Origin of the sequence: Amycolatopsis sp. NPDC051372, from assembly GCF_040682095.1 — a bacterium.
Classification (GTDB): domain Bacteria; phylum Actinomycetota; class Actinomycetes; order Mycobacteriales; family Pseudonocardiaceae; genus Amycolatopsis.
The window spans coordinates 111,579-165,076 of record NZ_JBFBAF010000025.1 but is presented as its reverse complement, the minus strand read 5'-3'; the positions used below and the strand labels follow the sequence as shown (position 1 = coordinate 165,076).

At 69.0% G+C, this 53,498-nt stretch carries 50 protein-coding genes and 4 tRNA genes (1 of these 54 only partly in view); 38 read left to right on the top strand and 16 right to left on the bottom strand.

Annotated features, from left to right (window positions below; all coding sequences use genetic code 11):
- Positions 1–165: 165 nt before the first annotated feature.
- Genes AB0M56_RS33485 through AB0M56_RS33475 form a run of 3 tightly spaced genes read right to left on the bottom strand, consistent with a single transcriptional unit; the run spans position 166 to position 2,918 of the window.
- Positions 166–1,038 (bottom strand): LLM class F420-dependent oxidoreductase, encoded by an 873-nt coding sequence (locus tag AB0M56_RS33485; RefSeq protein ID WP_364183536.1) that lies wholly within the window; start codon positions 1,036–1,038, stop codon positions 166–168.
- Positions 1,035–1,910 (bottom strand): LLM class F420-dependent oxidoreductase, encoded by an 876-nt coding sequence (locus tag AB0M56_RS33480; protein ID WP_364183535.1) that lies wholly within the window; start codon positions 1,908–1,910, stop codon positions 1,035–1,037. Before AB0M56_RS33480 ends, AB0M56_RS33485 begins: the two co-directional genes overlap by 4 nt.
- Positions 1,911–1,949: 39 nt before the next feature.
- On the bottom strand, positions 1,950–2,918 hold the full coding sequence (locus tag AB0M56_RS33475; RefSeq protein ID WP_364183532.1) for a YncE family protein: 969 nt from the start codon (positions 2,916–2,918) through the stop codon (positions 1,950–1,952).
- A 143-nt stretch (positions 2,919–3,061) separates the two neighbouring features.
- Here AB0M56_RS33475 and htpX point away from each other — a divergent pair, with 143 nt between their 5' ends.
- Positions 3,062–3,910 carry a zinc metalloprotease HtpX gene (htpX, locus tag AB0M56_RS33470; protein WP_364183529.1) on the top strand — a complete coding sequence of 283 codons (849 nt, stop codon included), beginning with the start codon at positions 3,062–3,064 and terminating at the stop codon, positions 3,908–3,910.
- A gap of 12 nt (positions 3,911–3,922) precedes the next feature.
- On the opposite strand, the gene rfbA is transcribed toward htpX, so the two are convergent.
- Positions 3,923–4,807: a glucose-1-phosphate thymidylyltransferase RfbA gene (rfbA, locus tag AB0M56_RS33465; RefSeq protein ID WP_364183526.1), complete on the bottom strand. Its 885-nt coding sequence runs from the start codon at positions 4,805–4,807 to the stop codon at positions 3,923–3,925.
- Positions 4,808–4,849: 42 nt separating this feature from the next.
- Entirely contained in the window at positions 4,850–5,998 is a 1,149-nt protein-coding gene (locus AB0M56_RS33460) for a sialidase family protein (RefSeq protein WP_364183524.1), read from the bottom strand.
- A 216-nt stretch (positions 5,999–6,214) separates the two neighbouring features.
- Here AB0M56_RS33460 and AB0M56_RS33455 point away from each other — a divergent pair, with 216 nt between their 5' ends.
- Entirely contained in the window at positions 6,215–6,901 is a 687-nt protein-coding gene (locus AB0M56_RS33455; RefSeq protein ID WP_364183521.1) for a hypothetical protein, read from the top strand.
- A gap of 639 nt (positions 6,902–7,540) precedes the next feature.
- Here AB0M56_RS33455 and AB0M56_RS33450 read toward each other — a convergent pair.
- Positions 7,541–8,032 (bottom strand): YajQ family cyclic di-GMP-binding protein, encoded by a 492-nt coding sequence (locus AB0M56_RS33450; RefSeq protein ID WP_326568029.1) that lies wholly within the window; start codon positions 8,030–8,032, stop codon positions 7,541–7,543.
- Between the two features lie 127 nt (positions 8,033–8,159).
- Here AB0M56_RS33450 and AB0M56_RS33445 point away from each other — a divergent pair.
- Positions 8,160–8,241, top strand: a tRNA-Tyr gene (locus tag AB0M56_RS33445).
- 44 nt (positions 8,242–8,285) lie between these two features.
- Here AB0M56_RS33445 and AB0M56_RS33440 read toward each other — a convergent pair.
- Entirely contained in the window at positions 8,286–8,714 is a 429-nt protein-coding gene (locus AB0M56_RS33440; protein WP_364183518.1) for a TIGR03667 family PPOX class F420-dependent oxidoreductase, read from the bottom strand.
- A gap of 111 nt (positions 8,715–8,825) precedes the next feature.
- Here AB0M56_RS33440 and AB0M56_RS33435 point away from each other — a divergent pair, with 111 nt between their 5' ends.
- The 4 genes from AB0M56_RS33435 to AB0M56_RS33420 all read left to right on the top strand — a co-directional run bounded on the left by AB0M56_RS33435 (position 8,826) and on the right by AB0M56_RS33420 (position 10,598).
- Complete coding sequence (locus tag AB0M56_RS33435) at positions 8,826–9,206, top strand: hypothetical protein (RefSeq protein ID WP_364183515.1); 381 nt, start codon at positions 8,826–8,828, stop codon at positions 9,204–9,206.
- A gap of 27 nt (positions 9,207–9,233) precedes the next feature.
- Complete coding sequence (locus tag AB0M56_RS33430) at positions 9,234–9,887, top strand: hypothetical protein (protein ID WP_364183512.1); 654 nt, start codon at positions 9,234–9,236, stop codon at positions 9,885–9,887.
- Positions 9,887–10,240 carry a hypothetical protein gene (locus tag AB0M56_RS33425; protein ID WP_364183509.1) on the top strand — a complete coding sequence of 118 codons (354 nt, stop codon included), beginning with the start codon at positions 9,887–9,889 and terminating at the stop codon, positions 10,238–10,240. Before AB0M56_RS33430 ends, AB0M56_RS33425 begins: the two co-directional genes overlap by 1 nt.
- A gap of 73 nt (positions 10,241–10,313) precedes the next feature.
- A complete protein-coding gene (locus tag AB0M56_RS33420; protein WP_364183507.1) occupies positions 10,314–10,598 on the top strand; it encodes an MSMEG_0570 family nitrogen starvation response protein in 285 nt (94 codons plus the stop codon).
- Positions 10,599–10,649: 51 nt separating this feature from the next.
- Here AB0M56_RS33420 and lon read toward each other — a convergent pair whose 3' ends face one another.
- The 4 genes from lon to AB0M56_RS33400 all read right to left on the bottom strand — a co-directional run bounded on the left by lon (position 10,650) and on the right by AB0M56_RS33400 (position 15,913).
- The gene (gene lon / locus AB0M56_RS33415; RefSeq protein WP_364183505.1) at positions 10,650–13,052 is read right to left on the bottom strand and encodes an endopeptidase La; all 2,403 of its coding nucleotides are present in this window, start codon (positions 13,050–13,052) and stop codon (positions 10,650–10,652) included.
- Positions 13,053–13,173: 121 nt separating this feature from the next.
- Positions 13,174–14,010 (bottom strand): SAM-dependent methyltransferase, encoded by an 837-nt coding sequence (locus AB0M56_RS33410; protein WP_364183502.1) that lies wholly within the window; start codon positions 14,008–14,010, stop codon positions 13,174–13,176.
- Positions 14,007–14,855, bottom strand: coding sequence for an SAM-dependent methyltransferase (locus tag AB0M56_RS33405; protein ID WP_364183500.1), 849 nt, complete (start codon positions 14,853–14,855; stop codon positions 14,007–14,009). The genes AB0M56_RS33410 and AB0M56_RS33405 overlap by 4 nt, the downstream gene beginning before the upstream one ends.
- 119 nt (positions 14,856–14,974) lie before the next feature.
- Positions 14,975–15,913 carry a GNAT family N-acetyltransferase gene (locus tag AB0M56_RS33400; protein ID WP_364183497.1) on the bottom strand — a complete coding sequence of 313 codons (939 nt, stop codon included), beginning with the start codon at positions 15,911–15,913 and terminating at the stop codon, positions 14,975–14,977.
- Between the two features lie 252 nt (positions 15,914–16,165).
- Here AB0M56_RS33400 and AB0M56_RS33395 point away from each other — a divergent pair, with 252 nt between their 5' ends.
- The 6 genes from AB0M56_RS33395 (at position 16,166) to AB0M56_RS33370 (ending at position 20,278) form a co-directional block, all read left to right on the top strand.
- Entirely contained in the window at positions 16,166–18,799 is a 2,634-nt protein-coding gene (locus AB0M56_RS33395) for an EAL domain-containing protein (protein ID WP_364183494.1), read from the top strand.
- Positions 18,800–18,878: 79 nt separating this feature from the next.
- A tRNA-Thr gene (locus tag AB0M56_RS33390) sits at positions 18,879–18,951 on the top strand.
- A gap of 51 nt (positions 18,952–19,002) precedes the next feature.
- Positions 19,003–19,075, top strand: a tRNA-Met gene (locus AB0M56_RS33385).
- 48 nt (positions 19,076–19,123) lie between these two features.
- Complete coding sequence (gene rpmG, locus AB0M56_RS33380) at positions 19,124–19,288, top strand: 50S ribosomal protein L33 (RefSeq protein ID WP_091293539.1); 165 nt, start codon at positions 19,124–19,126, stop codon at positions 19,286–19,288.
- 145 nt (positions 19,289–19,433) lie between these two features.
- Positions 19,434–19,883: a MaoC family dehydratase N-terminal domain-containing protein gene (locus AB0M56_RS33375; RefSeq protein WP_364183491.1), complete on the top strand. Its 450-nt coding sequence runs from the start codon at positions 19,434–19,436 to the stop codon at positions 19,881–19,883.
- The gene (locus AB0M56_RS33370) at positions 19,880–20,278 is read left to right on the top strand and encodes a MaoC family dehydratase (protein WP_364183488.1); all 399 of its coding nucleotides are present in this window, start codon (positions 19,880–19,882) and stop codon (positions 20,276–20,278) included. The genes AB0M56_RS33375 and AB0M56_RS33370 overlap by 4 nt, the downstream gene beginning before the upstream one ends.
- Positions 20,279–20,281: 3 nt before the next feature.
- Here AB0M56_RS33370 and AB0M56_RS33365 read toward each other — a convergent pair whose 3' ends face one another.
- Positions 20,282–21,184 carry an SGNH/GDSL hydrolase family protein gene (locus AB0M56_RS33365; protein WP_364183485.1) on the bottom strand — a complete coding sequence of 301 codons (903 nt, stop codon included), beginning with the start codon at positions 21,182–21,184 and terminating at the stop codon, positions 20,282–20,284.
- Between the two features lie 58 nt (positions 21,185–21,242).
- Complete coding sequence (locus AB0M56_RS33360; RefSeq protein ID WP_364183482.1) at positions 21,243–22,148, bottom strand: TIGR03619 family F420-dependent LLM class oxidoreductase; 906 nt, start codon at positions 22,146–22,148, stop codon at positions 21,243–21,245.
- A gap of 458 nt (positions 22,149–22,606) precedes the next feature.
- On the opposite strand from AB0M56_RS33360, the gene AB0M56_RS33355 reads away from it, so the two are divergent.
- The 6 genes from AB0M56_RS33355 (at position 22,607) to AB0M56_RS33330 (ending at position 26,331) form a co-directional block, all read left to right on the top strand.
- Positions 22,607–22,679 (top strand) — tRNA-Trp (locus tag AB0M56_RS33355).
- A 32-nt stretch (positions 22,680–22,711) separates the two neighbouring features.
- The gene (gene secE / locus AB0M56_RS33350) at positions 22,712–23,146 is read left to right on the top strand and encodes a preprotein translocase subunit SecE (RefSeq protein ID WP_220246048.1); all 435 of its coding nucleotides are present in this window, start codon (positions 22,712–22,714) and stop codon (positions 23,144–23,146) included.
- A gap of 79 nt (positions 23,147–23,225) precedes the next feature.
- Complete coding sequence (gene nusG / locus AB0M56_RS33345) at positions 23,226–24,125, top strand: transcription termination/antitermination protein NusG (RefSeq protein ID WP_364183479.1); 900 nt, start codon at positions 23,226–23,228, stop codon at positions 24,123–24,125.
- Positions 24,126–24,205: 80 nt separating this feature from the next.
- Complete coding sequence (gene rplK / locus AB0M56_RS33340; protein WP_364183476.1) at positions 24,206–24,640, top strand: 50S ribosomal protein L11; 435 nt, start codon at positions 24,206–24,208, stop codon at positions 24,638–24,640.
- Between the two features lie 88 nt (positions 24,641–24,728).
- Positions 24,729–25,448: a 50S ribosomal protein L1 gene (gene rplA, locus AB0M56_RS33335; protein ID WP_364183473.1), complete on the top strand. Its 720-nt coding sequence runs from the start codon at positions 24,729–24,731 to the stop codon at positions 25,446–25,448.
- A 70-nt stretch (positions 25,449–25,518) separates the two neighbouring features.
- Positions 25,519–26,331, top strand: coding sequence for an alpha/beta hydrolase (locus AB0M56_RS33330; protein WP_364183470.1), 813 nt, complete (start codon positions 25,519–25,521; stop codon positions 26,329–26,331).
- On the opposite strand, the gene AB0M56_RS33325 is transcribed toward AB0M56_RS33330, so the two are convergent.
- Positions 26,283–27,470: a CoA transferase gene (locus tag AB0M56_RS33325; RefSeq protein WP_364183468.1), complete on the bottom strand. Its 1,188-nt coding sequence runs from the start codon at positions 27,468–27,470 to the stop codon at positions 26,283–26,285. The genes AB0M56_RS33330 and AB0M56_RS33325 overlap by 49 nt on opposite strands.
- An 82-nt stretch (positions 27,471–27,552) precedes the next feature.
- On the opposite strand from AB0M56_RS33325, the gene AB0M56_RS33320 reads away from it, so the two are divergent.
- The 16 genes from AB0M56_RS33320 (at position 27,553) to AB0M56_RS33245 (ending at position 42,754) form a co-directional block, all read left to right on the top strand.
- Positions 27,553–28,302, top strand: a complete 750-nt coding sequence (locus AB0M56_RS33320) for a helix-turn-helix domain-containing protein (RefSeq protein ID WP_364183464.1) — start codon at positions 27,553–27,555, stop codon at positions 28,300–28,302.
- Positions 28,303–28,966: 664 nt separating this feature from the next.
- Positions 28,967–29,200, top strand: a complete 234-nt coding sequence (locus AB0M56_RS33315; protein WP_364183461.1) for a hypothetical protein — start codon at positions 28,967–28,969, stop codon at positions 29,198–29,200.
- Positions 29,201–29,707: 507 nt separating this feature from the next.
- Positions 29,708–30,262: a 50S ribosomal protein L10 gene (rplJ, locus tag AB0M56_RS33310; RefSeq protein WP_364183458.1), complete on the top strand. Its 555-nt coding sequence runs from the start codon at positions 29,708–29,710 to the stop codon at positions 30,260–30,262.
- A gap of 49 nt (positions 30,263–30,311) precedes the next feature.
- The gene (rplL, locus tag AB0M56_RS33305) at positions 30,312–30,698 is read left to right on the top strand and encodes a 50S ribosomal protein L7/L12 (protein ID WP_364183455.1); all 387 of its coding nucleotides are present in this window, start codon (positions 30,312–30,314) and stop codon (positions 30,696–30,698) included.
- A 264-nt stretch (positions 30,699–30,962) separates the two neighbouring features.
- A complete protein-coding gene (locus AB0M56_RS33300) occupies positions 30,963–31,097 on the top strand; it encodes a hypothetical protein (protein ID WP_255638634.1) in 135 nt (44 codons plus the stop codon).
- Entirely contained in the window at positions 31,097–32,302 is a 1,206-nt protein-coding gene (locus tag AB0M56_RS33295; protein ID WP_364183451.1) for an ATP-binding cassette domain-containing protein, read from the top strand. The genes AB0M56_RS33300 and AB0M56_RS33295 overlap by 1 nt, the downstream gene beginning before the upstream one ends.
- A 41-nt stretch (positions 32,303–32,343) precedes the next feature.
- Complete coding sequence (locus AB0M56_RS33290) at positions 32,344–33,096, top strand: ABC transporter permease (protein ID WP_326838172.1); 753 nt, start codon at positions 32,344–32,346, stop codon at positions 33,094–33,096.
- Position 33,097: 1 nt separating this feature from the next.
- The gene (locus tag AB0M56_RS33285) at positions 33,098–33,934 is read left to right on the top strand and encodes an ABC transporter permease (RefSeq protein ID WP_360597583.1); all 837 of its coding nucleotides are present in this window, start codon (positions 33,098–33,100) and stop codon (positions 33,932–33,934) included.
- A complete protein-coding gene (locus AB0M56_RS33280) occupies positions 33,931–35,289 on the top strand; it encodes an MCE family protein (protein ID WP_364183449.1) in 1,359 nt (452 codons plus the stop codon). Before AB0M56_RS33285 ends, AB0M56_RS33280 begins: the two co-directional genes overlap by 4 nt.
- The gene (locus tag AB0M56_RS33275) at positions 35,286–36,317 is read left to right on the top strand and encodes an MCE family protein (protein ID WP_364183446.1); all 1,032 of its coding nucleotides are present in this window, start codon (positions 35,286–35,288) and stop codon (positions 36,315–36,317) included. Before AB0M56_RS33280 ends, AB0M56_RS33275 begins: the two co-directional genes overlap by 4 nt.
- Positions 36,314–37,300: an MCE family protein gene (locus tag AB0M56_RS33270; protein WP_285970680.1), complete on the top strand. Its 987-nt coding sequence runs from the start codon at positions 36,314–36,316 to the stop codon at positions 37,298–37,300. The genes AB0M56_RS33275 and AB0M56_RS33270 overlap by 4 nt, the downstream gene beginning before the upstream one ends.
- Positions 37,297–38,475 carry an MCE family protein gene (locus AB0M56_RS33265; protein WP_364183443.1) on the top strand — a complete coding sequence of 393 codons (1,179 nt, stop codon included), beginning with the start codon at positions 37,297–37,299 and terminating at the stop codon, positions 38,473–38,475. Before AB0M56_RS33270 ends, AB0M56_RS33265 begins: the two co-directional genes overlap by 4 nt.
- Positions 38,476–38,477: 2 nt before the next feature.
- Positions 38,478–39,689 (top strand): MCE family protein, encoded by a 1,212-nt coding sequence (locus AB0M56_RS33260; protein ID WP_364183440.1) that lies wholly within the window; start codon positions 38,478–38,480, stop codon positions 39,687–39,689.
- Positions 39,689–40,954, top strand: a complete 1,266-nt coding sequence (locus tag AB0M56_RS33255) for an MlaD family protein (protein WP_364183437.1) — start codon at positions 39,689–39,691, stop codon at positions 40,952–40,954. The genes AB0M56_RS33260 and AB0M56_RS33255 overlap by 1 nt, the downstream gene beginning before the upstream one ends.
- 46 nt (positions 40,955–41,000) lie before the next feature.
- Positions 41,001–41,633: a hypothetical protein gene (locus AB0M56_RS33250; RefSeq protein ID WP_364183435.1), complete on the top strand. Its 633-nt coding sequence runs from the start codon at positions 41,001–41,003 to the stop codon at positions 41,631–41,633.
- 26 nt (positions 41,634–41,659) lie between these two features.
- Positions 41,660–42,754 carry a hypothetical protein gene (locus AB0M56_RS33245; RefSeq protein WP_364183432.1) on the top strand — a complete coding sequence of 365 codons (1,095 nt, stop codon included), beginning with the start codon at positions 41,660–41,662 and terminating at the stop codon, positions 42,752–42,754.
- 64 nt (positions 42,755–42,818) lie between these two features.
- Here AB0M56_RS33245 and AB0M56_RS33240 read toward each other — a convergent pair whose 3' ends face one another.
- Positions 42,819–43,352, bottom strand: coding sequence for a chorismate mutase (locus AB0M56_RS33240; protein WP_364183429.1), 534 nt, complete (start codon positions 43,350–43,352; stop codon positions 42,819–42,821).
- Positions 43,353–44,841: 1,489 nt separating this feature from the next.
- Here AB0M56_RS33240 and AB0M56_RS33235 point away from each other — a divergent pair.
- From AB0M56_RS33235 to AB0M56_RS33225, 3 genes are all read left to right on the top strand, one after another.
- Entirely contained in the window at positions 44,842–48,345 is a 3,504-nt protein-coding gene (locus tag AB0M56_RS33235) for a DNA-directed RNA polymerase subunit beta (protein ID WP_364183426.1), read from the top strand.
- 89 nt (positions 48,346–48,434) lie between these two features.
- The gene (locus tag AB0M56_RS33230) at positions 48,435–52,346 is read left to right on the top strand and encodes a DNA-directed RNA polymerase subunit beta' (protein WP_364183423.1); all 3,912 of its coding nucleotides are present in this window, start codon (positions 48,435–48,437) and stop codon (positions 52,344–52,346) included.
- Between the two features lie 162 nt (positions 52,347–52,508).
- Positions 52,509–53,147, top strand: a complete 639-nt coding sequence (locus AB0M56_RS33225; protein ID WP_364183421.1) for a zinc ribbon domain-containing protein — start codon at positions 52,509–52,511, stop codon at positions 53,145–53,147.
- Between the two features lie 11 nt (positions 53,148–53,158).
- Here AB0M56_RS33225 and AB0M56_RS33220 read toward each other — a convergent pair whose 3' ends face one another.
- A protein-coding gene (locus AB0M56_RS33220) for a hypothetical protein (protein WP_364183418.1) crosses the window boundary here: on the bottom strand, positions 53,159–53,498 show its 3' portion. It continues 1,160 nt past the right edge of the window; 340 of the gene's 1,500 nt are visible here — the last part of the coding sequence; the start codon falls outside the window, past its right edge; the stop codon is at positions 53,159–53,161.

Sequence of the window (53,498 nt, the reverse complement as noted above, 5' to 3'; positions counted from 1 at the left end):
ACCCTCGCCGTAGCCCGTGCCCCCCGACTGGTCGATGGTCTCGATGCCGGTCAGGTAGAGCGGCGTGAACACGATGTCGAGCCACGCGGTGGCCGCGAAACCGCGGAGGGAAGAAGTCGGCGCGATCTCGCGCGCCTCGGCGGAGCCGAGGCCGAAGACACAGCTCTAGAGCTTCTCCGCCACTGGGATGACGTCGGTGCCGAACTTCTCGATCACCCGCGGATCGGGCACACCCGGGATCCACCCCATGGCGGCGTGGACGCCGAGCTCGGCGAGCTGCCCCAGCTCGTCGAGGAGCTGCCCGGTCTTCTCACCGTTCTCGCCGATGTCGAGCCACAGCGCGACGGTTTTGGTGATCTCGTCGTAGTCGCGGCCGACGGCGTCGCAGTGCTGCTTGAGCACGTCGAGCTTGTGCGGCAGGTCCGGGCCGGGGAAGAGGTTGCAGAGGTCGGCGTACTGCGCGACGAACCGCAGCGTCTTCTTCTCGCCGCTTCCGCCGATGAGGATCGGCGGGTGGGGGCGTTGCAGCGACTGCGGCGAGTTGAGCAGGCGCTCGGCCTCGAAGTGCTTGCCGGAGAACGCGGCGTCGCCGTCGGCCCACATCTGCAGGACGTAGCGCAGGGCGTCTTCCAGCTGTTCGAAGCGCTCCTTGAGTGGCGGGAACGGGAAGCCGAGGCCCTTCGCTTCCTCCTCGTTCCAGCCGGCGCCGATGCCGAGGATCGCGCGGCCGCCGGAGAGCACGTCGAGGGTCGTGACGGCTTTCGCGAGCAGGCCCGGGTGTCGGTAGATCACGCCGCTGACCAGCGTGAGCAGCTTGACCCGCGAAGTGTGCGCGGCGAGGAACCCGAGCGTCGTGTATGCCTCCAGCATTTCGCGCTCGGGCGGGCCGTAGCGCGAGATCTGGAAGAAGTGGTCCATGACCGACAGGTACTCGAACCCGGCCTCGTCCACGGCTTCGGCCACCGTGGCGAGGTCGGGCCCGAGTGCCGCCGGACTGTTCGGCCAGGTCAGCTGGGGCAGGTGCAATCCCAGTTTCATGCGAGCTTCTCGACCTCCGGGATGACGTCCTTCGCGAACTTCTCGATCACGGACACGTCCGGCAGCGTCGGGATGCTGCCGATCGCCGCGTGGAAGCCCAGGCCGTGCAGGCGTTCCAGCTCCGCCAGGAGCTCGCCCGTCTTCTCGCCGTCGGGGCCGATGTCGAGGGTGTGGTAGACGGTCTTGGTGATCTCGTCGTAGTCGCGGCCCTCGTTCTCGCAGTGCTGCTTGAGCACGTCGAGCTTGTGCTCCAGGTCGGGGGTGTTGAAGATGTTGCACGCGTCGCCGTACTTGGCGACGAAGCGCAGCGTCTTCTTCTCACCGCCGCCGCCGATCATGATCGGGGGGTGGGGGCGCGTGATCGGCTGGGGCGAGTTGAGCAGGCGCTCGGCCTCGAAGTGCTTGCTGGAGAAAGCGGCGTCGCCCTCGCCCCACATCTGCAGGATGTACTGCAGGTTCTCCTCGAGCAGTTCGAAGCGCTCCGCGGTGGACGGGAACGGGAAGCCGAGGCCCTTCGACTCCTCCTCGTTCCAGCCGGCGCCGATGCCGAGCACCGCGCGGCCGCCGGAGAGCACGTCGAGGGTCGTGATGGCCTTCGCGAGCAGGCCCGGGTGGCGGTAGATCACGCCGGTGATCACCGTGAGCAGCTTCGCGCGCTCGGTGTGCGCCGCGAGGAAGCCCAGCGCGGTGTACGCCTCGAGCATCTCGTTCTCGCTCGGTCCGACGCCGCGGATCTGGAAGAAGTGGTCCATCACCGCGAGGTACTCGAAGCCGGCCTGGTCGGCCGAGCGCGCGACGGAGGCGAGGTCGGTGCCGAGCTTCGAGGGACCTTCTGGCCAGGTGAAATTGGGGATCTGCAGTCCGAGTTTCATATGACCGAACGTATACCTGGAGTTACACCAGGTGCGGCGTCAGAAATTGCGGATGACGGATACGGTTCCGTGCAAGGGATCCGTCACGTAAACAGCGCGCGAACGCTGGTCGACGGCCACGTCGCCCGGGTTCACGCCGAGACTCAGCTCGCCCGTCAGCACGCCGGCTTTGCCGTCCACGCGGGACAGTCCGTTCTGGCCGCCGTTGGTGTAGATCGTGTCGGTGCCTTGGTGCACGGCGATCGCCGAAGCTTCACTTCGCAGCAACACGGTCTTGCTCTGCTTGCGGGTCACGGCGTCCACAATGGACATGTGGTGGATCGCCGAGTTGGCCACGAACACGGTGCCGCTCGCCTCGTGCACCACCACACCCGTGGGCGACGCGCCGACCCCGGCGCTGCTCGTGAACTTGCCGGCGTCGATGTCGTACACCTCGACCGAATCGGTGGTCGGGCTCGTGCAATAGGCGACGCGCCGCCCGGTGTCGAGCGCGATCCCCGCGAGGCTCGGCTTCGGCGCCGCCACGATCCGCTGCGTGGTGAGGCTCAGCGTGTCGAGGATGGCGAGCGTCCCCAAGGTGTCGCTCACCGCGTAGACCTTGTTCGCCGCCGAGTCCACGGCGAGCGACGACGCGCCGGCGCCGGCGCCGACCACGCTCATCGTCTGGTGGCTGAGCGCGTCGAGCGCGATCACCGTGCCGCCCGGCGGGTTGGCCACGTACACGCGGTTGGCAGCCGAGTCCACGGCGACGTCGCTCGGCTTGCCGCCGACCGTGATGATCGTGGTCACGCGCCCCGCGGCCGGGTCGATCACGGCGACGGAGCCGGAGTTCGAGTCGGTCACGTACACCAGGCCCGTGACCGGGTTCACCGCGACGGCCGTGAGCGCCCCGCCGACGTCGACGACGCTCACCTGCTCCGCCCAGGCGGTCCCGGCCAGCGCGGCGGTGGCCACCCCCGCCGTGGCCAGAGCGAACAGCCCTCGTCGGCTCAGTTCGGGACCGTGCATCGCCCACCTCCGCCGAGGATGATCACCTGGGAAAACTTTCCCGACCCTAACCCGCCAATGGATCATGCGAAGGAACTTCGGGTCGCCCGATCGCGTTGTTTCCGGTGAGTAATCACCCCTGAGAGCGGACGGAGGCGAGCCGCGTGCACAAGCACCAGAACGGGCTGAAGACGGCGTTGCTGCTCGGCCTGCTGTCGGCGATCATCATCGCGATCAGCAGCCTCTTCGGCCGCGGCGCGCTGATCATCGGCCTGGTGCTGGCCCTCGGGGTCAACGCGTATGCCTACTTCAACTCCGAGAAGCTTGCCCTGCGTGCGATGCGCGCGCGGCCCGTGTCGGAGGTCGAGCAGCCCGCGATGTACCGCATCGTGCGCGAGCTGGCCACCACCGCGCGCCAGCCGATGCCCGCGCTCTACCTCAGCCCGACGGTCGCGCCCAACGCGTTCGCCACCGGCCGCAGCCCGCAGCACGCCGCCGTGTGCTGCACCACGGGCATCCTCGACCTGCTCAACGAGCGCGAGCTACGAGCGGTCCTCGGCCACGAGCTGTCGCACGTCTACAACCGGGATATTTTGATCTCCTGCGTCGCCGGCGCGCTCGCCAGCGTCATCAGCGTGCTCGCCAACCTGGCCTTCTTCTTCGGCGGCAACAGCCGCGACGGCAACCCGTTCGTGTCCCTGCTGCTCGTCCTCGTCGGCCCCATCGCGGCGTCGGTGATCAAGCTCGCCGTCAGCCGCTCCCGCGAATACCAGGCGGACGCCTCGGGCGCCGAGCTCACCGGCGATCCGCTCGCCCTGGCCTCGGCCCTGCGCAAACTGGAGTCGGGCACGCGCGCGGCGCCTCTGGCCCCCGAACCGGCGGTCGTCTCGCAGTCCCACCTGATGATCGCCAACCCGTTCCGCCCGGGCGCGGGCCTATCGAAGCTGTTCTCCACGCACCCGCCGATCGAGGACCGCATCCGCCGCCTGGAAGCGATGGCGCGGGGCTTCTGAGCGGCGCGCCCACTACGCCCCGGTCGCGCCCAACGACTGCGCCACACTCATCACATAATCCCCATACCCCGACTTCGCCAGCTTCGTCCCCAGCGCATAACACTCGTCCGCGCTGATGAAGCCCATGCGCGCCGCGATCTCCTCCAGGCAGGCGATGCGCACCCCGGTGCGGTGTTCCAGCACCTGTACGAACTGCCCAGCCTCCAGCAGCGAGTCGTGCGTGCCCGTGTCGAGCCAGGCGAAGCCGCGGCTGAGCTCGATGAGGGTGGCGCGGCCTTCGCTCAGGTAGGTGAGGTTGACGTCCGTGATCTCCAGCTCGCCGCGGTGCGACGGCTTCAGCGCGCGCGAGATGTCGACGACCCCGTTGTCGTAGAAGTACAGCCCGGTGATCGCGTTGTTGGAGCGCGCCTTCACCGGCTTCTCCTCGATCGACACGAGCTTGCCGGACCCGTCGATCTCGCCGACGCCGTAGCGCTCGGGGTCCTTGACGCGGTATCCGAACAGCACGCAGCCGTCGAGGTCGGTCGACGCGTCCTGCAGAGTGCGCGAGAAACCCTGGCCGTAGAAGATGTTGTCGCCCAGGACGAGGGCAACGGAGTCGTCGCCCACGAAGTCGGCGCCGATGACGAAGGCCTCGGCCAGACCGTTGGGGCTGGGTTGCTCGGCGAAGCTGAACGACAGCCCGAACTGGCTGCCGTCACCCAGCAGGCGCCGGAAGTTCGGCAGGTCGGCGGGCGTGGAGATCACCAGGATCTCGCGGATGCCGGCCAGCATGAGCACCGAGATCGGGTAGTAGATCATCGGCTTGTCGTAGACCGGCAGCAGCTGCTTCGACACGGCCTGCGTGATCGGGTGGAGGCGCGTCCCGCTGCCCCCCGCCAGCACGATGCCCTTCATCCGTCTCCTCACTCGTGGCGTTCACCGTCTCGAGTGAGTGTGTCAGCCCATCGGACCTTTGCCGAAGTAGGCCTTGCAGCCGAGGTTGTACTCGGTCGCGACCTCCAGCACGCCCTTGCCACCGTCGACCGGCAGCAGCGTGGACGAGTAGTTGGGGCAGAAGTTGTTGTAGATGCCGGTGATGAGGATGGGGGCCGGCAACGGGTACCAATTGCCGGCGCCGAGGTTGTCGTTGGCGAGCAGGGTCTGGCCGTTGCCGGCCACGGGCGTGCCCTTGGCGTTGGTGTAGATCTGCCCGACCATCACGAGCCGCACGCCGTTCGGCCCGCCGGGGAAGAGCGTGACGGTCTGCGCGTGCTGGAAGTAGTTGCCGCTGGCCGTGTTCACCCGCGTGCCCGGATCGGCCGGATCGCCCCAGTTCGCGCCGTCCGCGGAGATCTTGTAGTACGGGTCGCAGTAGCGGTCGCCGTAGTTGCAGATCTCGTAGCTGAACCAGTACCGGCCGTCGGGCAGGCGCCGGATGATCGGCATGCCCGGGCGGACGCGGTCGGGCGGGATGGCCAGCGTGAGCTGCTTGGTGCCCCAGTGGATCCCGTCGGTGGACGCGACTCGGTTGAGCACCTGTGCGTACTTCGGGGCTTGAGTCTCGTCGGCGTAGTGCAGCCACAGCGTGCCGCCGGCGTCGACGGTGAACTCGGGTTCCCAGATGCCGTCGTGGTTGTGCGAAACCGCGGCCTCGGACAGGTACGTCCAGCGCTTGCCGCCGTCGGAGCTGGCCCAGACCTTGATGCCGATGCGCCGCTGGGCGCCCGCGTCCTGCCGGTAGCTGGCGGCCCACAGCACGGTGCCCGCCCGCAGCCGGCCGACGCGTTGGGGCAGCTCGTAGAGGGTGCCGCAGCATTCGCCGAGCTTGCCGTCGGGGTCGCGGATCTCGCCGATCTTGTGGAAGCTCGCGCCCTCGTCGGTGCTCTCCATGATGGGCGTGAACTTGCCGCCGCCGTCCTCACTCGTGAGCGACGCGAGGATGTGCCCCTTGCCGAACGGCGAGTACTGCAGCCGGATCAGCCGCGCGTACGAGCCGTACCCCGGCACCATCTGCTGCTTGTCGACCACGGCCGACGCGGGCGTGAGCCCTGCGGCCAGCACCACCAGTGACGTGAGGAAGGCGATCACGGGTGTCCAACGGCGCATCGGCGAACCTCTCTCGCGGGCGGGCCGCGCGATTACACCACGCAACCGCGCGCGTACCGGCCCACTTTGCGGCGCTTCCGCAGGTCAGCCCGAGGACTCCACCCGGTCGAGGGGTTTGACCCGCCCGATCGGGTGTCAGGTGGAGGTAACGGATCGTCAAAGGGTGACGAAAGATCACGTGAGGGCCGCGCGGCGGCTCACGAGGGGGAATGTGTGATGACGCGCGTCCGCGGGCGTGTTGCGGTGCTGCTGCTCGCGGGCCTGGTCACAGCCTCGTGCAGCGTCCAGCCGTCGGGGCGCGGGGTGATCCTCGGGTCGCTGGGTCTCGACGCGCCTTCGTCGACTTCGGTCGCGCCGCCCCCGCCCCCGCGTCGCCTGGAAGCCCCGACGGAAACCCACACCGGCAAGGGCGACGCCACGGTTCAGTTGTCGTGGCCCACCGACGTCCCCGGCTACCTCACCTTCGACTGCCCGCGCTGCGACTCCAACATCTTCGTCCACACCGACGGCGACGAGAATTCGCTCATCAACGCCATCGGCGCGTACCACGGCACGGTCTGGTTCAACGTCACCGAAGGCCGCGACCCCTCCCGCACCCTCACGATCACCGCGAACTCCTCGTGGACCGCCACCCTCTCCGACCACCGCACCCTCCCCGCCGTCACGGCGGGCAAGCCCTACGCCGGCAAGGGCGACGCTGTGCTGGTGCTCCCCGCGGGCGTCACCCACGCGACCTTCAAGACCGGCTCACGGGGCAACTCCGCCGTCTGGGTCCAGAGCGGCGGCACCATGGACCTCGCGGTCAACGAGATCGGCGCCACCACGTCGGATTTCCCCGTGCCGGGCCCGACGCTGGTGGAGGTCCAGGCGTACGAGGGCCAGTGGACGTTCACGGCGTCGTGAAGGAGTTGCCACAGCGGGAAGCTGCCGCGGAGATGGCGTGGCTTTCCTCACGCAGCGAGCGAGAGGCGGCCCTCGGCTACCACCCCGACGGCTGGCCGGCCTGCACGCGATGTACGAGCAGCCGGACCTACCCGCCGAACTCTCCGCCGACGACGTGCACCGCAGCTGATCGCCAACGGCCGCGCCGAGCCCCTCGAACTGCCCGGCATCACCCTCGACGCCGGCGCGGACAGCACCGGCATCCCGTTCGGCTTCACCGAAACACCGCGCGAGGGCTGGACGCGACTCACCTGGCGGACGCTCACCGAGCGCCTCGGCCGTCGGCTGGGGGAAGGGATGACCTACCCAGCAGCCACCTGATCCGCGCGTTCAAATCCCGCTACGGCCAAACTCCGACACAGTTCGTCAGGTCCGCTCAGCGGCAGTGACGTCGGCGGCCGGTCTGGTCGTCCCGGTCACCGCAGAACCCGGCACGACGTCACCGTCCTCGGGCGTCGGCGTAGGGGCGTCTCGCCGCGGCTGCCGGCGGTCCGCACTGGCGATTCCTCAGCGACAGCCCGGAGTCGCTCGCCGTCAACGCGCTACACCACGAGCGCGGACGTTGAGGCGGGCACCCTGCGACCGGATGCCCGCGGCGCCTCAGCGGTAGTTCGTGAACTGCAACGCGATCTCGAAGTCCTTGCCCTTCAACAGGGCGATCACATCCTGCAGCTGGTCCTTCTTCTTGCCCGACACCCGCAGCTGGTCGCCCTGGATCTGGGCCTGGACGCCCTTCGGGCCTTCGTCGCGGATGAACTTGGCGATCTGCTTCGCCTTGTCCGACGCGATGCCCTGCAGGATCTTGCCGCCGATCTTGTAGATCTTGCCGGACAGCGCGGGCTCGCCGGCCTCGAACGCCTTCAGTGAGATGTTGCGCTTGATCAGCTTCTCCTTGAAGACCTCCACAGCGGCGAGCGCCCGCTCCTCGGTCTCCGACTCGATCGTGAGCGCTTCCTCACCGGACCACTCGATGCTCGTGCCGGTGCCCCGGAAGTCGAACCGGGTGCCCAGCTCCTTGCTCGCCTGGTTCAGGGCGTTGTCCACCTCCTGGCGGTCGACCTTGCTCACCACGTCGAAAGAGGGATCCGCCACGTGTCCTCACACCTCGTACTCGCTCGTCAGGGGCCACCAGCCTAGCCCCTGCCACCTGGTGGGGTCCCCGGTTGATCGGCGCGTCGGACCGTTGGGTATCCTTCTACGCGGCCGGTCACCCGGCCATGGCAGGTTACCCAAGCGGCCAAAGGGATCTGACTGTAAATCAGACGGCTCAGCCTTCGGGGGTTCGAATCCCTCACCTGCCACACCGAAAAGCCCTCGCGATTCACTCGCGGGGGCTTCTTTCGTGTCAGGCGGCGCGCACCTTCGTCGGCGTCACCACCAGGGCGACGGAGAACAGCGCCGCGAAATCCTCCGGCGTGCCGAACAGTGCACCGATGCGTTCGGCGTACTTCGCCACGTACGCGGAGTTGCGGTCGGCCGGTGGTTCGTCGGCCGCGAGGCGGGCGGTGCCTTCGACGCGGACGACGTTGCGGCCGATGTCCGTGACGTCCAGGCCCAGGCTGACGCGCGGGTTGGCCGCGACGTTGCGCAGCTTCTGCCCGGTCGGTCGGCTGTACAGCAGTAACGTGCCGTCCTCGCGCGCGAGGAACCACACCGGCACGCTGACCGGCTGTCCGTCCGGACGGACCGTAGTGAGCCAGGCCATCAGGTTCTGCTGCAACCGGGCCTCGACGCGGGTGCGGTCGGCGTCCGGCAGGTGTGACGTGAGTTTCACAGCGATCCTTCCCCAGTGTTGCCGTGACGATAGGGCTCGGGTCCGACAATTTCGGGTGATCAACGGCCGGACCAGCGGGTTCACCGCCACCCGGATGGCAGACTTCCGGACATGGGCGAGGTCATCGGGTTCCACCCGTTCCGCAGCAGCTTCCCCGCACCGCCGCCGGGCTGGCACGAGGCCCACGCCGGCGCCCTGGACGAGTTCGACCACCTCATGATCTACGTGTGCCGCGCGGCGGTGCCGTCCGACGTGGACGTCGAGGACCCCACGTACGAGGCCTGGGACGACTGGGACGTCCAGGCCCTCATCGACGCCCTCGGCGGCCAGGCGCGGCTCGACGAGCTACTCCTCGACCCCGCCACCGCGCCCGCCCTGCTCGCCCGCCTGCCGGAGACGCTGGAGCGCCACCGCCAGGTCGTGATCGACATCGACATCTACTACGCCCTCACCAAGCTCGCTTCGATGCTCGGCCGCGTCGAGGCGACGTAAGCTCGACGCGACTGGGGAGGACTGCTGATGAGTTTCGATCTTGCCGTCTGGTTCGCGCCCGCGGAGGTCACCGCCACCGAGGCGAAGGCACGTTACGACCAGATCGTCGACGCCGAACCCGGCGACGTGAAGCACCCGCAGGTCGCCGCGTTCTACCGCGAGCTCACGGTGCGCTACCCGGAGCTGGTCGACGACTTCGAGAACTCACCGTGGGCCGCCGGCCTGGACTTGACCGAAGCCGCCGTCGTCATGCCCATCACCTCGCCGCACGCCGAGGTCGCCCGCTTCGTCCTTGCGCTGGCGCGACGCCACGGCCTCGTCGCGTACGACCCGCAAAGCGGCGAAGTGCACAACCCGGGCGTGCTCACCCTGACCTCGGCTGACGGCTCCCGCGCCGAAAATCCCGACGCCGCCACCATCCGCACCACGCTGCAACGCCTTTCAGTCACCAACTGGCACGCCGTCCTCGAACGCGGCGACGCCTACGTCCAGGTCGGCCAAGGCCAACACGCGGGCGCCTCCGAAGGCCACTACGCCCTCGAACACCGCGACGGCTCCCCGGACCGCCACTACCGCACCGACGTCCCCTCCCGCGAAGACGTCGCCACGGCCTTCCTCGCCTTCGCCACCCACGACGACACCTGGCGCGCCCGCTTCGAGTGGCGCAAGCTCGACTTCTGATGGCCTACGGCCTGGAGGCCGTCATCTCGACGGTCGCCGTCTTTAGCGGACTCCCCGGGGACCCGGTGATCGTCCGGCTCGGACAGGGCCTTTCGCTCGTCCCGGTCACCAAGGACTACGCCGCCTCGGTCGCCGACCCCGAAGCCCCTGAGCTAGCGCCGTTCCTGGAACTCCCTCGCGGTTTCGAATTGGTCCTGGCCCCCTGCTCGTCGGCCGGCCCCATCGCCTACGTCGAAGTGGAGCTCTTCGGCGGCGACGGCCCGAGCACCGCCCAGGTGTGGGAATCGGGGGCCGTCGTCTTCGGCCGGCAGCGGTTCACCGAGCATTGGGCTCGCCGAGGGCTGTTGCCCTGATCACACACGCGCCTTCGCGCAACATCAGCGAAACGTCAGTGGTGTCCACTCGCGGCAACAGCGAGGAGGACCCATGCCCGAGGTCGTGTTCCGAGTGCGCTGGCCGGATTCCTCGGTGCAGCGGTGCTATTCACCGTCCACTGTGGTCGAAGAGCACTTCGCCGCGGGTGAGGGTTACCCGGTCGCCGAGTTCGTCGAGCGCTCGAGGGCGGCGTTGACGCTCGCGTCGGAGCGGGTGCTCGCGCGGTTCGGGTTCCCGTGCTCGCGGGCCGCAGCCCAGCTCGCCGATATCGAGCGGCGCGCCGGTGCCTTCGGAGACGAGAGTGCGCGGGTCGTGGTGGAGGCCTTCGAAAAGTGAAAGGCCCCCGTTCCCGAGGGAACGAGGGCCTTCCGTCTGTCTGCAAGCGACTCACGCAGCCTGCGGAATCTCCGACGAAGCAGGCGTCAACGCCAGCTCCAGCACCTCGCCGACATTCGCCACAGCGTGGACATCCAGCTGCGACAACACCTCGGCGGGCACGTCGTCCAGGTCCGGCTCGTTGCGCTGCGGGATGATCACCGTCTTCATCCCGGCCCGGTGCGCGGCGAGCAGCTTCTGCTTCACCCCACCGATCGGCAGCACGCGGCCGGTCAATGAGACCTCACCGGTCATCGCCACATCCGCGCGAACCACGCGGCCGGACAGGAGCGAAGCCAGAGCCGTCGTCATGGTGACGCCGGCCGAGGGGCCGTCCTTCGGCACCGCGCCCGCGGGGACGTGGACGTGGATGCCGCGGTCCTTCAGGTCGCTGACGGGCAGCTCGAGCTCCGCGCCGTGCGAGCGCAGGTACGACAGGGCGATCTGCACCGACTCCTTCATCACGTCACCGAGCTGGCCGGTGAGCTGAAGGCCCGTCGAGCCGCTCTCCGGGTCGGCCAGCGACGCCTCGATGTAGAGCACGTCACCGCCCGCGCCGGTCACCGCCAGGCCCGTGGCGACGCCCGGGATGGACGTGCGCTGGGTCGAGGTGGGCAGGGACGACTCGGGCACGTGACGCGGGCGGCCCAGGTACGTCTCCAGGTCCGCGGCGTCCAAGGACACCGGCAGCGAAACGGAGTCCAGAGCCACCTTCGTCGCGATCTTGCGCAGCAGCTTGGCAATCGTCCGGTTCACGTCGCGCACGCCCGCCTCGCGGGTGTACTCGGCGGCGATCCGGCTGAACGCCGCGTCGGTGATCACCACGTCGCCGGTCGTGAGGCCGGCGCGCTCCAGCTCGCGCGGGAGCAGGTGGTCACGGGCGATCGTCACCTTCTCGTGCTCGGTGTAGCCGTCGAGCGTGACGAGCTCCATGCGGTCGAGCAGCGGGCCGGGGATGGTCTCCAGCGCGTTGGCCGTCGCGAGGAACACGACGTCGGACAGGTCGAGCTCCACCTCGAGGTAGTGGTCGCGGAACGTGTGGTTCTGTTCCGGGTCCAGCACCTCCAGCAGGGCGGCCGTCGGGTCGCCGCGGTAGTCGGCGCCGACCTTGTCGATCTCGTCGAGCAGCACGACCGGGTTCATCGAGCCGGCCTCCTTGATGGCCCGCACGATGCGGCCCGGCAGCGCGCCGACGTAGGTACGACGGTGCCCGCGGATCTCCGCCTCGTCCCGGATGCCACCGAGGGCGACGCGCACGAACTTGCGTCCCATGGCCTTCGCCACGGATTCGCCGAGCGACGTCTTGCCGACCCCGGGAGGGCCCGCGAGGGCGAGCACGGCACCCGAACGGCGTCCGCCGACCGGGCCGAGCCCCGACTCCGCGCGACGCTTGCGCACGGCCAAGTACTCGATGATGCGTTCCTTGACGTCGTCGAGGCCCGCGTGGTCCGCGTCGAGCACGGCGCGCGCCGCGGCGATGTCGTAGACGTCCTCCGTGCGCTCGTTCCACGGCAGCTCCAGCACCGTGTCGAGCCAGGTCCGGATCCAGCCGCCCTCGGGCGACTGCTCGGAGGTGCGCTCCAGCTTGTCGACCTCGGCCAGCGCGGCCTTCTTCACGTTGTCGGGCAGGTCGGCGGCCTCGACGCGGGCGCGGTAGTCGTCGTCCTTGTCGGAACCGTCGAGCTCACCGAGCTCCTTGCGGATCGCCTCGAGCTGGCGGCGCAGCAGGAATTCCTTCTGCTGCTTGTCCATGCCCTCCTGGACGTCCTTGCGGATGGTGTCGGTCACCTCGAGCTCGGCGAGGTACTCCTTGCTCCACTCCATGGCCTTCTCGAGCCGCTTGCTCACGTCGAGCGTGGTCAGCAGTTCGAGCTTCTGCTCCGTGGCCAGGTACGGCGCGTTGCCGGACAGGTCGGCGACCGCGGAGGGCTCCTCGACCTGCTGGACGGCGTCGATCATCTGCCACCCACCGCGTTGCTGGAGCAGCGAGATGACCACGGCCTTGTACTCCGACGCGAGCTGCGTCGAGCGGTCGTCGGTGAACTCGGTGGCCTCGTCGGCGTGGATCCAGCGCGCGGCGCCGGGACCGTCCGCGATGCGGCCCACCACGGCGCGGCCGGTGCCGCGCAGCAGAACGGCGGCCTTGCCGCCGGGAACCCGGCCGATGCGCTCGACGGTGGCGACCGTGCCGATCTCGGCGTACTCGCCGTGGATGCGGGGGACGATCAGCACTTCGGCCTTGGTGGCCGCGCCGGAGCGGATGCCGGGGAACGACGCCGTCGCGGGCGTCTTGGCCTGAGCGGACTCCACTGCGCCCCGGGTCTCGGCGTCGGTGAGGTCGAGCGGGACCACCATGCCCGGCAGCACGACGTCGTCATCGAGCGGGAGAACGGGCAGGAGGCGGGGATCTGACATGTGCACTCCTCGATTAGTTGAGTCTGCCTTGCTCAACTATCCGTGGGGCGGGTTTGTTTCCCGGGGAGTGTTCGCTGGCAGCGATCACGCTCCCGCGCTGGTCAGAGCACTGTGGGCCCCGTCACGGCTTCTCCGCGACCCCGCTCCAGGCGAACGGCCGCGTCTCCGCTTCCAGCGCCGACACCGGCCGGTCCGGCCGCCAGTCCGGCAGCGCGGACAGCCCCGGCTCCAGCAGGAGCCAGCCGCCGAACCACGGCAGGATCTCGGCGTCGGAGCGGAGGTAGGCGGGGTTGGACGTGTCGCGGTAGGCGTCGATGAACGCCTTCACCTCGGCCGCGCGCTCCGGCGGCGCGTCGTCGCGGCACGTGCCGTGCGTCACGGCCAGCCACGAGCCGGGGGCGAGCTTCGCTCGGTAGGCCGCCATGAGCCCGTCGGGGTCGTCGTCGGGGCCGATGAAGTGCAGCACGGTGATCATCAGCAGACACACCGGTTCGGACCAGTCCACGAGCCGCCGCGTGGTCTCGTCGGCGAAGAGGGCCTTCGGATCGCGGATGTCGCGCTGCACGAGGCCGGCCCAGTCGCCCGCGTGCTCGCGTTCGAGGATCACGCGCGAGTGCGCGGCGGCCACCGGCTCGTAGTCCACGTACACCACGGTCGCGCGCTCGTCCTCGGATAGCCGCTCGCGCACGATCTCGTGGACGTTCCCCGCCGTCGGCACGCCCGAGCCGAGGTCCACGAACTGCCGGATCCCGGCGTCGAGCGCCGCCCGCACCACGCGGTTCATGAACGCCCGGTTCTGCCGCGAGATGGGCCGGATCAGCGGCCACACCTTCTCCACGCGCCGGCCGAACTCGCGGTCGACGGCCCAGTTCTGCGAACCACCGAGGTACCAGTCGTAGACGCGCGCGGCCGACGGCTTCTCGACGTCCACCCCGGCCGGCGCGTCCGGCGAGGTCACGGCTTCTCCGCGACCCCGCACCACGCGAACGGTCTGGCCTCGGCCTCCACCGCGTTCAGCTCACGCTCCGGCCGCCAGTCCGGCAGGTGCACGATCCCGGGCTCCAGCAACGGCCAGCCACCGAAGAACGGCACGATGTCGTCGCGATCGCGCATCCAGACGGGGTTGCTGGTCTTGCGGTACTGCTCTACGAACCAGCGCAGGCCTTCGAGCGCCGGGCCGTCGCCGTCGCCCTCGCTCATCTGCGAGATGGACAGCCAGCTGCCCGGCGCGAGCGCGTCGCGGTAGGCCTTGACGAGGCCCTCGGGGTCGTCGTCCGGGCCGACGAAGTGCAGCACCGCCATCATCAGCAGGCACACGGGTTTGCCGAAGTCGATGAACTCGCGCGTGGTCGGCGAGTGCAGCACGGCCTTGGGATCGCGCATGTCGGCCTGCAGGATGCCGGCCCAGTCGGTGGCGGCTTCTTCCTCGAGGATCAGCGTCGCGTGGGCCACGGCCACCGGCTCGTAGTCCACGTACAACACGGTCGCGCGGTCGTCGTCGCCCAGCTCGGCCTCGATGACCTCGTGGACGTTTCCGGCCGTCGGCACCCCCGAGCCGAGATCGATGAACTGCCGGATCCCCGCCTTGAGCGCGGCGCGCACCGTGCGGTTCATGAACTCGCGGTTCTGCTTCGCGCCCGGCCGCACCAGCGGCCACTGCTGCTCCACACGCCGGCCGAACTCGCGGTCGACGGCCCAGTTCTGCGTGCCGCCGAGGTACCAGTCGTAGATCCGCGCAGCCGAGGGCTTCTCGGTGTCCACGCCCTCGGGCGCCTTCGGCGCGGCCGCCGGCTGCTCGCTCACGTCGGAACTCCCCTCGTCGCGGAACGCCAAGCCTAGCGATTAACGACGACGATCTTCGAACGCACCGAGGCGGCCGAAGTCCGCGCCCCGGCGGGCACGGCTCGGCGACCAACGTCAGATCAGCGCACCGCCGGCCTCCGCTGCCACCCCGTCCACAACGGCCGGTACCCCTGCGTGTACCAAAATGGCGTGGACCGCGGGTTCGTCACCGCCGTGTGCAGCAGCACCACATCCGCTCCGGCCTCGTCGAAAACCTGGTGTGCGTGCGCCGCGAGCGCCGTACCCACACCGGCCGACCGCGCCGCCTCCGCGACCGCCAGCGAAGACAGGTATCCGATCCGCGAAGCGGCCACGCGGTGCTGGATCCACGCCGTCTCGTCGGGCATCTGCAGCACGGCCAGGCCGAGCGCCTGCCCGTACAGCTCGGCGATCCACACCTGCGGCTCCGGCCGCTCCAGCAACCTCAGGAGCTCCTTGCCCACGAGCTCGTCGATGCCCGGTCGCACGGTCACGCGGCCGAACTGCGCGTCGTAGCGCTGGAGCTCGAGCATGAGGTGCACGGCGGTGTCGAGGTCGTCCGGCGTGGCGTGGCGGATGCAGACGCCGGGGGTCGTCGTGGGGCCCGAGGCGGCCATGCGCTGGGCCGGGCGGACGGCGATCACGCCGACGGGGGCGAAGCCGTGGCGCAGCATTTCGGTCACGCCGGCGGTGTCACGGCTGGGCCGGGAGACCACGGCCGCGCACTCGGGATCCCCCGGACGGGCGATGGTCGACAGGTGTTCATCCCATCGAGTGAGCAACGCGTCGAGGCCGGCGGCGGGGTCCGGACCAGTGAGCTGGACCTCGAGCCGGTGCTCGGTCAGGGCCCGCCAGATGGACTGGGAGCTGTCGGGGCCGAGCTCGGTGCTGGTGGCCAGACCGGCGGCCCTCGAGTCCCCGACCTGCGCTGACAGGAGGGTGGCGTCGTCGTGGACTTCGAAGGGGAGGGGCGCGGGGAGCAGCGCGTCCACCGTGGCGATCCGCGCCGCGTGCCCGGTGGCTGTCACGTCGTTGTGCATGTACTTCATTGTCGCCCCGCAGGACTCGGCAGAACCCCTGAACACACCCCACAGCGTCAGATCAGGCACGAACGGGGAGTTTCACTCCTTGGTCCACGCTGGTCAGCGCCACAAGCCCATTGTTAACCCTGGGGTGATCTCCTACTGTCTCGAAAGGGACACGGGTACGCCCTCCGGGGTACGGTATGGCCCTTGTCCACACCTGACGTCACTGACGAGCGCGACCGGTGGGCAGCCGGGAAGGAAGGTCGGATGCCGGACAGCAACGCCAGGCCTGATGCCGCCCCAGCGGCGAAACAGGCCAAGGGGGGCGCCGTTTCCGGGACCTTCACCGAGGCCCGCACGGACGAACGCCGGTTCCGCATATACACCTTCGCCGTTCTCGGCCTGGGTCTGATCACCGCGTTCGCGGTTGGTTCCTGGTTACCTTTTCACGGCTCGGCCAAACTCTGGTGGATCGGACCAGTGCTGGCGCTCGCGTTCCTGCTCGCCGAACAGCTGGGCATCAACGTCGACGTCCGAAGCGGCATTTCGTGGACGATCTCGTTCACAGAAATTCCGCTGGTAATCGGTTTCTTCGTCGCTCCGTTCGAGGTCGTGCTGGCCGCGCACCTCGTCGCGGGCATCGGCACGCTGCTGGCCCGCAAGGTCGCCGGTCGCGTCCTCTACAACGCGGGCGCGTTCCTGCTCGAGATCACCGGCGCGTTCGCCGTCGCCGGGCTCGTGAAGCAGGCCGTGGGCGGCGGCGAGGCCATGCCGTGGGTCGCCGCTTTGGCGGGCACGCTCACCGCGCCGCTGGTCAGCACCCTGCTGGCGCTGGCCGCCGTCCGCGTGCTGCGCCGCCGCATGCGCGTCAGCACCGCGATCCGCCTCACCGGCCGCATTCTCGTGGTGGGCTTCGTGAACGCGTCGGTGGGCCTGAGCGGCTACCTCGTGATCGCGAACACCCCGCAGGCCTGGCCGTTGGTGCTGGCCGTGTTCCTCGGGCTGACCGCGCTGTACTGGGCCTACTCCGACCTGCTGCGTGAGCAGCGGGACATGGAGGCGCTGTCCGACGTGAGCCTCATGGTCGCGCGCTCGGGCCAGCAGGCCGCCGCGCGTCCGGCCGGGCGCGCCGACGAGCTCGTGGGCGGCGTCGACGTGCGCGAGTGGGCCACGATCGCCGAGCGGATCAAGGACCAGCTGGCCGCCGGCCGCGTCGTGCTGCGGCTGCGCCTGGAAGCCAAGGACACCATGCGCGTGGTCGTGGCCGGCGACGAGCTGCCGCCCGTCGACCCGAATGCCGACGACCCGCTGCAGCGCCTGCCCGGCGCCCACGTGCGCCACTTCCGCATCACCGAAGCCAACCCCGACGTCCGCGCCGCGCTGCTCAACCGCGGCGCGCAGGAGGCGCTCGTGGTGCCGCTGCGCAGCGCCAACCAGCTGCTCGGCGTCGTCGAGGCCCACGACCGGCTCTCTCGCTGGCGCGGCTTCGGCAAGTACGACGTGCAGCTCCTCGGCACGATGGCCAGCCACCTCGCGACGTCGCTGGACAACCGGCGCCTGCTCGCGACCCTGCGTCACGACGCCTACCACGACCCGCTCACCGGCCACCTCAACCGGCCGGGCTTCCAGCAGGTCGCCAAGGAGCCGCTGCGCGACTTCGCCAACGCCGTGGTGCTGCGCATCGACCTCGACGTCTTCTCGACCGTCAGCGACGCCCTGGGCTACTCGTGGGCCGACCGCATGGTGATCGCCGCCGGCCGCCGGATCCGCGACGCGCTGGGCCCGGACGTGCCGCTCGCCCGCCTGGAGGGCGCGTCCTTCGCGGCTCTGCTCGTGGGCTGCACGCCGGGAAACGCCCACGCCGCGGCTGAACGTCTGCGCGTGCAGCTCTCGGCGCCCTACCCCGTCGACCGGCTTTCGGTCGAGGCCAACGCGATGATCGGCTACGCCACCACCTCCACCGAGGACGGCGGCGAGCCCGTGGACGTCGACGGCCTGCTGCAGCGCGCCGACGTCGCCGTCCGCGCGACTCGTGGCGGTGAAGAGGTGCGTGGCTACGTGCCGAGCATGGGCCAGATCTTCCTGCGCCGCTTCCAGATGGTCACGCAGTTCCGGCAGTCGCTGGAGGACGGGCACGTGTCCGTGCACTACCAGCCGAAGATCACGCTGCCGAACCGTCAGGTGCAGGGCGTCGAGGCGCTCGTGCGCTGGGTGCACCCGGAGTTCGGCCGGCTCGGCCCCGACGAGTTCGTGCCCGCCATCGAGGCGGCCGGCCTCATCGGCGTGCTGACGTCGTTCGTGCTCGAAGCCTCGCTCAAGCGCGTGCGCAAGTGGCTCGACGAGGGCCTGCGCATCTCCGCGGCCGTGAACCTGTCCGTGCGCAACCTGGCGGACGAGGACTTCCCGGCGAAGGTCCAGCGCGAGCTGGAGCGCTACGACGTGCCGCCCGAGCTGCTCACGTTCGAGCTCACCGAGTCCGGCGTGATGTCCGACCCGCAGAAGGCCCTGCCGATCCTGCGGGAGCTGCACTCGCTGGGCATCGTGCTGGCCGTGGACGACTTCGGCACGGGCTACTCGTCGCTCGCGTACCTGCGGCAGCTGCCGGTCGACCAGGTGAAGATCGACAAGAGCTTCGTGCTCGGCATGGGCACCGACCTCGGCGACCTCGCCGTGGTGCGCTCGATCGTCGAGCTGGGTCACTCGCTGGGCCTCACGGTGGTCGCGGAGGGCGTCGAGGAGGACGTCGCGCGCGACCAGCTGGAGGCGATGGGGTGTGACGTTGCCCAGGGGTACCTGATCTCGCGTCCGCTGCCCGAGGACCGTCTGGAGGCGTGGCTGCAGGCCCGCACGGCGCGCTCTCCGGGGCGGCACTCGGAGACGGTGCTGACGCTGCTGACCTGAGGTTTTTCGTTAAGGGGACCCCTCGTGCACGGCCGGGTGAACCCCCTTGGTAATCTTTTCAAGCCCTCGCAAGAGGCAGGCCCCTTTAGCTCAGTCGGCAGAGCGTCTCCATGGTAAGGAGAAGGTCTACGGTTCGATTCCGTAAAGGGGCTCTCGGCCTCTAGCCGCGTCACGCTCGCGTGTCGCGGCTTGGGTCATGTAGGGGCGGTGTAGCTCAGTTGGCAGAGCAAGCGGCTCATAATCGCTGTGTCGCCGGTTCAAGTCCGGCCACCGCTACGCGGTAATCACCGGGCTGGCCCCGGTAATGAGAGAGAAGGAAACGCTGTGGCTTCCACCGACGTGCGACCCAAGATCACGCTGGCGTGCGAGGAGTGCAAGCACCGCAACTACATCACCAAGAAGAACCGGCGCAACGACCCGGACCGCTTGGAGATGAAGAAGTTCTGCCCGAACTGCGGTACGCACCGGACTCACAAAGAGACCCGCTGACGTTAGCGGTTCTCGTCCAGCTTCGAACAGCCGTCCCGGCCCAGCGCCGAGGCGGCTTTTCGCTGTTCAGAGCCGGTTGGGGGCCAGTTCGGGGACCGTGCGGGGACCTCTCGGACGACCGGCTCGGGTCGGCTAGCCTCAGCGGGTGCCTTTGGACCAGTCGTTCGCCGGGCGGAGCTACCCGCCCGCCGGAAAGTACGCGGTGAGCCGCGAGAAGATCCTTGAATTCGCCGAGGCGATCGGGGACCCCAACCCGATCTACCGCGACCCGGAGGCGGCCCGCGCGGCCGGTTTCCCGGACGTGCTCGCGCCGCCGACGTTCCTCACGCTCCTGAACCTGCCCAAGGTCAACGGGATCGTGGCCGACCCGGAACTCGGGCTCGACTACTCGCGCATGGTCCACGGCGACCAGGGCTTCACCTACGAGCGTCCTGTGCACGCGGGCGACGTGCTGGAGATCGGCGCGACCATCGAGAACATCATGGCCCGCGCCGGCAACGACTTCATCAACGTCAGCGCCCGGATCACCGACGCCGACGGCAAGCTGGTCTGCACCACCCGCGCGCAGCTCGTGGTGCGAGGGGAGGACGCGTGAACGTCGGCGACGAACTGCCCTCGCTGCAGGTGCGCGTCACGCGCGAGCAGCTGGTCCGCTACGCGGGCGCCGCGCTGGACTTCAACCCGATCCACTGGAACGAGCGCTTCGCCAAGGAAGTCGGCCTGCCCGACGTGATCGCCCACGGCATGCTCACCATGGCGCTGGCCGGCCGCGTCGTCAGCGACTGGCTCGGCGACCCCTCGCGCCTGCTGGACTTCAGCGCCCGCTTCACCCGCCCCGTGGCGGTCCCCGACGACGCCGAGGGCGCCCTAGTGGAGATGACGGGCAAGGTCGGCGCGATCTCGCAAGACGGCGTCGCCCGCGTGGACCTGGTCGTGAAGTTCGACGGCAAGACCGTGCTGGGCAAGCCGCAGGCGCTCGTCCGCGCTTGACGCTCAGCTCACCACCGACTCGACGGCCGTCGCCATCCCCGCTTCACCCCGCGCATTGGGGTGCAGCGGGGCCGCGGCCGACGTCGGCACCAGGCCCTCGACCCAGCGCGTGCCCGAGCTGGTGCACACGTCGTGGCCCTTGCTCGGCCCGGCCGTGTCGGCGTAGCCCGCGTCGTGGGTTTTGGCCTGCTCTTCGAGCACGTCGTTGAGGTGCTTCAACGAGTCACGCAGGTACGCGACATCGCCGGAGCCGACGGGGATCGCGGGCCAGCAGCCGTCGCCGTCGGGCAGCACCGTGGGGTAGCCGACCACGACCACGCGGGCCTTCGGGGCCTTGGCGTGGATCTGGTCGAGCACGGCACCGAGCTTGCCCGCCACGGCGTCGATGCGGTCGGAGAGCTGGTCGTGCCCGCCCGCGGTGAGCCGGTCGTGGCAGGGCGCGGCGTCGCGGTGCGAGGTGGCGCAGCTGGGCGCCAGGGAAATGAACCCGACGTCGTTGCCCCCGATGCCCAGGGTCACGAGCGTGGTCGCCGACGTCACGGAGTCCAGCTGCGGCGGGTTCGTGCCGTTGCGGGTCGACTGGGAGCCCGTCAGGTCCGCCGTGGTGGCGCCGCTGCAGCTGACGTCCACGAACTGTGCGGGCTTGATCTTCGCGGCCACCAGGTGCGGGTAGTTGTTGTCCGAACGGTCGCAGCCCGCGGGTGTGCCCGCCGCCTTACCGGTGCGCGGCGCGGAGGTGTACGAGTCGCCCAGCGCCACGTAGCGGCCGGTGCCGCCCCCGGTGTCGGCGCCGGCCGGCGGCTCGGTCGACGACCCGTGCTTCGACTTGTAGTACCCCACCCCGAGCAGCGCGACCACGACCACCAGGATCAGCAAGCCGCATCCGCCGCTCTTCTTCGCCGCCACCTGATCGTTTCTACCGGTCCGCGACCCCGCGTGACGACGGGTATCCGGGTGAGACCCCCTACCGGTCCACGGCGGCGCGCAGTTGGTCGGCCAGCTCCAGCGCGTGCTCGACCCCGTCGGCGATGTAGTGCAGGTCCACGAACGCCTCGGTGAACCCCTCGTCGGCGGCACCCTTCAGCGCCGACGCGAGGTCGGTCACCGTCACCACGGGCGTGCCTTCGCGCGGGTTGACGCGCAGCGGACGCCGTAGCGTCGCCGGGTCGCGGCCGGCTTCGGTGGCGGCGTCGGCGATCACCGCCCACATCCGGTGCAGGTACTGCGGGGGCAGCAGCGTCGGGAGCCAGCCGTCGGCGCTCGTGCCGACGCGGCGCAGGGCGCGTTCGGACATGCCGCCGAGCAGGATCGGCGGGTGCGGGTTCTGCGTGGGCCGCAGCCCGACGTGGGACTCGGGGATCCGCCAGCGCTCGCCGTCGTGGCCCGCGGGGTCGGCGGTCCAGAGCGTGCGCAGGACCTGGATCAGCTCGTCGAGGCGCCCGCCGCGCCCGGCCCACGGCACGCCGGCGGCGGTGTACTCGTCGCGCAGCCAGCCGAGGCCGAACCCGGCGTCGAGACGGCCACCGGAGAGCAGGTCGAGCGACGTGAGCGTCCGGGCGAGCAGCACGGGCGCATAGACGGGCGCCGAGAGCGTGCTCATGCCCAGCCGCGCGGTCTTCGTGGCGCCGGCGGCGGCCGTCAGCGCGACGAACGGGTCGACGAAGTGGATGAACTCCGGCGGGTACGGCCGCTCCGGTGTCCCGCCTCCCGGGTACAGGTCCGAGGGCTCGAGCGGGGTGAGCACGCGGTCACCGACCCACAGCGAAGCGTAGCCGAGCTCTTCGGCCGCGGCGGCGAATCCGGCGATGGCAGTGGGGTCGGCGAGCTTGCCGTACTGCGGCAGGGCGAGTCCGAGTCGCAACGCGGTCACCGGGCCTCCTCAGGGACGACTTTTCTTGCGGGACAACGAAAATCGCGCGCCGAACCGGGGACCTCGCTGGGGATCACCGGATTCTCGGCCGAGGCGTCGGAATTTCCCCGGTGCGGCAAGGTTTTCCGGCGGCTTCCGAAGTGCCTCGCGAGTACGGGATGAACGACCGCGGAATCCGCGTTGACCACCGTGCGGAGGGTTGTTTCCCGATTAATCGCGGACGGGCGCATGCGGCCATCCTGGCACGGCTCGGTGGCGCCCGCCGGTCACGTTCCCGGCGCGCTGGAGCAGGAATCGGGGGGTCGGTGCGGCGGCACCCGACCAACGAGGGGGGCGCGGTTGCGGGCCTCGATCCGGCTTGCCGTAGACTTCGGAACTCGGAACGCACTACGGTCATCCCCGCCGGATGGTGGGGACGATGGAATGCGTCCTCCGGAGCCTGGGTGACCAGGCTCCACAGGGGTGTAGCTCAATTGGCAGAGCAGCGGTCTCCAAAACCGCAGGTTGCAGGTTCAAGTCCTGTCACCCCTGCGTACGGGTACTGGTGGAGCGGAGGAGTGGTCGTGAGCGACAGCGACGCCAGCGGCGAGCACGAGCAGGACGAGTCGGGCAAGAAGCCCGGGGTCGAGTCCCGCCCGGCGACCGCCGCGGCTCGGCGTGAACGCCGCGCTTCCGCCCGCCCGTCCGGCAAGTCCGAGGCGCGTTCGGGCGGCACGAGGCCGTCCGGCAAGGCAGGCGACAAGGTCGCGAAGCCCGCCGACGCCAAGGGCGCGCCGACCCCGAAGCGGGACCAGAAGCCGAAGAAGGCGTCGCCCTTCGCGCGGATCATGCGGTTCGTCCGCGAGGTCTGGGCGGAGCTGCGCAAGGTCATCTGGCCCAACCGCAAGCAGATGGTCACCTACACCGCGGTCGTGCTGGTGTTCGTGGTGTTCATGGTGGCCCTCGTGAGCGGCCTCGACCTGGCCTTCAAGCAGGTCATCGGGCTGGTCTTCGGCTGAGGCCGGAGGCGCGCGCCACCGTGCGCCGCGCGGGCCGGCCTGCCCGAGCCCGGCAAGTGATCAACTGAGAGGACGGAACGTGACCTCCGACAACGGCACAGAGGCCGGTCGCGACCTGACCGAGCTTTCCGACGAGCAGGTGCACGCGGCACTCGGCGACGAGGAGTCCGCTCACCTCGAGCCCGTCGAGGTGCCCGACGCCGGCGAAGAGGTCGACGCAGCCGTCGAAGACAGCGCTGACGAGAGCACCGACGACGAAGCCGACACCGAGGCTGACGACGCCGAAGCGGCTGACGACACTGCGGCTGACGACGCCGTGGCCGGCGAAGCCGCCGAGTCCGAGCCGGCCGCCGAGTCCGACGACCCCGTCGCCGCGCTGCGCGCCGAGCTGATGGCCGCGCCGGGCGAGTGGTACGTCGTGCACAGCTACGCCGGGTACGAGAACAAGGTCAAGACCAACCTCGAGACCCGTACCACGACGCTGGACGTCGAGGACTACATCTTCCAGATCGAGGTTCCGACCGAAGAGGTCACCGAGATCAAGAACGGCCAGCGCAAGCAGGTGCAGCGCAAGGTGCTGCCCGGTTACATCCTGGTCCGGATGGATCTGAACGACGCCTCGTGGAGCGCGGTGCGCAACACACCGGGCGTCACCGGGTTCGTCGGCGCGACCTCGCGCCCGTCGCCGCTTACCGTGGACGAGGTGCTGAAGTTCCTCGCGCCGCAGGTCGAGAAGGAAGCCCCGGCGAAGGCCGGCAAGGGCGAGGCCGCCGCGGCGTCGACGCCGTCCGGTGGCGGCGCTGTCGAGGTCGACTTCGAGATCGGCGAGTCGGTCACCGTCATGGACGGCCCGTTCGCCACGCTGCCCGCGACGATCTCCGAGGTCAACGTCGACGGACAGAAGCTGAAGGTCCTGGTGTCGATCTTCGGCCGGGAGACCCCGGTCGAGCTCTCGTTCACCCAGGTCTCCAAGATCTGACGGTCGGGAATACCGACCGGCAGTCCCCGCGTACTGGCAGGTGTGCGGGGGACTCACGTCAGTAAGAAGGACACAAGGTAATGCCACCCAAGAAGAAGAAGCTTGCGGCGATCATCAAGCTGCAGATCAAGGCCGGTGCGGCCAACCCCGCGCCGCCGGTCGGCCCGGCGCTGGGCCAGCACGGCGTCAACATCATGGAGTTCTGCAAGGCCTACAACGCCGCGACCGAGTCGCAGCGCGGGGACGTCGTCCCGGTCGAGATCTCCGTGTACGAAGACCGGTCGTTCGACTTCAAGCTGAAGACGCCGCCGGCCGCCAGGCTGCTGCTCAAGGCCGCGGGCGTGGAGAAGGGCTCCGGCGAGCCGCACAAGACCAAGGTTGCCAAGGTCACCTGGGACCAGGTTCGCGAGATCGCCAAGACCAAGGAGACCGACCTCAACGCCCACGACATCGACCAGGCGGCGAAGATCATCGCCGGCACCGCCCGCTCCATGGGCATCACGGTCGAGGGCTGAGTTCGTAGCGCCACCGTGGGAGAGCCAAGTGCTGGCTCGTCACCACAACTCCTCAAATAATACTTACTAATAATAAGAGGACAGAAGCATGACCAAGCACAGCAAGGCTTACCGCCAGGCTGCGGAGCTCGTCGACAAGGAGCGTCTCTACGCTCCGCTCGAGGCCGCGAAGCTGGCGAAGGAGACCTCCAAGACCAAGATGGACGCGACCGTCGAGGTCGCGATGCGTCTCGGTGTCGACCCGCGCAAGGCCGACCAGATGGTCCGCGGCACCGTGAACCTGCCGCACGGTACCGGTAAGACCGCTCGCGTCATCGTCTTCGCCGTCGGCGACAAGGCCGCCGAGGCCGAGGCCGCCGGTGCGGACGCGGTCGGCACGGACGAGCTGATCGAGCGCATCCAGGGTGGCTGGCTCGACTTCGACGCCGCCATCGCGACGCCGGACCAGATGGCCAAGGTGGGCCGCATCGCCCGCATCCTCGGCCCGCGTGGCCTGATGCCGAACCCGAAGACCGGCACGGTGACCCCCGCGGTCACGAAGGCCGTGCAGGACATCAAGGGCGGTAAGATCAACTTCCGCGTCGACAAGCAGGCCAACCTGCACCTCGTGATCGGCAAGGCGTCGTTCGACACCGAGAAGCTGGTGGAGAACTACGCGGCCGCGCTGGACGAGATCCTGCGGGCCAAGCCGTCGTCGGCGAAGGGCCGCTACGTCAAGAAGATCACCTTCACCACCACGATGGGCCCGGGCATCCCGGTCGACCCGCTGCGGACGCGCAACCTCCTCAGCGAGGACGCGGCCGTCTGAGTCGCACATCACGCGAAAGGGCGGTCACGCAATGTGCGTGGCCGCCCTTTTTTCGTGTCTCATGGACACTATGCCGACGACGACGTTCACCGCTCCCGATGGGCTCCGCCTGAACTACACGGTGTGGGAGGGCGACGGACGGCACCGTCGCCCCGTCGTGCTCCAGCACGGCTTCGCGGCCGACGCGCAGGTGAACTGGGTCGGCACCGGTGTTGTGCGCACCCTGGTCGAAGCCGGGTTCACCGTGATCGGTCTCGACGCCCGCGGCCACGGCGCGTCGGACAAACCCCACGACCCGGCCTGCTACGGCCAGGACGTGATGGCCCGCGACGTGTCCGCTCTGCTCGACGAGCTGGGCCTCGACGAGGTCTCCCTCGCCGGCTACTCGATGGGCGCGATCGTCGCCCTCATCGTGGCCACCAACGACAAACGCGTGCGCTGCCTGGCCACCGGCGGCATCGGCGCGGGCATCATCGACTTCGGCGGCGTCGACACGCGCGTGGTCGAGCCCGAACAGCTCGCCGACGGCCTGCTCGCCGACGACCACGCCGACGTCCCCGCCCAGGTCCGCCCCTTCCGCCGCCTCGCCCGCCGCACGGGCGGCGACGTCGACGCCCTGGCCGCCGTCCTGCGCGCCTCGCGCCGCACGTCCATCCCCCTGACCGAGATCACCGTCCCCACGCTGATCCTCGCCGGCGAACGCGACCAGCTCGCGGCCCAGCCCGAGCGCCTCGCCATCGGCATCGCGGGCGCCCGCCTCGTCCGCGTCCCGGGCGACCACATGACGGCCGTCGCGGACCCCGCGTTCGCCCTGGCACTGGCCGACTTCTTCGCCTACTCCGACACAGGGGAGACGAGGTTCGCGATCTCCTCGCCGGCGTAACCGAGCTCCGCGAGCAGCTCGCTCGTGTGCTCACCGCGCGCGGGCGTGTGGCGGCGCACTGACGCCGGCGTGTCCGACAGGATCATCGGCGGCCCGACCTGGCGGTACGTGCCCTCCGTCGGGTGCTCGGCGAGCGAGACGAGGCCGCTGCCCGTGTAGTACGGATCGGTCTCCACGTCTTCCAGCTCCAGTACCGGTGCGAACGGGATGGACAGCTCGGCGCAGATCTTCTGCCACTGCGCCGTGGTCCTTTCGACGGAGACCTTGCCGATCTCGTCGTACAGCTCGCCGTAGTGCTTGGCGCGGCTGGCGGGGTCGCCGAACCGCGGGTCGGTTGCGAGGTCTTCGCGGCCGGCGGCGCGGAAGAAGTCGGCGATGTTCTTCTCGGTGTAGGGCAGGACGCAGGCCCAGCCGTCGGCCGTCCGCACGGCCTGGTGGCCCTCGGTCATCGACCGGTTGAAGCCCATCGCCCCGATCGCGGGCTCGAACGTGTGGCCCGCGAGGTGCTCGACGAGGTTGAACGCCAGCATCGTGTCGGCCATCGGCACCTCCACCCGCTGGCCGCGGCCGGTCGTGCGCTGGTGCACCACGGCGGCGAGCACGGAGTAGACGATGGTGAGCGCGCACAGCTTGTCGGCGAGGATCGTCGGCGCGTAGGTGGGTTTGCCGGTCGCGCGGCGCATCAGGTCGGCCATGCCGGAGGACGCCTGCACGATCTCGTCGTAGGCCGCGAGGCCTGCGCGGTCGGAGTCGGTGCGGAAGCCCTGGGCGTTGCAGTAGACGAGCCGCGGGTTGAGCTCCGCGAGCTGCTCGTAGTCCAGGCCGAGGCGCTGCAGCGCGCCGGGGCGCATGTTGGTCACCAGCACGTCGGCGGACTTCACCAGGCGCAGGAAGGCCTCGTGGCCCGCGGCCGACTTGAGGTCGAGCTCGACGCTGCGCTTGTTGCGGTTGACGTTGAGCGCGAGCGCGCCCATGCCGTCGTGGCGCTGGGGGTGGGTGTGGCGGGTGCTGTCGCCCGCGGGGGACTCGACCTTGACCACGTCGGCCCCGAGGTCGCCCATGATCTGGGTGGCGTAGGGGCCCATGACCACGGACGACAGGTCGATCACGCGGATGCCGTGCAGGGCGCCTTCGGTCACTTCGTGCCTCCTTGATCGATAGCCTCTCCCCTTAAGTTAGGTAGCCTAAGTAATCTACGCAATGTGATACTCTATTACCTATATGGGTAACCGCCAGCATCACCGCACGGTAGATCGCATTGCCGCGATCCTGGAGGCGGTCGGGAACAGTGCTTCGGGGCTGACGCTCACCCAACTCGCGGCGCGGCTCGACGCGCCCGTGTCGTCGGTGCAGAAGCTGGTGAACGGCCTCGCCGCCGTCGGCTACCTCGACGAGCAGGAGCGGCACTTCGTGCTCGGGCCGGCGCCGCACGTGCTCACGGTGCGCTCCGGCCGGGTGCCGGTGCGGTCGGTGTCGCACGAGTCGCTGGTCGAGCTGAGTGTGGCCGCCGGGTGCGCGGCGCTGCTCGCGGTGCAAGTGGGCGACAACGCGGTGTACGTCGACTGGGCCGGCACGGACGAGCCGTTCGACTACGCGCTCTCCCGGTCCCTTCGCTCCGCGCTCCCGCGTACGGCGGCTGGGCGCGTGTTACTCGCTTCGCTGCCGGAGGCTGACCGCCGTGCGGTGGTGGCGCAGGAGCCCGACACCCGCGCGGGCGTCGATCTCCTCGCGGAGGCGGCGGAGATCCGGGCGCGGGGCTACGCCGTGGTCGACTCCGGGCACGCGATGGAGACGATGGCCGCGGTGGCCGTGCCCGTCACGGAGGCGGGGCGCGTGGTGGCGGCCGCGGCGCTGGCCGCACCGTCCGAAGTGGTCGCTGCGCGGCTGCCGGACCTGGTCAGGTCGTTGGGGGAGTGGAGTTCGAGGCTGACGGGGGCCCGCACTTCTCCGGACCCGGCGAGTGGCCCGTGATCAGCCACTGACCCAGGCTGACTCTGGTCACTGTGAATGATCCCAGTGCAGGTCCGCCTTTGATTGCGAAGTCGCATGAATTGATCGTGAAGGTTCCAGATGTCGGCTGGCCGGAGACGTATGAAGGTATGGAGTTCTCTGCGTAGTCCCGCCTGTTGACGACTAGGGCATGGAGGTTCTGCACAGCCACCCTGCAGTCCGCTTGGTGCGGGCTGAAATCCTGCGCGAATTTAGTTTGGATGTCTTCCTGAAACCGGCCACACGCGTCTTCTGCTAGGCCCTCCGCAATGTTTTGGTAGACGATGCGGACAGCTTCGTACGGGCTCTTCGAGAAGACGTGGTTTGTGTGCCACTGTCCGCCGCCCTCCGCAGCGACCTGCTCCGACGTCTTGCCTTCATTGCTAGGGAAGAGGCGGTTATAGCCCCACGAGATGGCGATACCCAGGATCACCAGCACGATCACCCACCCCAGGATCTTCCCGCCGAGGCGCTTGAGCCAGCGGGGGACCGGGCGGCGACGGCGGGGTTCCTCGTACGGTGCGAGCGCTCCCGGCGGCCCCGGAGGTGCGGGTGGTTGCCAGCCCGGCTGGGTCTGCGGCTGGCGGGAGCCCGCGGGGACCAGACCGGCGTCAGGCGTCGGGGCGGGCTGGTTGCCTTGCTGGGCTTGGGTGAAGCGGAGGTAGTCCTGGAACTGCTGGAACTGGCGGAACTGTTCCAGCTGCGCGGCATCCAGCGGTGGCTGCTCGGGCGCCTGGGGCTGGGACGGCTGGGGCAAGGCGGGAAGGTGCGCGGACTCCGCGGAACCCGGCGGCAAGCTGTTCTGCTGCCCGGACGGCTGTGGCAGCGGGGAGCCCTGCGCCGGAGTCAGGCCGTGCTGAGCGGACCCGGCCGGCGGTGAACCCGACGGCAACTGCGGAACCCCAGGCATCGGAGGCTGCTCCGAACCCGGCCACTGCCCGGAACCAGGCTGCCCGGATGGCTGCGGCAACCTGCCCGGAACCGGTTGCGTGCCGTCGGCCGGTCGGGGGCCGGCGCCGGTCGGGTTGTCCGGCTGTCCGTGATCACGCTGCTCCGCCACGTCACCAATGATGCCCGCTCGCCGTCGAATCCCCGAGTCCGGGCGGCTTGTCGCTGGTCAGGCAGGGGGGTGGGCGAAAGGCTGGAAAGCCCTCACGTATAGTTCATGACGGTTCTACCGAAGACCGCTGGTTTTCCGGGTGCTCCACGGTGCTCGGAACGAAGGTCCCGCGAGATGAGCGGGCGGCCCGCGCAGGAGGAACGAGGTTCGGCTCTCCCCCAGGGAAACGCCGTGTAACGCCCCGTGCTGACTGCGCGTGGGCGTTTTTTCGTCTCAGAAGGCTCTCGAAGGACCAGTGGAATCCACTAGCCAAGAGAGGAGGCGACCATGGCGAAGCCCGACAAGGTGGCGGCCGTCGCCGAGATCGCGGAGAGTTTCCGCACCAGCTCGGCCACTGTCGTTACCCAGTACACCGGCCTCTCCGTGTCCCAGCTGTCCCAGCTGCGCCGCGCTCTCGGCACCAGTGCCAAGTACCGGGTCGCGAAGAACACCCTCGTCAAGCGTGCCGCCGAAGACGCGGGCGTGACGGGGCTCGAGGACCTGTTCGTCGGCGCGACCGCCATCGCCTTCGTCGAGGGTGAAGCTGTCGACGCCGCCAAGGCGCTTCGCGACTTCGCGAAGGACAACAACGCGCTTGTGATCAAGGGCGGCTACATGGACGGCAAAGCGCTGTCCGTGGACGAGATCAACAAGATCGCCGATCTCGACAGCCGCGAGGTCCTGCTCGCCAAGGCGGCGGGCGCGTTCAAGGCGAAGCTGTCCCAGGCCGCCGCGCTGTTCCAGGCGCCGGCGTCCCAGGTCGCCCGCCTGGCTGCCGCGCTGGAGGAGAAGCAGCGCAACGCCGCCGGTACCGAAGCAGCCGAAGCACCCGCCGAGAGCTGAACCACCCCCACCCCGAACGCCTAGTTCGTTTTTCTGAGAGGAAGCCATCATGGCGAAGCTGAGCACCGCCGAGCTGATCGACGCCTTCAAGGAGCTGACCCTCCTCGAGCTGTCCGAGTTCGTGAAGGAGTTCGAGGACACCTTCGACGTCACCGCCGCCGCCCCGGCCGCCGTCGCCGTCGCCGGCCCCGTGGGTGCCGCCCCGGCCGCCGCCGAGGAGCAGGACGAGTTCGACGTCGTCCTCGAGGGCGCCGGCGACAAGAAGATCCAGGTCATCAAGGTCGTCCGCGAGGTCGTCTCGGGCCTGGGCCTGAAGGAGGCCAAGGAGCTGGTCGAGGCCGCTCCCAAGGCCCTCCTGGAGAAGGTCGACAAGGAGGCCGCCGAGGCCGCCAAGGAGAAGCTCGAGGCCGCGGGCGCCAAGATCACCATCAAGTGATCCCGGGCGCGTAAGCGCCTACCGCACCACCTCGTGAAGGGGCGGGCATCCACTCGGATGCCCGCCCCTTTCTCGTTCGCCGGCCCCGGCGACCGACTGATCACCGCTCGTGTCCGATTCGCCCGGTCGGACCAGCCGTAACCCGATCGTTGGGCCATCTGGATCTGCGCCACTGGGTGACGTGCACTACCGTGCTGCCAGCGGTCACCGGACAAGGCCACGAACGGGTGAGGTGCTCACCGGCCTCGCCAGGCCGGAAAACTGGTGAGTAACCTGTTCGCACTCAGCTCGTTGCACCTGGTTGACGCGGAGATCGCGGCGCGCATCGGCGCGGGCTCCGCTGCCAGTCGCGGCGGGGCGGCGGTGCGCGACGACGCGGAACAGCTCCTGGAGGTGTGATGGGCGCCGAGGTGGTCATCGAAGGTCTGACGAAGTCCTTCGGAAGGCAGACCATCTGGCGGGACGTGACGCTGACGCTGCCCCCGGGTGAGGTGTCCGCGATGCTCGGCCCGTCGGGAACCGGCAAGTCGGTGTTCCTCAAGTCCATGATCGGCCTGCTGAAGCCCGACAAGGGCCGCTGCGTGATCAACGGCGTGGACATCGTCACGTGTTCCGAGCACAAGCTCTACGAGATCCGGAAGCTTTTCGGCGTCCTGTTTCAGGACGGCGCGCTGTTCGGTTCGATGAACCTCTACGACAACGTCGCCTTCCCGCTGCGGGAGCACACCAAGAAGTCCGAGTCGGAAATCCGCCGCATCGTCCAGGAAAAGCTGGAGATGACGGGTCTGGCCGGTGCGGACAAGAAGCTGCCCGGCGAGATCTCCGGCGGTATGCGCAAGCGAGCGGGTCTCGCGCGGGCGCTGGTGCTCGACCCGCAGATCATCCTGGTCGACGAGCCGGACTCCGGTCTGGACCCCGTGCGCACCGCGTACATCTCGCAGCTGCTCATCGACCTCAACACGCAGATCGACGCGACGATCCTCATCGTCTCCCACAACATCAACCTCGCGCGGACCGTGCCCGACAACCTGGGCATGCTGTTCCGCAAGGAGCTCGTGATGTTCGGCCCCCGCGAGGTGCTGCTCACGAGCGACGAGCCCGTGGTCGAGCAGTTCCTCAACGGCCGCAAGCGCGGCCCCATCGGGATGTCCGAGGAGAAGGACACCGCCACGATGGCGCGCGAGGAGGCCGAAGCCGCCGCGGGGCACTCCGACGGCTCGCCCGACGAGGACATCCGCGGCGTCGTCCCGCAGATGCAGCCCAGCCCCGGCCTGCCGGAGCGCGCGGGCGCCCGCCGCCGGATGGACCGCGTGATGCGGATCCTCCACACGCTCCCGCCGGCCGCGCAGGAGGGCATCATCGAATCCCTCAGCCCGGAGGAGCAGCGGCACTACAACGTGCACGCCGCCCACGCGCCGGCCCGTCGCCCGGGCCCCGAGGACACGCAGCAGATCCCCCGGATCTCCGACCGTGGCCCCGTGCCGAACCAGCACCAGGGCCAGCTGCCCGCCGACCAAGTCGCCCGGATCCCCGGCGGCTCCGGCCCGCAAGGGCCAGGCGGCGGCTACTTCGGTCCCGGCGGCAACGGGCCGGGTGGCGCGTGAGCTCGAACGCAGCACCGGCGAGGAAAATCCCCGGGCACGGCATGCTCCGCGAGACCGGGAACCTGTTCGCCCTCGGTCTCGACATCATCCGCGGCATCTTCCAGCGCCCGTTCCAGCTGCGGGAGTTCATCCAGCAGGCCTGGTTCGTCGCCAGCGTCACGATCCTGCCGACGGCGCTCGTCGCGATCCCGTTCGGCGCGGTCATCTCGCTGCAGTTCGGTGCGCTCGCCCGCCAGCTCGGCGCGCAGTCCTACACCGGCGCCGGCTCCGTGCTCGCCACGGTGCAGCAGGCCAGCCCGCTCGTCACGGCGCTGCTGGTGGCCGGCGCAGGAGGAAGTGCCGTCTGCGCTGATATTGGCGCCCGCACCATCCGCGAGGAGATCGACGCGATGGAGGTGCTGGGCGTCTCCGCGGTCCAGCGCCTGATCGTGCCGCGCACGCTCGCGATGATGCTCGTCGCGCTCTTGCTCAACGGCATGGTCAGCGTCATCGGCGTGCTCGGCGGTTACTTCTTCAACGTCGTGCTCCAGGGCGGCACACCCGGCGCTTACCTGGCGAGTTTTTCCGCGCTGGCGCAGCTGCCCGACCTCTGGGTCGGTGAGCTCAAGGCCCTGATCTTCGGCTTCATCGCCGCGGTCGTGGCCGCGTACCGTGGCCTGCACCCCAGCGGCGGCCCGAAGGGCGTGGGCGACGCGGTGAACCAGTCGGTGGTCATCACGTTCCTGCTGCTCTTCGTCGTGAACTTCGTGATCACGCTGATCTACCTGCAGATCGTGCCCGGAAAGCTGGACTGACATGACGTTCATCTCGGGTGCCAAGCGCGTCGCCCACCGTCCACTGGAGACTCTGGACACCCTGGGCGACCAGATGTCCTTCTACGGCCGCGCGCTGCTGTGGACGCCGCGCACGCTGCGCCGCTACATGAAGGAAGTCCTGCGACTGCTCGCCGAGGTGAGCTTCGGCTCCGGCTCGCTCGCGGTCATCGGCGGCACAGTCGGCGTGATGGTCGGCCTCACGCTGTTCACCGGTGTTCTCGTGGGCCTGCAGGGCTACTCGGCCCTGAACTCCATCGGCACCTCGGCGTTCACCGGCTTCCTCACCGCGTTCTTCAACACCCGCGAGATCGCCCCGCTGGTCGCCGGCCTTGCCTTGAGTGCCACGGTCGGCGCCGGTTTCACCGCGCAGCTGGGCGCCATGCGGATCTCCGAGGAGATCGACGCGCTGGAAGTCATGGGCGTGCCGAGCCTGCCGTACCTGGTGACCACGCGGATCATCGCCGGGTTCGTGGCCGTGATCCCGCTTTACATCATCGGCCTGCTGAGCTCTTACCTCGCCTCACGCCTGGTGGTCATCTACATCTACGGCCAGTCAGCGGGTACCTACGACCACTACTTCGACCTTTTCCTACCACCGCAAGACGTTCTGTACTCGTTCATCAAGGTGCTGATCTTCAGCGTCTTGATCATTCTTTCGCACTGCTACTTCGGCTACCGCGCCTCCGGTGGGCCGGCCGGCGTGGGCGTGGCCGTGGGCCGCGCGGTTCGCCTTTCCATCGTCACGGTTTCGATCGTGAACTTCTTCATCGGTTTCGCCATCTGGGGAACCGACGTCACGGTGAGGATTGCGGGATGATCGCAGGCGGGGTGGGCGGGCCGGTGGCAACGCTGCGGCGCAGGCTCCTGGGCCTGCTGCTCGTGGCGCTGCTCGTGGGAGGTGTGGCCCTGAGCATCGCCTTGTACAACAAGGCGTTCACCAAGTTCGTCACGGTGAAGCTGGAAGCCGACAGCATCGGCAACCAGCTGCTGGAGCAGTCGGACGTGAAGGTGCGCGGCCTGATCGTGGGGTCGGTCAAGACCATCGCGGCCACCACCGACGGGGCCGAGCTCACGCTGGACCTCCAGCCGGACTACGTGAAGCTGATTCCGGAGAACGTCTCGGCGCGCTTCCTGCCCAAGACGCTCTTCGGCGAGCGCTACGTCTCGCTCGAGATCCCGAAGAACCCGTCGGCCAAGACGCTCGCCGACGGCGACGTCATCCCGCAGGACCGCACCTCCGGCGCGATCGAGCTGGAGCAGGCGCTGGAGCACCTGATGCCGGTGCTCCAGGCGGTGCAGCCGCAGAAGCTCTCGAGCACGCTCACCGCGATCTCCACCGCGCTGCAGGGCCGGGGCAAGCCGCTCGGCGAGACGCTCTCGCAGCTCGGCGACTACATCGGCAAGCTGAACCCGCACGAGCCGCAGCTGCAGCACAACCTCAAGGCACTGGCGGACTTCTCCGACAACTTGAGCGCCTCGGCGCCGGACCTGGTGCAGAGCCTCGACAACCTGAGCACGACCACCCGCACCGTGGTGGACGAGCAGCAGAACCTCGCGAGCCTCTACAGCAACCTGACCGCGGCTTCGCAGGACCTGCAGTCGTTCCTGGAAGCCAACTCCCAGAACATCATCAGCCTCGCCGACACCGCGCGGCCCACGGCCGAGCTGCTCGCCAAGTACGCGCCGGAGTACCCGTGCGTGATCGGGCAGATGGCGAAGCTCGTGCCGGTGGTCGACAAGGCGCTGGGCAAGGGCACGAACCAGCCCGGCCTGCACGCGACGATCGAGGTGGTCGTGAACCGCGGTCCCTACAAGGCGGGTCAGGACGAGCCGCGGTTCGAGGACAAGCGCGGCCCGCGCTGCTACGACCTCAAGAACCTGCCGAACCCGTTCCCGCAGGAGCCGCCGGACGGCGCGTTCAAGGACGGCACCAAGCCCACCCCGGGGTCGAAGTCCCACGGCCAGGGCCTCAACCCGGCCAACTTCCTCTCCGACGCCGCGGGTCTCGGCGGCGGCACGAGCGGCGGTGACCCGGCGTACTCGGGCGCGGAGAACGACTTCCTCGGCCAGCTCGTGGCCCCGCAGGTCGGGATGTCCGAAGGTGACTTCCCCGGCTGGGGCTCGCTGCTCGTCGGCCCGCTCTATCGGGGTGCGGAGGTGACGGTGAAGTGAGGGGACTGGCTGCACCGCTGATCAAGCTGTCGATCTTCGTGGTGATCACCGTGCTGTTCACCGCCGTGCTCGGCATCAGCATCGCGAACATCAACACGACCAGCACCAAGGACTACTCGGCGCGCTTCACCGATGCGACGCTGCTGCTCAACGGCGACGACGTCCGCATCGCCGGCGTCCGCGTGGGCACGGTGAAGGACGTGAAGATCGTCGACAAGCGCCAGGCGCAGGTCGACTTCGAGGTCGACGCCGGGCGGCAGCTGCCGGCGGGTGTCACCGCGCAGATCAAGTTCCGCAACCTCGTCGGCCAGCGCTACCTCTCCCTCGGCGAGGGCACCGACACCTCCGGCAAGACGCTGCTCCCGGGCGGCTCGATCCCGCTCGAGCGCACCACGCCGGCGCTGGACCTGACCGAGCTGTTCAACGGGTTCAAGCCGCTGTTCACCGCGCTGAACCCCGACGACGTCAACAAGCTCTCCTACGAGGTCATCCAGGTCCTGCAGGGCGAGGGCGGCACCGTCGAGAGCCTGCTGTCGCACACCGCATCGCTGGCCACCACGATCGCCGACAAGGACAAGGTGATCGGTGAGGTCATCGACAACCTCAACTCGGTGCTCGACACGGTCAACGCGCACACGCCGCAGCTGAGCGACCTGATCGTGAAGCTGCAGCAGCTGGTGTCCGGCCTGGCCGCCGACCGCAAGCCCATCGGCGACGCGATCGACAGCCTCGGCAACCTGGCCCAGACCACCGCCGGCCTGCTCGGCGACGCGCGCCAGCCGCTGAAGGACGACATCAGCGCGCTGGGTGACCTGACCACCAAGCTCAACAAGAACGAGCCGACGCTGGAGCACTTCATCCAGTTCCTGCCGCAGAAGGTGAGCGCGCTGACCCGCACCGCCGACTACGGCTCCTGGTTCAACTTCTACGCGTGCGAGGTCAAGGGGACCATTGCCCTGCCGCCGCTGATCAACAAGCCTCTCGACGCCACTGTGCTGCCGTCGACCCGGGATAGGTGCAGCGGATGAAGTCCTTCCAGAAGCGCAACCCCGTCCCGATCGCGCTGGTCGGGCTCGCGGTGCTCGTGCTCGGCTTCGTCGCCGCGCTCAACTCCGACGACCTGCCGGTCATCGGCGGCGGCACGACCTACAGCGCCGAGTTCTCCGAGGCCGCCGGGCTCACGACCGACAACGACGTGCGCATCGCCGGCGTGAAGGTCGGCAAGGTCTCCGAGATCAAGCTCGACGGCGCCAGCGTGAAGGTGTCGTTCAAGGTCAAGGACGCCTGGCTCGGCGACAAGACCTCGGCCGCGATCAAGATCAAGACGCTGCTGGGTCAGAAGTACCTGTCGCTCGACCCGCAGGGCGTCGGCACGCTCAACCCGGGCCAGCCGATCCCGCGCGACCGCACGATGTCGCCCTACGACGTGCTCGACGCGTTTCGCGGCCTCTCGCAGACCGTCGACGACATCAACACCGACCAGCTCGCGAAGAGCTTCGACACCATCACGCAGACCTTCGCCAACACGCCCGAGGACGTGAAGGGCGCGCTCTCGGGCCTGTCGAAGCTCTCTGACACCATCGCCTCGCGCGACGCGCAGCTGTCGAACCTGCTGGCCAACACCCGCGAGGTGTCGCAGACGCTGGTCGACCGCGACGCCGAGGTGCAGAAGCTGATCACCGACGGCAACCAGCTGCTCGACGAGATCTCCAAGCGCGAGCAGGCCATCACCGCGCTACTCGACGGCTCCAAGGAGCTCGCCACTCAGCTGCAGGGCCTCGTCGACGACAACGACAAGCAGCTCGACCCCGTGCTCACACAGCTCGACCAGCTGACGTCGATGCTGCAGCGCAACCAGGACTCGCTCGCGCAGGGCATCGCGAAGTTCGCCCCGTTCGTGCGCGTGTTCACCAACACCATCGGCACCGGGCACTGGTTCGACAACTACATCTGCGGTCTGGTGGCGCCCTCGTTCGGGCCGATCAACCAAGAGGGGTGCTACACGAAATGAGTGACACCCGGTTCGGCCAGTCGCTCCTGCGCGGCGCGTCCATCGCCGTCGTCCTCGCGCTCGTCATCGCGGGCGGCATCTGGTGGACGCTCAAGGACGCGGGGCGCAACCACCTCACCGCGTACTTCTCCGGCGCTGTCGGCCTCTACGAGGGCAACAGCGTGCGGATGCTCGGCGTCGACCTCGGCACGGTCACCAAGGTCCAGCCCATGGGCAACCAGGTGCGCGTGGACTTCGAGTACGACCGTTCGGTGCCGGTGCCCGCCGACGCGAAGGCGCTGATCGTCTCGCCGTCGCTGGTCAGCGACCGCTACATCCAGCTCGCGCCCGCGTACACCGGCGGCCCGAAGATCTCCGACGGCGCCGTGATCCCGCTCAACCGCACCGAGGTGCCGCTCGAGGTCGACCAGCTCGCCGCGAGCCTCGCGAAGGTGAGCGAGACCCTCGGCCCCAACGGTGCCAACAAGAACGGCTCGCTCTCGGACCTGCTCAACACCGTCGCGAAGAACGTGGACGGCAACGGCCAGGCCCTGCACGACACGATCGCCAAACTCGGCCAGGCGTCCGGCACGCTCGCCGGCAACAAGGACGACCTGTTCCAGACCGTGCAGAACCTCGGCCAGTTCTCGCAGACAATGGTCAACAGCGACAGCCAGGTGCGCCAGTTCGAGAGCCAGCTCGCCGACGTGAGCGGGTACCTGGCGGGGGAGAAGGATGACCTCGCCGCCACGGTGCAGCAGCTGAGCACCACGCTGCAGTCGGTGCAGGGCTTCATCGAGCAGAACCGCGGCCGGCTCAAGTCCAATGTGGACAAGCTGGCCAGCGTCACCAAGGTGCTCGTGGACCAGCGTAGCGCGCTGTCGGAGATCCTCGACGTGGCGCCGGTGGCGCTGTCGAACCTCGTCAACGTCTACAACGGCTCCGCGGGCACGCTCGACGCGCGGCCGAACCTCAACGAGCTCACGCAGCCGCCGCTGGTGATGGTCTGCAACCTGCTCAAGGAGACGCCCGACGCGCTCAAGCTGCTCGGTGACACGTGCGGTTCGATCGCCGGTGTGGTCGACGGCGCGGTGCCGCTGCCGTCCACCGCGCAGGTCCTGCAGTCACTGCAGAACGGCAAGCTGCCGCCACTGCCGCTCCCGCTCGCGGGCCAGGTCTACGGGACGGGGAGCTGAGCATGAAGCGCCTCCAGAGGTTCGCCGCCGCCGGCGTGGTCACCACGGTGTCCGCGCTGGTGCTGTCCGGCTGCGGGTTCACCGGCATCTACGACGTGCCGCTGCCCGGTGGCGCCGACCTCGGCAGCCACCCGTACAAGGTCAAGGTGCAGTTCTCCGACGTCCTCGACCTCGTGCCGCAGGCCGGTGTGAAGGTCAACGAGGTGCCCGTCGGCCAGGTCGAGTCCGTGGGGCTCACCCCCGACGGCTGGCACGCCGAGGTCACCGTGGAGATCAACGGCGACGTGAAGCTGCCGGCCAACGCGCTGGCCAACGTGAAGCAGTCGAGCCTGCTCGGCGAGAAGTACGTGGAGCTCTCCTCGCCCGGCGACGGGCAGGCGCAGGGCACGCTCGCGAACAACGCCACGATCCCGCTCGCGCGCACTGGCCGCGACGTCGAGGTCGAAGAGGTGCTCGGCGCGCTGTCGCTGCTGCTCAACGGTGGTGGCGTCGAGCAGCTCAACACCATCACCAAGGAGCTCAACAACGCGACGGCGGGCAAGGAGCCCGACATCAAGGCGTTGCTGGACAACGCCAACGAGCTCGTGACGAACCTCGACGAGCAGTCGCGCAACATCACCCGCGCGCTCGACGGGCTCGACCGGCTGTCGATGACGCTCAAGGACCAGAAGGACAAGCTGGTGGGCGCCGTCGACAACCTCGGCCCCGGCATCGGCGTGCTGGAGCAGCAGCGCGGCCAGCTCGTGACCATGCTCAACGCGCTGAACAACCTCTCCGGCGTCGCCACCGACACGGTGAACAAGAGCAAGGCGGACCTCGTGGCCGACCTCAAGGCCCTCACGCCGACGTTGCAGAAGCTCGGCGAGGCGGGCAACGACCTGCCGCGGGCGCTGCAGATCCTGCTGACCTTCCCGTTCACCGATCAGGCCTACAACGACGTGAAGGGTGACTACTTCAACCTCTTCGCGAAGGTCGACCTGAACCTCAAGGACGTCATCGACAACCTGGGCCGCAGCCGGGACAACCCGCTGTCGAACCTGCTGCCGGTGCCGGGCCTGACCGGGGGCACGCAGGGCGACCAGCCGCCGCTGCTACCGCTCGGGGGCCAGTCGGGGTCGAACGCGAAGCCGAACTCGACCGGTGGCCAGGGTGGCGGCAAGCCACAGGGCGGGCTGTCCGGGCTCTTCGGGATCCTCTCGGGAGGTGCGGGCTGATGTTGCTGCGCAAGACGAAGTTCCAGCTCGTCGCCTTCGCGATCATCTCGGTCGTGGCGCTCGTCTACGCCCTGGTCCGCTTCGCCGGCCTCGGCTCGGTGTTCGGCGACAGCGGCTACACGGTGAAGCTGCAGCTCAACGAGTCGGGCGGCATCTTCACCAACGCCGAGGTGACCTACCGCGGCTTCAACATCGGGCGCGTCGGCCAGCTGCGGCTCACGCAGACCGGCCTGGAGGCCGACCTCAACATCGACCCGTCGGCGCCGCAGGTGCCCGCGGACCTCGACGCCGTGGTCGCCAACCGCTCGGCCGTGGGTGAGCAGTACGTGGACCTGCGGCCGAAGAACGACAAGGGCCCGTTCCTCGCGGGCGGCTCGGTGATCCCGGCGTCGAAGACCACCGTGCCGGTCAGCACCGATCGGCTGCTGTCGGACCTCGACTCGCTCGCGGCCTCCGTGCCCACCGACTCGCTGCGCACCGTCGTGGACGAGTCCTACGACGCGTTCCGCGGCACCGGCGGAGACCTGCAGCAGCTGCTCGACACCGCGCAGAGCTTCACGGCCACGGCCCAGCAGTACCTGCCGCAGACCGTGCAGCTGCTCGACGCCGGCGGCCAGGCGCTGGACACGCAGAACCACGAGGCGTCGAACTTCGCGGACTTCTCCAAGAACCTCAACGAGCTCACCGGCACGCTGAAGAACTCCGACGGCGACCTGCGCAAGCTCATCGGCATCACGCCGCAGGTCGCGGCACAGATCGACCAGGTCGTCAACGAGACCGGGCCGGGCCTGGGCGCGCTGACGGCGAACCTGCTGACCACGGCCAACGTCACCGTGACCCGCCTCGACGGCATCGAGCAGGGCCTGGTGACCTACCCGGCGCTGGCCGGCGCGGCCTCCAGCGTGGCGCCGGGCGACGGCACCGCCCACCTCGGGCTCGTGCTCAACCTGTTCAACCCGCCGGCCTGCACGAAGGGCTACCTGCCCTACAGCCAGTACCGCACGGGCGCCGACACGTCACCGCGGCCGGCCGACGACAATGTGTACTGTGCCGAGCCCAAGGGCAGCCCCATCAACGTCCGCGGCTCGCAGAACGCGCCGTACGGCGGGGCCCCGGTCGCGCCGTCGCAGGCCGACGTGGACGCCAACGCGGGCCGTCCGGCCCAGGAACTGCAGGACATGCGCGATGCCGCCGTGCCGGGCGTAGCCGGAAGCCCGGGTGTCTCGTTGAACAGCCTGGGAGCGCTGCTCGGTCTCGCCGGCTGAGCCGCGTGGGCGTGGATTCGATGACCGTTACCTACCCTGGAGTGATATGAGTTCCGAACAGGCCGCCGCCGAGGAAGGGGTGACCTCGTCGCCGCCGGAAGCCCCGGCTTCCGCTTCGGAGACTGCTTCGACCGGTGCCGCCTCGCCGGCCAAGCGGTCCCTGCCGGGCTCGCCGCGCGTGTGGCTCTTCGGCGCCGGGGCGTTCGCGCTCGCCGCCTTCGTGGTCGCGGTGGTCTTCGGGATCATGTGGTGGGTCGCGGGCACGGGGGAGAACGCGGCCCTGGCGCAGTCGCGTGACGACGTCGTGAAGGCGGGCGCCAACGCCGTGAAGGCCTACACCGAGGTGGACTACCAGAACCTCGACGCCGTCTTCGCCCGCCAGAAGTCCGTGTCCGACGACGACATGGCCAAGCAGATCGACCAGCTGAAGCCCACCTACGGCAAGGCGCTGACCGACGCGAAGACGAAGGTCACCACGACCGTGCAGGACATCGCGGTCGAGGAGCTCGACGACCACGAGGGCAAGGCCAGCTTCCTGGCCGCCATCACCACCGACGTCACCCAGGGCGCGCAGAGCTCCTCGAAGGCGCTGCGCCTGGAGGTCTCGATGACCCGCGTCGGGAACGACTGGAAGCTGTCCGGCATCGACAACGTCCCCCTCGTCGCCTCCGGCCAGTAGCTTCACCGCAGAACGGAGTTCTCCTAGTGCCTCCCTCCCGCCGCCAGCCGCCCCGCAGCAGCACCCCGCCGGCCCGTCGGCCGAGGGTCGCCGGGCTGCGCAAGCCGTCGAGCGCGGACGGCGCACCTGCGTCCACCGACGAGCGGCCGACACCTGCTCCGGCTCCCGCCGCGGCCAAGCCGCGCCCGCGTCCGGCGGTGCCGCGGACCGGCCCGCTGACCAGCGCGGATCCGTCCGAGGTCACCCAGGAGATCCGGTTCCCGAGGAGCGCGGGGATCTCGCGGTCGCGGGGGCTGGCCACGGAGGACCCCGAGGACGCCGCCGACGTGGACACCGCGGCCGCGGTCGAGGACGAAGCCGAGGTCGACGCCCTCACCGGCGAGGCCGTCGCCGCTCCCGAGGAAACCGACGAGACAGTCCGCGCGGCTCCGCGCCGCAAGCGCCGGGACTCGGGTCGCGCGAAGCCCGTGGACGTCGACGAGGCCGAGCAGGAGGCCGCCGGCGCGCCCGCCGTGCCGCCGCCGTGGGCGAGGCAGCAGCCGCGCCAGGACCGCACGGTCGTGCTGACCGTCGTGCTGCTCGTGGTGGGCCTGGTGTTCGCCGCGGGCGCGGTGTTCTTCAAGCTCGGCTTCGACGACGCCTCCGACTCCACGAGCAACACCGCGCTGCTGGACGTCGCGAAGACCGCGCAGGTCAAGGACCAGGTGTCCAAGGCCACCGAGGCCCTGTTCTCCTACGACTACAACAACATCAAGAAGACCGAGGATGCCGCCAACGGCCTGCTCGCCAACGACAGCGTCAAGGCCAAGTACAACTCGCTCATGGGCGAGGTCAAACGCCTCGCGCCGCAGCAGAAGATGGTGGTGACCTGCAAGGTCACCCGCAGCGCCGTGATCATGCTCAACGGCGACCTCGCGCGCGTGATGGTGTTCGTGGACCAGACCTCCACGCGCGCCGACACCAAGCAGACCACGGCCGGCTCGGCCCAGCTGCACGTCGACGCGCAGCTGCAGGGCGACACGTGGAAGATCACCGACCTCGACACGTACAAGGCCCCAGCGCCGCCCGCGGCCAAGGCGCCCACCTCCTCGGCCCCGGCCTCGCCGCCGCCGTCGAAGTAAGTCGAAGCCGAAGGCCCGGTGCCCGCTTGAGCGGGTGCCGGGCCTCTTGCTTTCGTTCAGAGCCTCAGCAGAGGGACTGCAGGGCCGTGCGCAACGCGGTGCGGTGCAACTCGTCGAGGTGGTCGACGACGTCAGCCGAGATCTGCGCCTCGAGCACGTCCACCCGGCACGGCGCGCCGGGCTCGCGGACGTCGTTCGTGGCCACCAGTTCGGTCAGCAGCGACGTCGTCAGCTCGTCCAGCTCGGCGCGGATCTCGGCGAGGTCCGGGCGTGTGGTGGGCGCCTGGGCGGGGTGCGCGGTCCAGCGGTCGAACAGCCCGCGCTGCACGACCTTGCTCGCGGTGATCTGGTCGGAGAAGAACGCCGCCGTACGCTCGGGGTCCAGGCCCAGCGCGAACGCGCGCGTGCGCACCGAGGCGAGCTCCTGCTCCTCGCGCGCCGGGTCGTCGATGGGCTTGTCGGTGCCGAACTTCGACGCGGCCACGCGATCACCCATCCGCAGGCGCTCGACCACGAGGTCGGCGAGCGGCCCGAGCCGGCCGAACGCGTGGCCCGCGGTGCCGGCGGTGTCTGTGGCGGTCTTTCCGGATGCGGCCATGGCCTGAGTGCCTCCGACGGTGAGTGCGGCCAGCGCGACGGCGAGGATCACGGTGGAGCGGCGCAGTCTCGTTCCCGAACATGAGCACTCCGTCGTGGGCCGGCGACCAGGATCGGATCTGATTTTAGCGGTGGGGAATTCACGAAACCCGGACAATCTCGCCGGATGGACACGCAATCGTGCCGATGCCGGATTTGTCTGCCCGGACGTACCGCGGCACTCGGCCTCGCGGGTCACGGCGGCCTCCGGCGGTAGTTGCGACAGCACCGCCACCCTGGCTGCTCGGGTGATCACGGCGCGTTCGGCGAGTGAACCGGCGGTCCAGCTCATCGCGAACGATCGCCCGCAACGCCGTGTCGGCGGCCGCTCCGAGACCGTGGGTCGGCACGCCGGCCTGCTCCCGACCCGGGGCTGCCGGGGCGTGATCATCGACGTGGGGTTGCCTGTTGGAGACCCGAAACGGCTCCCCGTCGAGCAAACCCCCGCCCTCCCCTCGGGGGGCGTCCCCATCCCAGTCTATCGGCCCCTGACCTCGAAAAATGCCCGGAACGAAATCTGTGGACAACCCCGGAGTCGGCCGGGTGGCCTGTGGACAAGCCGAGCTGCCTGTGGCGGGCCGAGTTGCCGGTGGACAAGCCCCGAGTCAGCCGGGTGCCTGTGGGCAAGCCGAGTTGCCTGTGGCGCGCCGGACTTCCTGTGGCGGGTCAACCTGCCCGTGACACAAGGCACCCGCGCGCCCCTCGGCCGGGCACCGCACCGGCCCTTTGGGTCGTGGAATCAGCCCCCGACCCCCCGGACCACCCCGAGCAGACCGCCATGAGCAGCCCGACCTAGCAGCCCGCCACGAGTAGCCCGACCCGAGTAGCCCGACCCGAGTAGCCCGACCCGAACAGCCCTCCCTTCGGACCACCCCGAACATTTCACCCCTCGGACCGCCCCGAACAGGCCTCCACCGACCCCTCAGCCGCGATCCACGCCACGCCCTGCGGCCGACTGGACCACTCGCCCCACGACCCCTGTTCGTGACGCAGAACACCGTTTGAAACCCTCCCCGAACCACTGCCAGACCACGATTCCGCAGGTACCGGCGGGTAACCGGGATGATCATCCCGCTTGTCACCCTCCGCATGCCCCGGTCGACGCTGCGCCAAGCGGTCGGACCCCCGAGTGGCATCTTGACTCGAAGGCGTCGTGGGTTCAGGCTTACTGCCAACGGTCACGGCCGGGAGCGCGAACCTTGCGGGAGGGACGCAGAACCCGGGCAGGCCGGAGGCATTGCTACAACGCCGCGAGGCAGGCTGGGCCCCATCGGGAGCGCCCCCTGGACAGACCGCGTCGTTCGGGCTAGACTGCCTCTTTGCGCTGCCCTCTTTCAGGCTGCCCGGAGCCGGTAGTTAGGATAGTGGGCACACGGCACCCCTGACAGTCCGCGACGGCACCTGTTGCCATTGCGGCTGCTCACCGCTCATTGTCCCCGGAAGGACGCATCTTGGCAGTCTCTCCCGCGAACCAGGCCACTGCTGCGACCACCTCGGCTGTATCCCGCTCGGAGTCCACGGGTATCCCCGGCGCGCCCAAGCGGGTCTCTTTCGCAAAGATTCGCGAGCCCCTCAACACCCCCAACCTGCTGGACGTGCAGCTCCAGTCGTTCCAGTGGTTCACCGGCGACGAGGCGTGGTTCGAGCGCCGCGTCAACGAAGGTGACGAGAACCCGGTCGGCGGCCTGGAGGAGGTCCTCAACGAGATCTCCCCGATCGAGGACTTCTCCGGTTCCATGTCGCTGTCCTTCTCCGCTCCGCGCTTCGACGAGGTCAAGGCCTCGATCGAGGAGTGCAAGGACAAGGACATGACCTACGCGGCCCCGCTGTTCGTCACGGCGGAGTTCGTCAACAACAACACCGGTGAGATCAAGAGCCAGACGGTCTTCCTCGGCGACTTCCCGGTGATGACGGACAAGGGCACCTTCATCATCAACGGCACCGAGCGGGTCGTCGTGTCCCAGCTCGTGCGTTCTCCGGGCGTGTACTTCGACAGCAGTGTCGACAAGACGACCGACAAGGACGTCTTCAGCGTTCGGGTGATCCCGAGCCGCGGCGCGTGGCTCGAGTTCGACGTCGACAAGCGCGACACCGTCGGCGTGCGCATCGACCGCAAGCGCCGCCAGCCGGTCACCGTGCTGCTGAAGGCGCTGGGCTGGACCACCGAGGCGATCCGCGAGCGCTTCTCCTTCTCGGAGACGCTGCTGGCGACCCTCGAGAAGGACCACACCGCCGGCACCGACGAGGCGCTGCTCGACATCTACCGCAAGCTCCGTCCGGGCGAGCCGCCCACGAAGGAGAGCGCGCAGACGCTGCTGGAGAACCTGTTCTTCAAGCCGAAGCGCTACGACCTGGCCAAGGTCGGTCGTTACAAGGTCAACAAGAAGCTCGGTCTCGACACCCCGTACGACACGGGCACGCTGACCGAAGAGGACATCGTCTCGGCCATCGAGTACCTGGTCCGGCTCCACGCCGGCGAGGACAAGATGACCAGCGTGTCGAACGTCGAGGTGCCGGTCGAGACCGACGACATCGACCACTTCGGCAACCGCCGCCTGCGCACGGTGGGTGAGCTGATCCAGAACCAGATCCGGGTCGGCCTCTCCCGCACCGAGCGCGTCGTGCGCGAGCGCATGACCACGCAGGACGTCGAGGCGATCACGCCGCAGACCCTGATCAACATCCGCCCCATCGGCGCGGCGATCAAGGAGTTCTTCGGCACCTCGCAGCTGTCGCAGTTCATGGACCAGAACAACCCGCTGTCGGGCCTGACCCACAAGCGCCGCCTCTCGGCGCTGGGCCCCGGTGGTCTGTCCCGTGAGCGCGCCGGCATGGAGGTCCGCGACGTCCACCCGTCGCACTACGGCCGCATGTGCCCGATCGAGACGCCGGAAGGCCCGAACATCGGCCTGATCGGTTCGCTCTGCTCGTACGCGCGGGTCAACCCGTTCGGTTTCATCGAGACCCCGTACCGCAAGGTCGTCGAGGGCCAGGTCACCGACCAGGTCGACTACCTCACGGCCGACGAGGAAGACCGCTTCGTCAAGGCGCAGGCCAACGCGCCGCTGACCGAAGACAGCCACTTCGTCGAGAACAAGGTCCTGGGTCGCCGCAAGGGCGGCGAGGTCGAGCTGATCGACCCGCTCGAGATCGACTACATGGACGTGTCGCCGCGGCAGATGGTCTCCGTCGCCACCGCGATGATCCCGTTCCTGGAGCACGACGACGCCAACCGCGCGCTGATGGGCGCGAACATGCAGCGCCAGGCCGTGCCGCTGCTGCGCAACCAGGCCCCGTACGTGGGCACGGGTGTGGAGCTGCGCGCCGCGGTCGACGCCGGTGACGTCCTAGTGGCCGAGCAGGCCGGCGTGGTCGAGGAGCTGTCCGCGGACATCATCACGATCATGCACGACGACGGCACGCGGAAGAGCTACGGACTGTACAAGTTCCGCCGCTCCAACCACGGCACGTGCTTCAACCACCGCCCGATCGTCGACGAGGGTGACCGCGTCGAAAAGGGCCAGGTCATCGCCGACGGCCCGTCCACCGAGAACGGTGAGATGGCGCTGGGCAAGAACCTGCTCGTGGCGGTCATGCCGTGGGAGGGCCACAACTACGAGGACGCGATCATCCTCTCCGAGCGCCTGGTGCAGGACGACGTGCTCACGTCGATCCACATCGAGGAGCACGAGATCGACGCCCGCGACACCAAGCTGGGCGCCGAGGAGATCACCCGGGACATCCCGAACGTCTCCGAGGAGGTGCTCGCCGACCTCGACGAGCGCGGCATCATCCGCATCGGTGCCGAGGTCCGCGACGGCGACATCCTGGTCGGCAAGGTCACGCCGAAGGGCGAGACGGAGCTGACGCCGGAAGAGCGCCTGCTGCGCGCGATCTTCGGTGAGAAGGCCCGCGAAGTCCGCGACACCTCGCTGAAGGTGCCGCACGGCGAGACCGGCAAGGTCATCGGCATCCGCGTGTTCTCGCGCGAGGACGACGACGAGCTGCCCCCGGGCGTCAACGAGCTGGTCCGCGTCTACGTGGCCCAGAAGCGCAAGATCCAGCCGGGCGACAAGCTCGCCGGCCGCCACGGCAACAAGGGCGTCATCGGCAAGATCCTGCCCGCCGAGGACATGCCCTTCATGGAGGACGGCACGCCGGTCGACATCATCCTGAACACCCACGGTGTTCCGCGACGGATGAACATCGGCCAGATCCTCGAGCTGCACCTGGGCTGGCTGGCTTCGCAGGGCTGGACGATCGAGGGCAACCCGAGCTGGGCGGCCAACCTGTCCGAGGAGCTCTACGACGTCGCGCCGAACACGAACACCGCCACCCCGGTGTTCGACGGCGCGAAGGAAGAGGAGCTCACCGGGCTGCTGGGCTCGACCAAGCCGAACCGCGACGGCGAGCGCATGGTCAAGGAGAACGGCAAGGCCACGCTGTTCGACGGCCGCTCCGGCGAGCCGTACCCGTACCCGGTGTCCGTCGGCTACATGTACATCCTGAAGCTGCACCACCTGGTCGACGACAAGATCCACGCCCGCTCCACCGGTCCGTACTCGATGATCACGCAGCAGCCGCTGGGTGGTAAGGCGCAGTTCGGTGGCCAGCGCTTCGGTGAGATGGAGTGCTGGGCGATGCAGGCGTACGGCGCTGCCTACACGCTGCAGGAGCTGCTCACGATCAAGTCGGACGACGTGGTCGGCCGCGTGAAGGTGTACGAGGCCATCGTCAAGGGGGAGAACATCCCCGAGCCGGGTATCCCGGAGTCGTTCAAGGTGCTCCTGAAGGAGCTCCAGTCGCTGTGCCTGAACGTCGAGGTGCTTTCCAGCGACGGTGCGGCCATCGAGATGCGCGACTCCGACGACGAGGACCTCGAGCGCGCCGCGGCCAACCTCGGCATCAACCTGTCCCGCAACGAGTCGCCCTCGGTGGACGACGTCGTGCACTGATCGCGTGCTGAGCCGGGACCTGCCTCCCGTGGGTCCCGGCTCGCCCGCCAATTCCTCTAGTCGATACAACCCCAAGGGGATGCAAAGACGTGCTGGACGTCAATTTCTTCGATGAGCTCCGCATCGGTCTTGCCACCGCAGATGACATCCGTCAGTGGTCGTACGGCGAGGTCAAGAAGCCGGAGACCATCAACTACCGGACTCTCAAGCCTGAGAAGGACGGTCTCTTCTGCGAGAAGATCTTCGGTCCGACCCGGGACTGGGAGTGCTACTGCGGCAAGTACAAGCGCGTCCGCTTCAAGGGCATCATCTGTGAGCGCTGCGGCGTCGAGGTGACTCGCGCCAAGGTGCGCCGTGAGCGGATGGGCCACATCGAGCTGGCCGCGCCCGTCACCCACATCTGGTACTTCAAGGGTGTTCCCTCCCGCCTGGGCTACCTGCTGGACCTGGCGCCGAAGGACCTCGAGAAGATCATCTACTTCGCGGCCTACGTCATCACGGGCGTGAACGCGGAGCTGCGCCACAACGACCTGCCGACCCTCGAGAACGAGATCGGCGTCGAGCGCAAGAACCTCGAGACGAAGCGTGACGCGGACATCGAGGCTCGCGCGCAGAAGCTGGAAGCCGACCTGGCCGAGCTGGAGGCGGAGGGCGCCAAGTCCGACGTGCGCCGCAAGGTCAAGGAAGGCGGCGAGCGCGAGATGCGTCAGCTGCGCGACCGCGCCGGCCGCGAGCTCGACCGCCTCGAGGAGGTCTGGACCACCTTCACGAAGCTCGACGCGCGTCAGCTGATCGCCGACGAGCTGCTCTACCGCGAGCTGGTCGACCGCTACGGCGAGTACTTCACCGGCGGCATGGGCGCGGAGGCCATCCAGAAGCTGGCCGCCGAGTTCGACGTCGCGGCCGAGGCCGACAACCTGCGCGACACCATCCGCAACGGCAAGGGCCAGAAGAAGCTGCGCGCGCTCAAGCGCCTCAAGGTCGTGGCCGCCTTCCAGGCGACCGGCAACGACCCGCGCGGCATGGTGCTCGACGCCGTGCCGGTCATCCCGCCGGACCTGCGCCCGATGGTGCAGCTCGACGGTGGCCGGTTCGCGACGTCGGACCTGAACGACCTGTACCGCCGCGTGATCAACCGCAACAACCGCCTCAAGCGACTGATCGACCTCGGCGCGCCCGAGATCATCGTGAACAACGAGAAGCGGATGCTGCAGGAGGCCGTCGACGCGCTGTTCGACAACGGCCGCCGCGGTCGTCCCGTCACCGGCCCGGGCAACCGGCCGCTGAAGTCGCTGTCCGACCTGCTCAAGGGCAAGCAGGGCCGGTTCCGCCAGAACCTGCTCGGCAAGCGCGTGGACTACTCGGGCCGTTCGGTCATCATCGTCGGCCCGCAGCTGAAGCTGCACCAGTGCGGTCTGCCGAAGGACATGGCGCTCGAGCTGTTCAAGCCGTTCGTCATGAAGCGGCTGGTCGACCTGAACCACGCTCAGAACATCAAGTCCGCCAAGCGGATGGTGGAGCGTTCGCGCCCGCAGGTGTGGGACGTGCTCGAAGAGGTCATCACCGGTCACCCGGTGATGCTGAACCGCGCGCCGACCCTGCACCGCCTCGGCATCCAGGCCTTCGAGCCGCAGCTGGTGGAAGGCAAGGCCATCCAGCTGCACCCGCTGGTCTGCGAGGCGTTCAACGCGGACTTCGACGGTGACCAGATGGCGGTGCACCTGCCGCTGTCGGCCGAGGCGCAGGCCGAGGCCCGGATCCTGATGCTGTCGGCGAACAACATCCTGTCGCCGGCGTCGGGCCGCCCGCTCGCCATGCCGCGTCTGGACATGGTCACGGGCCTGTTCCACCTCACTCGCCTCAACGAGAAGGCCGAGGGCGCGGGCAACGCGTACTCGTCGCCGGCCGAGGCGATCATGGCCTACGACCGCAAGGCGCTGAGCCTGCACGCTCCCATCAAGATCCGCGTCACGGACCGCCAGCCGGCCAAGGCCGACGAAGCGCGGCTCGCCGAGGCGGGCTGGGAGCCGGGCAAGATGTGGCTGGCCGAGACGACGCTGGGTCGCGTGCTGTTCAACGACCTGCTGCCGGCGGACTACCCGTTCGTGAACGAGCCGATGCCGAAGAAGCGTCAGGCCGCGATCGTGAACGACCTCGCCGAGCGGTACTCGATGACGCAGGTGGCGCAGACGCTGGACAAGCTCAAGGACGCCGGCTTCTACTGGGCGACCCGCTCGGGCGTCACGGTGGCCATCTCCGACGTGCTCGTGCCCGAAGGCAAGAAGGCCATTCTCGATGAGTACGAGGGCAAGGCCGACCAGGTCGAGAAGCGGTACCAGCGTGGTCAGCTGTCCCACACCGAGCGCAACAACGAGCTCGTCAAGGTGTGGACGCAGGCCACCGAAGAGGTCCACAAGATCATGGAGACGGCGCTGCCGGACGACAACCCGATCGCCATGATCGTGAAGTCGGGCGCGGCGGGCAACATGACGCAGGTCCGGTCGCTGGCCGGCATGCGTGGCCTCGTGTCGAACCCGAAGGGTGAGTACATCCCGCGTCCGATCAAGGCCAACTTCCGTGAAGGCCTGTCGGTGGCGGAGTACTTCATCGCGACGCACGGTGCCCGGAAGGGTCTGGCGGACACGGCTCTCCGTACCGCCGACTCGGGTTACCTGACCCGTCGTCTGGTGGACGTCTCGCAGGACGTCATCGTTCGCGAGGTCGACTGCGGCACCACGCGCGGCATCATGATGGTCGTCGGCGAGGACGTCGGCGACGGCAAGGTCCTGCGCGACCAGCACGTGGAGACCAGTGTGTACGCGCGGAACCTCGCGACGGACGCGGTGGATGCCAAGGGCAACGTCGTGCTCAACGCGGGCGACGACGTGGGCGACCCGGCCATCGAGAAGCTGCTCTCCAGCGGCATCTCGAAGGTCAAGGTCCGCTCGGTCCTCACCTGTGAGTCGGCGGTCGGTGTGTGTGCGACCTGCTACGGCCGTTCGATGGCGACGGGTCAGCTCGTCGACGTCGGCGAGGCCGTCGGCATCGTCGCCGCCCAGTCGATCGGTGAGCCGGGTACGCAGCTGACGATGCGTACGTTCCACCAGGGTGGTGTCGCCGGTGACGACATCACGACCGGTCTGCCCCGTGTGACCGAGCTCTTCGAGGCCCGTGTCCCGAAGGGCAAGGCGCCGATCGCGGACGTCGACGGCCGCGTGCGGATCGAGGAGAGCGAGCGGTTCTGGAAGATCACCCTGATCCCGGACGACGGGTCGGAGGAGATCGTCTTCGACAAGCTGTCCAAGCGGCAGCGGCTCGCCAACACCCCGAACGGCCCGCTGGGCGACGGTGACCACGTCAACGTCGGGCAGCAGCTGCTCGAGGGCACGCCCGACCCGCACGAGGTGCTCCGCGTGATGGGCCCGCGTGAGGCGCAGATGCACCTCACCGACGAGGTCCAGAAGGTGTACCGCGCGCAGGGTGTGTCGATCCACGACAAGCACATCGAGGTCATCGTGCGGCAGATGCTGCGCCGCGTGACGGTCATCGACTCGGGTGGCACGGACTTCCTGCCGGGCGAGCTGCCCGAGCGGACCAAGTTCGAGGCGCGCAACCGGTCGACGGTCTCCGAAGGCGGCGAGCCGGCTTCGGGTCGTCCGGTGCTGATGGGCATCACGAAGGCCTCGCTGACCACGGACTCGTGGCTGTCGGCGGCCTCGTTCCAGGAGACCACGCGTGTCCTGACCGACGCGGCCATCAACGGCCGTTCGGACCGGCTCGTGGGCCTCAAGGAGAACGTGATCATCGGTAAGCTGATCCCGGCCGGTACTGGCATCAACAAGTACCGGAACATCCAGGTCCAGCCGACCGAGGAGGCCCGGGTCGCGGCTTACGCGATCCCGTCCTACGACGACGGCTACTACACCCCGGACGTGTTCGGTTCGGGCACCGGTGCCGCTGTTCCGCTGGACGACTACGACTTCGGCCGCGACTTCCGCTGACCGGCTCGTAGCCAGTAGCTGAGAAGGCCCCCGTTCCCGGGTTTCCGGGCGGGGGCCTTCTTCGTGGCCTGGTTTCAGCTGAGATGGATGCGCTCGGTAGTCCTGTTGTTGTCGGCACTTCTACGGTCCCCGCGCCGGTGGCGGCGACCTACCGTGGCGGCCGTGGCTGACGTCGTGCCGTTCACGGACAACTTCTCGGATATCTCCAACACTCAGGGCTACCAGTTCGAGTTCCGCTGTGAACGCTGCGGGAACGGCTACCGGTCGGCCTTCCAGCGCGACGCGGCCGAAACGGGCCGCGGAGTCCTGCGTGCGGTGGGCTCGTTCTTCGGCGGCAAGCTGCAGGACCTGAGCTACTCGGCCGACCAATGGCGTTACGACCGCGCCACGAACTCCTCGGCGAAGGACCGCGCGCTAGCGGCCGCGGTCAAGGAGATCTCGCCGAGCTTCCGTCAGCGCCGGGGTTGCACCGACTGGATGTGCGCCGAGCAGTGCTGGAACACCGAGATCGGGCAGTGCCTGCGGTGCTCGCCGAGCGTCGCGGAGGAGATCTCGCGCGCCCAGGCCTCCGCGCAGCGCGACCAGATCTGGGACCGCGCCCGCGACCGCGACTGGACCCGCGACCTCGACCTGGACACCCGCGCCCACCTCACCTGCCCCAGCTGCGGCGTGAAGGCCGAGGGCGGCAAGTTCTGCGCCTCCTGCGGCTCGTCCCTGGCCCCCACCGTCCACTGCACCGAATGCGGCAAGCCCTCCACCGCCGGCGCCGTCTTCTGCGGCGACTGCGGCACGCGGTTGTAGCGGCGCGGTCGCTACGAGACGGCCGCTTCCTGGGCCTTGCGCAGCTTCCTGACGCGTCTGGGCGGCCTCGGTCGGTAGGTGGCCTTCGCGAGCAATGCGCCCGCGAGAAGCGGCAGCAGGGCGACGAGGAACACGTAGATCGCCGCGCGGCTGCTTTCCAGGACCGGGTGCCACCAGATCGGGCCGATCTCCACGTCGAGCACATCGCCCTTGGCGGGCAGCGGGTCGATCCATTGGGTCGACACGTCGTGGGTCGTGCCGTCGAGCACGTACCGGCCGCGGACCCAGTCGTTGCTGCCGGTGCAGCCGGCACTCCTGGAGGAGCAGGTGCCGGCGTAGCCCTTATGCGCT

Bases quoted from the DNA above. Each gene is read 5' to 3' on its own strand.
- AB0M56_RS33485 (WP_364183536.1), bottom strand. From the start codon at position 1,038: ATGAAACTGGGATTGCACCTGCCCCAGCTGACCTGGCCGAACAGTCCG.
- AB0M56_RS33480 (WP_364183535.1), bottom strand. From the start codon at position 1,910: ATGAAACTCGGACTGCAGATCCCCAATTTCACCTGGCCAGAAGGTCCC.
- AB0M56_RS33475 (WP_364183532.1), bottom strand. From the start codon at position 2,918: ATGCACGGTCCCGAACTGAGCCGACGAGGGCTGTTCGCTCTGGCCACG.
- rfbA (WP_364183526.1), bottom strand. From the start codon at position 4,807: ATGAAGGGCATCGTGCTGGCGGGGGGCAGCGGGACGCGCCTCCACCCG.
- AB0M56_RS33460 (WP_364183524.1), bottom strand. From the start codon at position 5,998: ATGCGCCGTTGGACACCCGTGATCGCCTTCCTCACGTCACTGGTGGTG.
- AB0M56_RS33455 (WP_364183521.1), top strand. From the start codon at position 6,215: ATGACGCGCGTCCGCGGGCGTGTTGCGGTGCTGCTGCTCGCGGGCCTG.
- AB0M56_RS33435 (WP_364183515.1), top strand. From the start codon at position 8,826: ATGGGCGAGGTCATCGGGTTCCACCCGTTCCGCAGCAGCTTCCCCGCA.
- AB0M56_RS33430 (WP_364183512.1), top strand. From the start codon at position 9,234: ATGAGTTTCGATCTTGCCGTCTGGTTCGCGCCCGCGGAGGTCACCGCC.
- AB0M56_RS33425 (WP_364183509.1), top strand. From the start codon at position 9,887: ATGGCCTACGGCCTGGAGGCCGTCATCTCGACGGTCGCCGTCTTTAGC.
- AB0M56_RS33420 (WP_364183507.1), top strand. From the start codon at position 10,314: ATGCCCGAGGTCGTGTTCCGAGTGCGCTGGCCGGATTCCTCGGTGCAG.
- lon (WP_364183505.1), bottom strand. From the start codon at position 13,052: ATGTCAGATCCCCGCCTCCTGCCCGTTCTCCCGCTCGATGACGACGTC.
- AB0M56_RS33400 (WP_364183497.1), bottom strand. From the start codon at position 15,913: ATGCACAACGACGTGACAGCCACCGGGCACGCGGCGCGGATCGCCACG.
- AB0M56_RS33395 (WP_364183494.1), top strand. From the start codon at position 16,166: ATGCCGGACAGCAACGCCAGGCCTGATGCCGCCCCAGCGGCGAAACAG.
- rplK (WP_364183476.1), top strand. From the start codon at position 24,206: ATGCCACCCAAGAAGAAGAAGCTTGCGGCGATCATCAAGCTGCAGATC.
- rplA (WP_364183473.1), top strand. From the start codon at position 24,729: ATGACCAAGCACAGCAAGGCTTACCGCCAGGCTGCGGAGCTCGTCGAC.
- AB0M56_RS33330 (WP_364183470.1), top strand. From the start codon at position 25,519: ATGCCGACGACGACGTTCACCGCTCCCGATGGGCTCCGCCTGAACTAC.
- AB0M56_RS33320 (WP_364183464.1), top strand. From the start codon at position 27,553: ATGGGTAACCGCCAGCATCACCGCACGGTAGATCGCATTGCCGCGATC.
- rplJ (WP_364183458.1), top strand. From the start codon at position 29,708: ATGGCGAAGCCCGACAAGGTGGCGGCCGTCGCCGAGATCGCGGAGAGT.
- rplL (WP_364183455.1), top strand. From the start codon at position 30,312: ATGGCGAAGCTGAGCACCGCCGAGCTGATCGACGCCTTCAAGGAGCTG.
- AB0M56_RS33295 (WP_364183451.1), top strand. From the start codon at position 31,097: ATGGGCGCCGAGGTGGTCATCGAAGGTCTGACGAAGTCCTTCGGAAGG.
- AB0M56_RS33290 (WP_326838172.1), top strand. From the start codon at position 32,344: ATGCTCCGCGAGACCGGGAACCTGTTCGCCCTCGGTCTCGACATCATC.
- AB0M56_RS33285 (WP_360597583.1), top strand. From the start codon at position 33,098: ATGACGTTCATCTCGGGTGCCAAGCGCGTCGCCCACCGTCCACTGGAG.
- AB0M56_RS33280 (WP_364183449.1), top strand. From the start codon at position 33,931: ATGATCGCAGGCGGGGTGGGCGGGCCGGTGGCAACGCTGCGGCGCAGG.
- AB0M56_RS33270 (WP_285970680.1), top strand. From the start codon at position 36,314: ATGAAGTCCTTCCAGAAGCGCAACCCCGTCCCGATCGCGCTGGTCGGG.
- AB0M56_RS33265 (WP_364183443.1), top strand. From the start codon at position 37,297: ATGAGTGACACCCGGTTCGGCCAGTCGCTCCTGCGCGGCGCGTCCATC.
- AB0M56_RS33260 (WP_364183440.1), top strand. From the start codon at position 38,478: ATGAAGCGCCTCCAGAGGTTCGCCGCCGCCGGCGTGGTCACCACGGTG.
- AB0M56_RS33255 (WP_364183437.1), top strand. From the start codon at position 39,689: ATGTTGCTGCGCAAGACGAAGTTCCAGCTCGTCGCCTTCGCGATCATC.
- AB0M56_RS33250 (WP_364183435.1), top strand. From the start codon at position 41,001: ATGAGTTCCGAACAGGCCGCCGCCGAGGAAGGGGTGACCTCGTCGCCG.
- AB0M56_RS33240 (WP_364183429.1), bottom strand. From the start codon at position 43,352: ATGGCCGCATCCGGAAAGACCGCCACAGACACCGCCGGCACCGCGGGC.